This is a genomic window from Nocardioides sp. CCNWLW216, assembly GCF_037120545.1.
GTDB lineage: Bacteria > Actinomycetota > Actinomycetes > Propionibacteriales > Nocardioidaceae > Nocardioides > Nocardioides lianchengensis.
This window is the reverse complement of the sequence record NZ_JBBBBJ010000010.1, coordinates 152,016-208,905: the sequence shown is the minus strand read 5'-3', so window position 1 is coordinate 208,905 and position 56,890 is coordinate 152,016. Positions and strand designations below refer to the sequence as shown.

Here is a 56,890-nt window from a genome sequence, read left to right as displayed (position 1 = left end):
CGCCCGCCGTACGACGGACCTAGCCTCCCGCGAGGTGAGGCTCCTCGCGCCGTCGTTCACTGCCTACCCGCGCTCCTGGCTGCGTCCCGACCTGGTCGCCGGGCTGACCGTGTGGGCGGTGCTGGTGCCCGAGTCGCTCGCCTACGCCACCATCGCCGGGGTCTCCCCCGTCGTCGGCCTGTACGCCGCCGTGCCGGCCCTCGTCCTGTACGCCGTCGTGGGGTCATCGCGGCACCTGGTGGTCGCCCCCATGTCGGCCACCGCCGCGCTGTCCGCGGGGGTGGTCGCGACCGTGTCGGGGGGCTCGGCCGACGCCGCCGCGCTGACCGCCGGCCTCGCGCTGGCCACCGGCCTGGTCGCGGTGGCCGCGGGGGCGCTGCGGCTGGGGTTCCTGGCGTCGTTCATCTCCGAGCCGGTCCCAAGGGCTTCATCATCGGGCTCGCGCTGACCATCATGATCGGCCAGCTGCCCGCGCTGGTCGGCGTCGACAAGGGCTCGGGCAGCTTCTTCGAGAAGCTCTGGGACCTCCTCACCCACCTCGGCGACGCCGAAGCCCTGGCTGTCGCGGTCGGGCTCGGCAGCCTGGCGTCGCTGCTGGCGCTCCGACGGTTCGTCCCGCTGCTGCCCGGCTCGCTGGTGGTCGCGCTGGCCTCCATCGGGCTGGTCGCCGTCCTCGGCCTCGACGACGACGGCCTCGACATCGTCGGCCACATCGACTCGGGCCTGCCGGTGCTCGGGCTCCCGGACCTGGGCCGCGGCGAGGTCGCCGACCTGCTCGCGGGTGCCGTCGGCGTGATGCTGGTCGGGTTCGCCGAGGGCCTCGGCGCCGCCAAGACGTACGCCGCTCGCAGCGGCTACGACATCGACCCTGACCGGGAGCTCCTGGGCCTCGGCGCCGCGAACCTCGGTGCCGGTCTCACCTCGGGGATGGTGGTCAACGGGAGCCTGTCGAAGACCGCCGTCAACGGCTCGGCCGGGGCCCGCAGCCAGGTCTCCGGCCTGACCGCGGCCGCGCTCACGGTGCTCACGCTGCTGTTCCTGACCGGCCTCTTCGAGCAGCTGCCGGAGGCCACGCTGGCCGCCGTCGTGGTCGCCGCGGTGGTCGAGCTGGTCGACGTGGCCTCGCTCCGGCGGCTGTGGCGGGTCCAGACCGGCCGGCTCTCGCGGGTCTACCGGGTGACCAGCCGGGCCGACTTCTTCGCCGCGGTCGCGGGCCTCCTCGGCGTGCTCGTGTTCGACACCCTGCCCGGGCTGGTCATCGGGATCGCGGTGTCGCTGATCCTGCTGCTCGCCCGCACCTCGCGGCCGCACGTCGTCCCGCTCGCTCCGGTCGGTGCCGGGCCGGACCGGCCGTGGGTCGACGCGGCACGCCACCGGGGCTACCCCACCGTGCCGGGGGTGCTCGTCGTCCGGGTCGAGGCGCCGCTGCTGTTCGCCAACGCCGACTACGTCCGCACCCGGGTCCGTGCTCTGGCCGCCGACGTCCCCGGCCTGCGCCTGGTCGTCCTCGACGGCCGCTCGACGCCGTCGGTCGACGTCACCGCCGCCCAGATGCTGGTCCAGCTCCGGTCCGACCTGCGCCGCGACGGCGCCGAGCTCGCGCTCGCCGAGGACATCGGCCAGGTCCGCGACGTGCTCGCGACCGCCGAGCCCGAGGGCGAGCCGCCGCTGCACCCCACCATCGAGGCGGCGATCGCGGCCGCGCCGTTCACCGGGAACGGGTGAGCCGGGCCCGTCGTACGGCGACGTGGACTCGGGGGCAAGAGACGCCACCACGAGCGAGGAGCACGGTCATGGCCCAAGCAACACTCACGGTCTGGAAGTTCAACGACCCCGACGGGGCCGAGCGAGCCTCGCAGACCCTGCAGACCCTCGCGACTGAGGGCGTCATCACGCTCCACGACGCAGCCACCGTGTCGTGGGAGGTCGGCAAGAAGAAGCCGAAGACCCGCCAGCTCGCGTCCACCACCGGCGCCGGCGCCCTCGGGGGCGGCTTCTGGGGGCTGCTGTTCGGCCTGATCTTCTTCGTCCCGCTGCTGGGCGCCGCCCTGGGCGCCGCCACCGGCGCGCTCGCCGGGTCGCTGTCGGACGCCGGCATCGACGACCGGTTCATCAACAGGGTGCGCGACCAGGTCACCCCCGGCACCTCGGCCCTGTTCGTGATGACCTCCGACGTCGTCGTCGACAAGGTGAAGGACGCGTTCGCGGGCCACGCCCCCGACGACCTGATCTTCACCAACCTCAGCGACGACCAGGAGGCCGCGCTCCGGGACGTGTTCGCGGCCGCCTGAGTGGATCCGGGGCGAGAGCCGTGAAGGACGACGAGAGGCAGCGCGCCTACCGCAGCCCGGCGCTCACGGTGTGGCGCTACGACACCCCACTCGGGGCGGACGCCGGCGCCGTACGGCTCAAGAGCCTGCAGGAGCGGGACGCCCTCACCGTCCACGACGCCATCACGGTCGCCTGGATGCCGGGGGCGCACCAGCCGCGGAGCGGCCACCTGCGCCACACCACCGCCGGCGCGGCCGGCAAGGGGTCGGTCCTCGGAGCCCTCATCGGCACACTCGTCCTCGCCCCGGCCGTCGGAGCGGCGGCCGGGGCCGGGGTCGCCGCACTCGCCCAGCGGCTGCGCGGCACCGGCATCGACCAGCAGTTCCTCGAAGAGGTCATCGATCACCTGGAGCCCGGCTCGTCCGCCCTGCTGGTGCTGACCAGCGATGCCGACCTCGACCACGTCCGCCCCGTCGTCGAGCGCGGCATCGCGCGCGGGGACGTGGTCCTCCTGCACGCCCGGCTCGCCGAGAACGCCCCCGCGGCCCTGCGCGCCGTCGTCGCCGACCTCGCGCCCCGCGACGCGGCGGACCACCGAGAAGGAGACCCCCGATGACCAGCGCCGACGCCCCCGGAAGCGACGACCCCGCCTGGGCCGACCCCGAGGACCGCGGACTCGCGTACGGCGTCGGCGCCTTCGCCGGCGTCCTGCTCGCCGCCTTCGCGTCGATGCAGCTGCTGGAGGGCCTTCAGCGCGCTGGTCGTGTGGGCGCTGGCCAGCCAGCTGCGCACCCGCTGAGCTCCGTGTCCTCGCGCTCTCGGGCCGGGGTCACCCGAAGCGGGTGAGCATCCGGGCCGGGTGCCGCTCCTAGCGTCCCTCGCCATGAGCACCCACACGTCCGGTCGGGCCTACGACCACTCGACAAGCGGCCTGGTCGCCCTCGGCACCACCGCCTTCGCCGGCGTCATGCTGGCCACCGTCGCCCTCTTCCAGATCCTGGAGGGCATCGCAGCCATCGGCGAGGACAGCGTCTTCGTCACTGGCCTCGACTACGTCTACAAGCTCGACGTCACGACCTGGGGCTGGATCCACCTCGTCGTCGGGGTGATCGGCCTGGCCACCGCCGTCGGCATCCTCGCGGCGCAGCCCTGGGGGTACGTCGCCGGCATCGCGATCGCGACGATCGGCGCAGTCACCAACTTCGCGTTCCTGCCGTTCTACCCGTTCTGGTCGATCGTGGTCCTGTCGTTCAACATCCTGGTCATCTGGGCGCTGTGCCGGCAGCTCGGCGCCGCGAAGTAGCCGGGCGGTACAAGATTGCACGACCCACGAGGGGGTGACGGCGCCGCAAGCGCGGCTTACCCTCGTGACTGCCGAGGATGGGGCCCCGGCACACGTGCACGGCTCGGGGGCGAGGGCCTGGCACCGACCAGCGTGACCACTGTGTTGACCCGGCTCGTGGCGGGCTCGACGCACTGGGGGGATGCATCGGCACGTACGACCGGGCGGCTCCGGCGAAGGGCTGCCCCATGACCTCCTCCCCATCTCCCACCACCACCCCGTTCCCACCCGTCCGCGGCGGCCCGCGGCTGCCGCGCACCTACGTCCCCCGCACCTCGTTCTGGGCCCAGCTCGACGAGGCGACCCAGGCCCCGGTGACCCTGGTCGTGGCGCCTGCCGGAGCCGGGAAGACTCTCGGCGTCGGGGGTTGGCTGGACCGACGTGGGGCACCGGCCCGCTGGGTCACCGCGGACGTGAGCTGGGACTCCAGCCGGCTCCGGGGCCTGCTGGGCCCCGACGCACCGGGGCTCCTGGTCATCGACGACGCCCACCTGCTGCCCCCGTCCGCGGTGGGGCTGCTCGACGATCGGCTCAGCCAGGCCCCCGAGTCCCTGCGCGTCCTGCTTCTCAGCCGGTGGGACCTGCGTCTTCGGCGCCTGGTCCCGGAGCTCCTCGGCCACCTCACGGTCCTGCGCGGCGACGTTCTCCGCCTCGACGAGGCCGAGTCTGGGGCGATGGTGGCCGCGCACGCCCGGACCCAGGACCCCGAGGTGGTGGCGACCATCGGTGCCCACGCCCAGGGCTGGTGCGCCGCCGTCGTCCTGATGTCGCGCGCCGTCGCGACCGCGCCCGACCCGGCCGCGGCCGCCCGCCGCTACGCCGGCATCGACGCCCGGGTCGCCGACCGGGTCGCCGACCGGGTCGCCAGCGAGGTGTTCTCCGCCCTCCGCCCGCCCGAGCGGCACCTGCTGCTGTGCGTGGCTCCCGAGGGCGAGGTGTCGGTCTCGACCGCCCGTCACCTCTCGCACGACCCGCGTGCCGGCGAGATCCTCGACGACCTGGAGACCACCGGCCTCCTGGTGACCCGCGTCGGCACCGACGACGGCCCCGACCGCCGCCGCCTCGGCTGGTCCGACGAGCACGACCCGCGCTACCGGATCCACCCGCTCCTCGCCGAGGTGATCCGGCGGCGGATGGCCGCGGGAGGCGTCGACGTCGCCCAGGCCCGCTCGACCGTGGTCCGGGCCGTCGGCCTCGACATCGAGCGCGGCGAGACCGCGCGCGCGTTCGACCGGCTGGTGGCCGTCCACGAGCACGGCCGGGCCGCCGACCTGCTGGCGGCCGAGGGCGTCACGATGGTGATGCGCGGGCAGGGCGACACCGTCGCCCGCTTCGTCCGGGCCCACCCCGACGTCGTCGCCGACCATCCCGGCACCTGGTTCCCGATCGCCGTCGAGCGCTGGGTGGGCAACGACGTGGAGAGCGCCCGGCACTGGATGGACCGGGTGCTGCGGGCGGAGACGCCGGGGCCCGGGGCGGCCCGCAACGTGTGCGGGCGCGTGGCCTGCCTCCGGCTGATGCGGGCCCGGCTGGGCCTGGAGCCGCTCGGGCCCGCCGTCGAGCACGCCCGCGAGGTGGTCCGGGCGTCGCAGCGCGACGGCCTCAACGACGACGTGATGCCGCAGCTGCTGACCGAGCTCGGCATCACCCAGAACTGGACCGGCGACCTGGTCCGGGCCCAGGCCGACCTGAGCACGGCCATCGGCCTGTGCCGCAGCCGGGAGCTGCCGGTCCTGGCCATCTCGGCGGCCACCCACCTCGCGATGACCGAGTACATGGCGGGCCGGGAGCGGTCCGGGCGGCAGGTCGCCACCGAGGCGGTCGGGATGCTCGGCGACGCGCTGCCGTGGCGGCCCCGCTTCGCCTGCGACCGGGCCGGGCTGGTGCTGCTCCTCACCGAGCTGGTCGACGTGCCCTGGACCCAGGAGTCCATCGACGTGCCGGACACACCGCCGCCGGCGCACACGGCCGACCTGTGCACCCGGTTCTGGATGCGCGTGCGCGACGCCCGCCTGGCGCTCCGGGCCGGGTCGGTCTCCCGCGCCGAGCAGATCCTGGAGACCCCGCTCGACCTCCCGGTCGGGATCGACCAGCTCCCCGAGCACCTGCGGGTCGTGACCCTCGTCGAGCGGGCCTTCCTCGCTGCCCTGGCCGCCGACGGCGACACCATCAGGGCGTGCGAGCAGGACCTCGTCGCCCTGGCGGCGACCGGGGAGGCGGCGCTGGCCGCGGGCCTGCGCGCGGACCTCGACGGGGACCTGCGGCGGGCCGCGGCCCTGTTCGCGACCGCCGCGTCCGGGGTCGGTCGCTCGCAGCCACCCGTCCGCGAGCTCGCTCTGGTCTGCGAGTCGCAGACGCTCGATGCGCTGGGCGACCGGGCCACCGCGCTCCGGCGGCTGCAGGACGCAGCGTCCGCGACCGGCGTACGCCGCAACGCCGTCCCCTTCCTCGGCTGGACGCGCCACGGCACGCCCGTCGCGCCCCTGCTGCGCCAGCTGGCGGAGCAGCCGGTCTCGCCCTGGGTCCGGGAGCTCGCCGACGCCGCCGGGAACCGGACCGACGCCGTCGCGGTCTACGCGACCACGACGGCCACGCCCCAGGAGCGGGAGCGGATCATCGGCGACCGGGTCCTGCCGGTGCTGAGCCCCCGCGAGCGCGACGTGCTCCACGAGCTGGCCCGCGGGTCCACCTACGCCGACATCGCGGTCAACCTGTTCGTCTCCGAGAACACGGTCAAGACCCACGTGTCCAGCCTCTACTCGAAGCTCGCCGCCAACCGGCGCAGCGAGGCCCTCGCGGTCGCCCGGAGCCTGCACCTGCTCTAGGTGAGGAGCAGGACCACGACCTGGTACGTCGCCCACACCAGCGCGGAGGCCACCCCGCCGACGAGGCCGGCCAGCAGCGCGACGGCCGCCACCCCCTCGAGCAGGGTGCGGACCTGGCCGGGGTCGCGGTCGACGGGGCGCGGGAGCGGGTGGGTGGACACGGCGCCAGCGTCCGGCGACCGCGGCGGTCCCGGTCCACCCGTTTCGGGCGAACCCGCCAGCGCGGCCCGGCCGCAGGCTGACCGGACCCGTTCCCCGAGCCGGGAGGCCCGCCGTGTCCCACTCCGCCGAGATCCACCCTGCAGAGATCGACACCGACCCCTCCCTGCCGTACGGCGCGGTGCCGCCCGGAGCCCGCATGCTGGCCGACCACTGGGGTCTGGTGCTCGCCTACGGCCTCGTCACCCTCGGCGGCGGGGTCGTCCTGGCGGCCTGGCCGGACGAGACCCTGAAGGTGCTCGCGGTGCTGGTCGGCATCCAGTTCCTGGTCTCCGGCGTGGTCCGGATCGTCGCGGCCATCGGGGGCGCCGGCGCGATGGACGGCGGGGTCCGGGCCCTGGTCGGGCTGTCGGGCGCCCTGGCCCTGATCGTCGGGTTGCTGTGCCTGCGCGACCCGCTGCAGACGGTCGTGGCGATCGGCATCCTGCTCGGCGCCTGGTGGCTGGTCTCCGGTGTCGTCGACGTGATCGCCGCGATCGTGTCGCCGGTGCCGGGCCGCCGCGGGTGGGACATCGCGACCGGCATCCTCTCGGTGCTGGCCGGTGGCTTCCTGCTGGCCTACCCCGACCTGTCCCTCGGCGTGTTCGTCCTGGTCGCCTGCGTCTGGCTCTTCGCGACCGGACTCGCGGCCGTGGCCACCGCGTTCGTGCTGCGTTCGGCGCGGCCCCGTGGAGCCTGACGACCGCCGGGAGCGGCTCGCGGAGCTGCGGGCCGAGGTCGCGCGCCTCGAGGCGGACCAGCCGCGCGGCGGCTGGTGGCGCAGCGTCGTCGTGGTCGCGTGCCTGGTGCTCCTCGCACTCGTCGCCCCGGCGGCGGTCGTGGCGACCTGGGCGCACGACCAGGTCGCCGACACCGAGCGGTACGTCGCGACGATGGCCCCGCTCGCCGACGACCCGGCCGTCCAACGGGCCGTCTCGGCCAGGATCACCCGCGAGCTGGTCAGCCGGCTCGACGTCCGGGCCGTCACCGGCGAGGCCGTCGACGCGCTCGCGGACGCCGGCGTGCCGCCGCGCGTGGCCGCGAGCCTGCACGCGCTCTCGACCCCTCTGGCGAACGGGATCGAGGGCTTCGTCCGGGAGCAGGTGGACCGGCTGGTGGCGTCCGACGAGTTCGCCGCCGCCTGGGAGCAGGCCAACCGGGAGGCGCACAGCCAGATGGTCGGCGTCCTCACCGGCGAGACCGGGCAGGGCGTCGAGGTCGAGGGCAACGCCGTCCGGCTGAACCTCGCGGTGCTGATCGACGCGGTCAAGGCCCGCCTGGTCGACGCCGGCTTCACGCTGGCCGCTCGACTCCCGACCGTGACCGCGCAGTTCACCATCTTCGAGTCCGCCGACGTGGAACGGGCGCAGCGTGGTTTCCGGCTGCTCTCGGCCGCCGCCCGGGTGCTGCCCGTGCTCGCCGTCGTCCTCCTCGGGGTCGCGCTGCTCACCGCACAGCGCAAGCGCCGGACCCTGGCGGCGGCCGCCCTCGTCGTGGCCGGGTCGATGCTCGCCCTCGGCCTCGCGCTCAACGCCTTCCGCGTCGTCTACCTCGACGCGGTCCCGACCGACCGGCTGCCCGCCGACGCGGCCGGGGCGATCTACGACCAGCTGGTCTCCTTCATCCGGCTGAACCTCCGGGCGGTGCTGGTGCTCTTCCTCGCCGTCGCCGCGGCGGCCTGGGTGAGCGGACCGGGTCCCGCCCCGGTCGCCGTACGACGAGGCACCACCCGCGGCCTCGACGTCGTCCGCCACGGTTCCGACCGCGCCGGGCTCGACACCGGACCGGTCGGCGCCTTCCTGGGCCGCTACCGCACCGCGATCCGCGGCACGGTCGCCGGCGTGGTCGTGCTCGCCTACGTGATGGCCGACCACCCGACCGGGGCGTGGACCTTGACCCTGCTCGTCGCGGCGGCGGTCGTCCTGCTCGTCACCGAGCTGCTGGCCCGGGACCCGATCCCACCCGTTCCGGGCGAGGAGGCAGCGCCCCCGCTCGCGGGACGGTGACGTCATGGCCACCTCCAACCCCGTCACCTCCCGCCCCGACGCGGCGGTACGCCTCGTCGGCCTGCTCGTCATCATCGTCGGCGCGCTGATGGTCGTCGCCGGCGTCACGACGTACGTCGTGGTGCAGCAGACCCTCGCCGCCGAGAACATCTCCGTCTCCGACGACGCCGACTGGTTCGCCGGCAACGACGTGGCCGGACCGCTCTCGGCGTACAGCGAGGCGGCCACGATCGCCAAGCACGCCGAGGGCATCGCCGACGGCAAGACCTACGCGGAGATCGCCCAGGACGACCCGCGTCGCGAGTCCGTCATGACCGCGTCGTTCCTCCGCGCCAGCCTGTTCACCTCGGTCGTCGCGTTCGGCGTCGCCGCCCTCGTCGTGGCGCTGGGCGCCGTGCTCGTCGCTCTGGGCTGGGCGCTGCGGCGGCTGGGCAGCGCCCCGGCCTAGCCGACCCAGCGGAAGGTGCGTCGTACCCACGCGTCCTCGACCAGCACCCGGCCGACCACCGCGGAGACGACCAGCACGCCGGCGAAGCCGACCAGCCAGGTCGCCACGGCGAGGACCAGCCCGAAGGTCCCGAACTGCTGGGCGCTCGACGTCGCGTAGCGGGGCATCACCACCGTCGACCCGGCGGCGTAGGCCACGACGGCCGCGCCGGTGACCAGCGCCGGGACGAGCAGCGGGCGCCAGGGCACCCGGCCGAAGAGCAGGAGATGCAGGGTCCACCACCACAGGACGGTCGCGAGCGCGGCCCGCAGGACCAGCCAGAGCGGGTCCAGGGCGACGCCGCCGACCCGGTCGTCGAGCCAGCCGACCACCGAGAGCCCCTGCATCGCGAGCAGCCAGCCCAGCAGCCACCCGAGGCAGAGTCGCCGGCCCCGGAACCCGCCGACGTGGGAGCGGCCCCAGACCCGCTCGTACATCCGCTGCACCGCCCGCGCGAAGCTGGACGCCGACAGCAGGGTCAGCGCGAGGCCGAGCAGCCCGGTCTGGGTGCGGACCGCCGAGGCGTCCAGCCCGGCGGCGGTGCCGGCCACCTGATCGGTGACCAGGTCCGCGCTCGCCTCCCCCACCCCGGTCACCGACTCGAACCGGTCGATCCCCAGTGCCGTCACCTCCTGCGGCAGGAACGCCGCCAGCACCACGACCAGCGGCACCAGGGCCAGCAGCCCCTGGGCGGCGACGACCATCGACCGGTCGATGAACTCCACGCGCACCAGTTCGGCGACCACCTTCCGGACGGGCGGGACGGTGTCCAGCACCCGGGCGCCGAGCACGCGGCCCCTCGCGACCAGCCGCTCACCCGTCCCGGGTGACCCGGCGCCCCGCGCCTGCCCACCACGGTGGACCTCGTGCGGTGGCTGCGACTGCTCGGGGTCCTCGGGTCGATCCTGGCCCTCTACCTGGTGGCGCCGGTGTCCACCGACCCGCCGGACCGGGCGGTGGTCCGCGCCGCCATCGGGGTCGCGGCCCTGGTCGGCCTGACGGCCGCCCTGGTCGAGCAGCTGCGCCGGGCGGTCCGCGACGACGAGCGGCGCGTCGACGGCCTGGTCGCCGCCATCGTCACCGTCCTGGTGGTCTTCGCCTACGCCTTCTACGCCCTCGAGGTCCACCGGCCCGAGCAGCTCGACGGCCTCGCCACCCGGCTCGACGCGCTCTACTTCTCCGCCTCCACCATGCTCACCGTCGGGTACGGCGACGTGCACGCCACCGGCCAGGCCGCCCGGGCCCTCGTGCTCCTGCAGATGGTCTTCGACGTCGTCTTCGTCGCCAGCGCCGCCGGGCTGCTCACGGCGCGGGTCCGCCGGGGTGCCGCCCGCCGTACCGTCAGCCGGGACGGGTGACACACCGGAACCCGAGGTGGGAGGTCGTGTCCCGGACGCCGTGGCCCTGCCGGGCGGCGGGCCGGTAGCGGCGGCAGTAGTACGGCGAGCACAGGTGCGATCCGCCCTTGGTGACCATCCGGTCGGTCTCCCGCAGCGCCTCCGGCGCCGGCCGTACGGCGCCGCCGCAGCAGGGCGAGGACGCGGGCTCGGGTGACCCGAGCCGGTCGCGGTGGTCGGGCGTCCACGGCGTCCGGGTCCACTCCCAGACGTTGCCGACCATGTCGTAGAGCCCGTAGCCGTTGGCCGGGTACGACGCGACCGGGCTGGTCCGGTCGTGCCCGACCGGGTCCTCGCTGCGCCAGGGGAACGGCCCCTGCCAGGTGTTGGCCATCACCCGGCCGGCCGGGGCCAGCTCGTCCCCCCACGCGTAGTCGGCCCCGACCAGGCCGCCGCGAGCGGCGTGCTCCCACTCGGCCTCGGTGGCCAGGTCCTTCCCGGCCCAGTGGGCATAGGCCAGGGCGTCCTCCCAGCCGACGTGCACGACGGGGTGGTCGGGCAGCTCGCGCCAGGTCGGCCCGTCGCCCGGCTGCCGCCACTGCGCGCCGGGCTGCCAGCGCCACCACCGGGTCCAGTCGTCGAGCGGCACCGGGCCGTGCGGCTGGGTGAACACCTGCGAGCCCGGCACCAGCAGCTCGGGGTCGGCGCCCGGGAAGTCGGCCGGGTCGAGCTCGCGCTCGGCGACGGTCACGTGCCCGGTCTCGGCGACGAAGGCGGCGTACTCGGCGTTGGTCACCGGGTGCGGGTCCCACCGGACGTCGCCGACCTCCACCTCGACGACCGGCCGCTCCTCGGCGTAGAAGCGGTCGCTGCCGAGCAGGTCGAGACCGCCGGGGACGAGCACCATGGGGCCGTCGTACCACGCCGCGGCGGGCCGCCCGCCTCACCCGGCTCGGGTGAGCCCGGTGCCGGCGCGCCCGCGGTTGGCTGCCGCGTGTGATCCCCCACCTGGCGCCGACGCTGCGCGGCTACCAGCGGGGCTGGCTGCGGCCCGACATCCTCGCCGGGCTCGCGGCGGGGACCGTGGTGGTCCCGCAGGCGATGGCCTACGCGACCATCGCCGGGCTCCCGGTCGAGGTCGGGCTCTACACCTGCCTGGCCCCGATGGTCGCCTACGCCCTGGTGGGCGGCGCACGAGCCGTCAGCGTGTCGACCACGTCGACCATCGCCGTGCTGGTCGCGACCACCCTGGCCGGCCTCGAGATCGGCGACCAGGACGAGCTGCTCGGCGCCGCGTTCACGCTGACCTTCCTGGTCGGGCTGTGCCTGCTCGCGATGCGACTCTTCCGGCTGGGGTCGCTGGTCGAGTCGATCTCGCCGGCCACCCTGACCGGGGTCCGGATCGGGGTCGGCCTCACCGTCGCGGCCAGCCAGCTGCCGGCCCTGCTGGGCGTGGCCGCCGACCCGGACGGCGGCGGCTTCTTCGCCACCGTCACCGACGCGATAGGCCGGGTCCCCGACGCCGACCCGGCCACGGTGCTGGTGTCCGCCGCCGCCGTCGGCGTGCTGCTCGTGCTGCGCCGGTGGGCGCCCCAGGTCCCCGGGCCGCTGGTGGTCGTCGCCGGTGCGGTCGTGCTGGTGGCGACGACCGACGTCGAGCGGACCGTCGGGCTCATCGACCCCGTGCCGTCCGGGCTGCCCGGGCTGTCGCTGCCGGTGCCGGGCGACGTAATCGACCTGCTGCCCGGTGCGCTGGCGATCGCGGTGATGGCGTTCCTCGAGACGGTCCTCGTCGCCCGGACCAACCGCCGTCGAGACGAGCCGCCGATCGACACCGACCAGGAGCTGCTCGCCACCGGGATCGCGTCGCTGGCCGGCGGCCTCACCCAGACCCTGCCGCCCGCGGGCGGCTTCTCGCAGTCGGCGGTCAACCTGCGCTCGGGCGCCCGCACCCAGCTCTCGACCGTGATCACGGCCGCCCTGGCGCTGCTGGTCGCGCTGCTCCTCGCCCCGGTGCTCGACGACCTCCCGCGCGCCGTGCTCGCCGCGATGGTGCTGGTGGCCATCCTCGGCCTCCTCGACCCCCGCGAGCTCGCCGTCTACGCCCGCATCGACCGCGCGGAGCTCTGGGTCGCCCTGGTCGTCGCGGCCCTTGGCCTGACCGGCGGGATGCTCCTCGGCGTGGCCGTCGGGGTGGCGCTGACGCTGGTGCTCGTGGTCCGCTCGGTCAACCAGCCCCGCGTCGCCCCGTCGTACGACGGACCGCCGGACGCGCTGTCCCTGCGCCTGACCGGCGGGCTCTACACCGGCAACGCCCGGTCGACCCACGACGAGGCGCTGCGCCTGGTCCGCGAGGCCGACCCCGCCCGCGTCGTGCTCGACGCGGCCGCGGTCACCCGGGTGACCATCCCGTTGATCGACACCGTACGGGCGCTCCGCGACGACCTGGCCGGCGACGGGATCGCGTTGACCGTGACCGGGCTGCGGCCGGAGGTGCTGGAGGTGCTGCGCCGGTCGGACTGGTTCGTCGGCGCCGAGCAGGCCGGGCTGCTCGGCGCCCGATGAACCTCAGTCCCGGGCCATCGCGGCGTGGAACTCCCGCTCCAGGTCGACGTACACGTCGTCGCCGATGTTGATCTCGACCACCCGGATCCGCCCGCCCGTGAAGGCGTACGGCGCGTCGTACTCCGCCGAGACCGGGTCGGAGCTGTCCCGGCCCACGGTCAGCCCCTCGCCGCAGAGGGCGAACTGGCCCGGCTGGGTCCGCCAGTCGCTCTTGGCGACGGCCAGGTCGTCGACGTAGAGCGTGGCCGTGCCGAGCGCCTCACCGTGCTCGCCGTGGCCCTCTTTGGCGAAGTCCATCCCGAGCACGTGCGGGCCCGGGGTCAGCTCGTCGGCCGACACCAGGTGCTGCTCGGGGGCGATCCCGAGGAAGTTGTAGACGTAGTGGAGCCGGCGGTCCTTCACGAACAGCGAGTGCCCGCCGAACCGGGCGCCGTTGGCGATCACCACCCCGTGCGCGTCGCGGTCGTCGAGGTCGACCTGGGCCAGGATCTTGAACGAGCGCCCCTTGATCTGCGCGGCGGCGAACTCCGGCACCGGCGAGGTGTTCGGGTAGTAGCGGTAGACCCCGCCCTCGGGGAGGTCCGCGACCGGGAGGCTCTTGATCAGGTCCGCCACCGAGCGGTTGTCGAGCGGGAGCACGTCGTACTTGCCGGCCTCGACGTACCAGAGGTTGACCAGCTCCTTGACCTTGTCGGGGTACTCCGCGGCGAGGTCGTGCAGCTCGGCCCGGTCCTCCTCCGATCGGTAGAGCTCCCAGGTCTCGTTGACGAAGTCGGTCGCGGTCCCGCCCTCGTTGGGGGCGCGCCGGGCGACGACGTGCCAGCCGTCGTGCCACAGCGCCCGGGTGCCGAACATCTCGTAGTACTGGATGACCTTGCGGGTCGGCCCGTCGCCCTCGAACGAGTACCGCATCGACACCCCCGGCAGCGCGGACTGGTCGTAGCCCTGCACGGTGTCCGGCATCTCCAGGCCGATGCACTCCAGCAGCGTCGGGACGACGTCGACCGCGTGGTGGTACTGCGTGCGCACCTCGCCGCGGGCCGTGATGCCGCGCGGCCAGGAGATGACCAGCGGGTCGGCCACGCCGCCCTGGTAGGTGTAGCGCTTGAACATCTTGAACGGCGCCGAGAAGGCCGTCGCCCAGCCGGTCGGGTAGTGGTTGTACGTCGCCGGCGAGCCGAGGACGTCGACCTGGGCCAGGTTCTCCTCCAGGTCGTCGGGCCAGGCGTTGAAGAACTTGTTCTCGTTGACCGACCCGTTCGAGGTGCCCTCGCCCGACGCCCCGTTGTCGGCGCAGTAGAGGATGATCGTGTTGTCGAGCTGCCCGGTCTCCTCCAGGAAGTCCACGATCCGGCCGACCTGCGCGTCGGTGTACTCCGAGAACCCGGCGTACACCTCGGCCATCCGGGAGAAGAGCCGCCGCTCCTCGGCGTTCAGCTCGGCCCACGGCCGCACGTGGTCCAGCGGTACGGCGGCCTGGGCGTCCAGCGGGTTGATCTCGCTGAGCTCGGTGCCCTCGGGCAGGATGCCGCGCTCGACCATCCGCGGCAGCACCCACTCGCGGTAGGCCTCGTAGCCGTCGTCGAACTGCCCGGCGTACTTGGCGATGTAGTCCTCCGGGGCGTGGTGCGGCGCGTGGTTGGCGCCGGGGCAGAACCAGAGGTACCAGGGCTTGTCCGGAGCCGAGGTGCGGCTGTCGGCGATGAACGAGATGGCCTTGTCGGCGAGGTCCTTCGACAGGTGGTAGCCGTCCTCGGGCCCGTACGGCTGGTCGACGTAGTGGTTGTCCTCGGCCAGCGTCGGGAACCAGTTGTTGGTCTCGCCGCCCACGAACCCGTAGAACCGGTCGAAGCCGCGGGCCAGGGGCCAGTTGCGCCGGGTGGCGCCGACCGCCCACTCGTCCACCGGGATGTTGTGGTTCTTGCCGACCCAGTAGGTGTTGTAGCCGTGCTCGCGGAGCACCTCGCCGATGGTCGCGTTCTCCATCGGGATGTGGCCGGTGTGCCCCGGGAACCCCTGCGCCCCCTCCGAGATCTGGGCGAAGCCGTTCTGGTGGTGGTTGCGTCCGGTGAGCAGGCAGGAGCGGGTCGGCGAGCACAGCGCCGTGGTGTGCCACTGCGTGTAGGTCAGCCCCTGGTCGGCCAGCCGCTGCATCGTCGGCATGTTGATCCGGCCGCCGTACGGCGACCACGCCGCGAGCCCGGTGTCGTCGTACAGGACGAGCAGGACGTTGGGCGCGCCCTCCGGGGCGGCCGGCTCCCGGAACGGCGTCCAGTCGGCGACCGAGTCGCGGACGTCGAGGTTGATCACTCCCTGGAATGGCTTCGTCATGCCGCCACGGTGAGCCCGCCCGCTTCCGGGCGGGCTCACCCGATCCAGGTGACTACCGCTTCGCCCGCGTCACCTTGATCTTCGCGGTCGTCGACGCCTTCTCGGTGAGCGTGTCACCGAGGTAGGTCACCGTCGCGCGGACCGTCCCCGGCTTGGTCAGCCTGACCAGCCGCACCGTCGCCCGGCCGCCCTTCAGCGTGGCCGCGTAGGTCTTCGTGCCGACCTTGACCGTGACCCTGCCGGACGGCGTGAGACCGGGCGCGGTGACGGTGACCGTGACCTTGGCCCTGGTCTTCCTGGCCACGACCTTGCCCGGCGCGACCTTGGCGGTGACCGTGGCGACAGCCTTGCGGACCGTGAGCCTCGCGGCCGCGCTGGTGCTCGGCAGGGTCGCCGCGCTGCCGAGGTAGCGGGCGGTGACGGTCTGCGAGCCGACCGCGGTGAACGGACCGACGGTGCCCGTCGCCCGGCCGCCGACCAGGGTCAGGTTCGCCCGCTTCACCCCGCCGACCAGCAGCTCGACCGTGCCGGTCGGCGTCGGGCCGGCGGAGGCCACGGTCACCGTGACACCGGCCGTGCCCCGTCGTACGGCGACGGCGGAGGGAGCGATCCTGACGGACGTCGTCGACGACGCCGCGGAGACGGTGATCGGGAGCTCGACCGTGGTCCCGGTCTTGTTGCCGACGATTCGCAGGGTCGTCGCTCCCAGCGGCGCGTCGGCCGGGACGGTCGTGCGGACCGCCGCGGTGCCGTACTCGTCGGAGACGGCGTTGCCGACCGTGTTGTCCACCGGGAACGACGCCAGGCGCTTGCCCCCGAGCGACACGGCCACCGAGCTGTCCTTCAGGTCCGTGGTCGACGGGAAGGCCAGCGACGAGAGGTCGACGGCCAGCGCCCCACCGAGGGGGTACGACGCGGGCGCGCCGCCCGGGATCGTCACGCCCACCGCGTGCTGGGCGCGGCCGGGCACCAGCGGGCTGCCGCCGGCGGCCGGGTCGGCGTGCTCGTCGAGGTAGCCGAGCAGGGCCTCCAGGACCGGCGTGCCGGTGTCCTGCTTGTCGGTGGCGCCGAGGAACGCGCGGAAGTTGTCGCCGCCGGCGGCCAGGGTCGAGTCGACCGCGACCGAGTACGACGCGGTCGGGACGACCGGCTCGCCGTCGAGCCACATGCCGGTGATCCGGGAGCCCTCGGGAGCGCTCGGGTCGTGGGTCGAGGTGAAGCCGGCCGACGTCCCGAGGCGCAGGAACGGCACGGACGGGATGCCGCCACCGGCGCTGCGCTGCCACTGCTGCTCCAGCACGGCCTTCAGCTGGGCGCCGGTCAGGCTCAGGGTCACCAGGGTGTCGGAGGAGGGCTGGACCGCGGCCGCCTGCTGGTAGGTCACGGCGGCCGGGAAGCTGGTCGCGCCACCCGCCAGGTCACCGCCCAGGGAGCCGGGCCGGACCAGGGCGAGCTGGGTGTCGCCGGTCGCCCACTTCTGCACGTCGGCCACCAGGTGGCCCAGGGTGGACTCGCCCCCCGGGTTCACGGTCGCGCCGTTGGCGCGGGTGGCCCGGGTGAACGGGGCCGCCACCTGGGCGACGTCGACGTCGGGCTTCAGCCGGATCGCCCGGAAGGAGACGTGGTCCGAGCCGGCGGGGTTCTCGAGCCCGATGAAGCCGGTGGTCGAGACGGGCTCCGGCAGGTCGAGGGTGTTGACCAGGGTGCCGTTGAGGTGGACCCGGACCCGCGAGCCGGTCAGCCGGATCGAGTAGGTGTTCCACTGGCCGACGACCGGCTTCAGCGCGGCGGCGACCTTCTCGGCGTCGGCGGGCTTGGCGGTGCCGCCGGTGGGCACGATCGCGCCGGTGCTCGGCCCGATCGGGATGCGGAAGCCGCCCGCGGGGTCCGCGCCGCCCCGGCTGCCGGAGGCGACGTACACGCTGGAGACGGCGTCCGCGTCACCGCGGCGCCAGTCGAGCTCCAGGGTGTAGGGGCCCTGCTGCTGCGTCGTGAGCCAGGTGGCGCCCCGACCGCGGAAGCCGCGGATGGTGCAGTCGGTCTGGCGGCCGAAGCCGCCCGCCCCGGCCTTGCGCCAGCCGTCGAAGGTCGCGAAGGTGCCGTCGAAGAGGCTGGTCCAGCCGGTCTCCTGCGCGGTCGCCGGGCACGGGTCGGGCGCGGTCCCGCCGACCTGGATGGCGTCGAGGTTGAGCCGGCAGATCTCCTGGCCCCGGTCGCACTGCACGGCGATGGTGTTCGGCCCCTGGTTGAGGGTCACGGTGGCCGTGGAGAAGCGCCAGGCCTCCCAGTTCTCGAGGCTGGTGATCGGGTAGCTCACCTGCTGGCGGCTGCCCCCGTTGGTGAGCAGCCCCATCGCGCGGGTGACGTTCTCCTCCGGCGTGAGCGGCCCGGCCGCGTAGCGGATGTAGACCGGGTAGGTCCCGGCCGCGGGCGCGTTGACGGTCATCGTCGACTGCATGCCGGTCTCGCGGAAGGTGTAGGACCCGGTGCCCGAGAAGTTGCCGTGGTCGCCGGAGTTGAGGGCCGGTCCCCCGCTGATCACGCCGTCCTCGACCTCCAGCCAGGCGATCACCTCGTCGCCGACGGCCGCGGTGGCCGGGGCGGCGGTGACGGCGAGCGCCGTGAGAGGGACGGACAGGGCCGCGACCAGCACGGCGGCTCGCTGGAGGGATCTGCGCAGCACGTTCATGGAACTCCTCGCTCGGGGTGGCGGCCCGAACGTATGGCGCCGATCACACAGAGTCAAGAACTGAGTCCAGACTTGTGAACACTTCTTCAATATCGTTCACGTACGCGAACTCTTGGTTGTCCTGCCAGGATGAGCGGGTGCGTCGTGCCGTGGCTCCCCTGCTCGCGGTCACCGTCGCGCTCGTGCTGGCCGACTCGGCGGTGGTGACCCTCGCGCTGCCCGACATCCTCGTGCACCTCGACGCGACGGTCGGCCAGGTCGCGTGGGTGCTGATCTCGTTCAACCTGGTGCTCGGCCTCGGCGCCGTCCCGACCGCGATGGCCGCCGCGCGCGCCCGGCCGCAGGTCCTCGGGGCCGTCGGCATCGCGGTCTTCGCCGCGGCCTCGGCGTGGTGCGCCGTGGCGGGCTCGATCGACGTGCTGATCGCGGCCCGCTGCATCCAGGCGGTCGGCGGGGCCCTGGCCCTCGTGGGGTGCCTGGAGCTCCTGGTCGCGGAGTGGGGCGAGCGGCGCGGCGTCGCCGCGTGGGTCACGGCGGGCGTCATCGGTACGGCGGCCGGCCCGGTCGCGGGCGGGCTGCTCACCCAGGCGATCTCGTGGCAGGCCATCTTCGTGGTGCAGGTGCCGTTCGCCGTCCTCGCGGTCCCGGCCGCGCTCGCGGTCGCCGCCGTACCCGAGCAGGAGCCGGACCGGCACCGCCCCGCCCTGCGCCCCAACCTCACCCTGGCCCTGCTGTCCGCGGCGCTCACCGCGGCGCTGTTCCTGCTGGTGCTGCTGCTGGTCCAGGGCTGGCGACACTCCCCCGCGACCGCGGCCCTGACCGTGTCCGTGGTGCCGATCGCCGCGCTCGCCGCCGGGCCGCTCGCGCGGCTGCTGCGCACGCCCCCGCAGGTCGAGGTCGGGGTCGGCTGCTTCCTGGTCGCCGGCGGCCTGGTCGCGCTGGCCATCCCGCCGTCGTCCCACCTCGCCTGGACCGTCGCGCCGCAGGCGCTGGTCGGCCTGGGCCTCGGCCTCACCGTCGACCGGCTCACCGCCCAGGCGATGGAGCTCCGCCTGCCGCGGGCCCGGCACGCCGGCTGGACGATCGGTGCGCGCCACGTCGGCGTCGTCGTCGGGTTGGCGATCCTCACGCCGGTCTTCACCGCGGACCTCCAGGACGCCCAGGAGCCCGCCGAGCAGGCGATCACGGCGCTGGTCATCGACGCCCCACTGCGCGCGGAGGACAAGATCGCGGTCGCCCGCGCCCTCGGCGACGAGCTCGCCGACCAGCAGGGCCAGGTCCCCGACCTGCACCCGGCCTTCGCGAGCCTGGACCTCGCCCCCTCGGAGCAGCCCGCCGCGTCGCAGCTCGAACGCGACCTCGACGAGCAGCTCGAGCGCGCCGCCACCCGGGCGTTCCGCGACTCGTTCCTGATCGGCGCCGGACTGGCACTGCTCGCCCTGCTGACCGTGGTGCTCGGCGCGGTCCGGCCCCGGTCCCGGGAGACCGCGTGAGCGCCGCGGCCCGGGCGCTCGGCCTGCCGGTCGCCGCGGCGGTCCTCGTGGCCGGCGTGATCGGCGTCCAGCTCGCGGGCGGGGGCGGCTCCTTCGAGCCACTCCGGACCGCCGACCCCTGTGTCGAGCGCACCGTCACCTCACGCTCCGACGGCATCGAGGGACTCACCGAGCGGCTGGTGCTGCTCGGCGTCGACGGCGCCGCCTGCCGGCTCTCCGTCAGCCGCGAGGCGCTGACGCTCGAGCTCGGCCAGGGCGGGGAGCGCAGCGACGCCGAGATCGAGGCGCTGCGCGACGGGCTGCGGGACGCCGTACGACGGCTGGACGAGGAGGGCACGCTGCCCCCGGCCTCCGAGCTGGTCGACGAGGCCCTGGACTCGGCCGACCTCAACCGGTTCCTGAAGGCTGCGATCCGCGCCCTCCCGGACTCCGTGGTGAACGCCGCGCTGAAGACCGACGACGTCCTGCTGCGCACCGTCGACGACCTCGACCTGCGCGAGCTGCTCGGCAACCTCGAGGACCAGGGCGACCTGAACGCCCAGCTCGAGACCGCGGTGACCCGGGCGGTCAAGGACTCGCTCGCCGACCGGGTCCGCGACCTGGTCTGAGGGTCGCCCGGGCGCGATCAGCCCGACGCGCGCGCCAGCCTGGCCCGCAGCCGTCGCACCTCCTCCTCGAGCGCGAGGACCCGGCCCACGCCAGCGAGGTTGAGACCTTCCGCCAGCAGCTCGCGGACCCGGTGCAGCCGCTCGATGTCCGCCGGGCTGTAGAGCCTCGTGCCGCCCGACGTGCGGGCCGGATCGACCAGGCCGCGGCGTTCGTAGACCCGGAGGTTCTGGATCTCCATCGACACCATCTCGGCCGCGACGGAGATCGCGAAGACCCCTCGATTTCTCTCGCTCACGGGCTTGAGTCTGACGCATCATCTGGGTATATAAAACCTGTAACCGTTGATACAGGTTCGGCGGACTTACGCAGGACGTCGACCACCCTTCACAGAGAGGAAGAGCCATGCTGCTGCGCACCACCGACCCGTTCCGCGACCTCGACCGCCTGACCCAGCAGCTACTCGGCACGACCAACCGGCCCGCGGCGATGGCGATGGATGCCTGGCGCGAGGGTGACCGGTTCGTCATCGAGTTCGACCTGCCCGGCGTCACCCGGGAGAGCATCGACCTCGACGTCGAGCGCAACGTGCTGACGGTCCGGGCCGAGCGCGTGACCCGCAACGGCGACTGGCAGATGCTGGCCAACGAGCGCACCCGTGGGACCTTCAGCCGCCAGCTGGTCCTCGGCGACAACCTCGACCTCGACCGCATCGAGGCCAGCTACGACGCCGGCGTGCTTCGGCTCGTCGTCCCGGTCGCCGAGCGCGCCAAGCCGCGCAAGATCGAGATCGGCTCCAGCCAGGACGGCGAGCACCGCGAGCCCGCCGCGATCGAGGGCTGATCCCGTCCCGCCGTCGGGGGTCGCCGGTCACGCATCGGCGGCCCCCGCGCGCGAGGATGCGAGGCCGGTCGGAGCACCCTGCTACCGTCTGAGGTGTTGAAGGGGGTTCTCCCCACCCGGTGGCCACAGTGGTCGCCGAGCTCATCGCCTGTTCGTTGGTCTTCGGTCAGCTGGACATACACGCCATGTCTTCAGCTCGCAGCGAGCGCCCCGCGCGCGCTGCATCCACCGCAACGAAAGAGGAATCAGATGACCCAGGGCACCGTGAAGTGGTTCAACGACGACAAGGGCTTCGGCTTCATCGCCCAGGACGGTGGCGGCGCGGACGTGTTCGTCCACCACACCAACATCCAGGGCACCGGCTTCAAGAGCCTCGCGGAGAACCAGAAGGTCGAGTTCGACGTCGTCGCCGGCCAGAAGGGCCCGCAGGCCGAGAACGTCCGCGCGGTCTGAGAAGACCCCGCACCGCCGAACGGCGGCTCCCGGCTCAGGCCGGGAGTCGCCGTTCGTGCGTTTCCGGAGGGGGGTGTCCTACTTCCCCGGATCACCGGGAAAGTAGGACGTTCCTGGGCGAAGCATCCCCCGGGAACGTCAGGGAAACCCCGAGAGGTCGGCGATCGGGGCCGGCGATCAGTCCGCGGTCGCCGACGCCCCCGTGATCGGCGTGATCCAGGACTGATGCGTCGCGCTGTTCTTGGTGATCGCCAGCAGCTCGTCCATGTGGGGCTCCAGCCCGGTCACCTTGTCGAGCGGCACGCCGACGATCAGCTGGAAGCCCAGGCCGCGCCAGGCCTGCACGGCGCGGCCGGCGAACTCCGAGTCGGCCTTCACGAAGCCCTCGTCGAGGAAGACCGGGGCGAAGCGGGGCCGCGAGCGGGTCTCGTCGCCGAGGCGGAAGCGCAGCGCGGAGCCGACGATGAAGGCCACCAGCTCCTGGCTCTCACCGCCGCTCTTCTCCCCCAGCGTCCGGTACGTCGCCCGCAGCTCGCCGGTCGCCGGGTCGTAGCGCTCGGCGCTGATCTCGACGTGCCGTCGTACGTCGAGCAACCGGTCGCGGTCGGTCGCGGCGGCGCCGGCCTCGCCGACCTGGGTCGGCTTGCGCAGCTGCTGCATGAAGCGGCTGAGGTCCGCGAAGCGGCGCTCGAGGTCGTCCTCGGCCAGCTCGGTGGTGGCCGCGGCGGAGAGGGCCCGCAGGTCCTTCATGAAGACCTGGACGTGGGCCGGGGCCAGCCGGCGCAGGCGGATCCGGAGCCGGTCGCCGGAGGCGCCGAACTCCAGGCGCCGCAGGATCGCGTTGATCGGGTCCAGCCGGTCCTCGATCTCCTCGATCGAGGCCGCCATCGCCCCGACCAGCGGGACCAGGTCCTGACCGCTCCACTCGGTGAGCCGGCGCCGCCACTCCGAACGCCGCCCGGCGAGGCCCTTGCCGCGGATCTCGTCGAGGATCCGCGCGTAGTCGGGGTACGACTCCGCGGTGGCGCCCAGGTTGGGCGAGTCCCACTGGAACTTATAGAGCCGGAAGATCCCGGTCAGCTCGTCGTCGACCCGTCGGATCTCGGCGTCGGCCTCGGCGACCGCGCCGTGCAGCCGGTCGGCGAGGCGCTGCGAGGTCTCGGAGAACCGGTCGGGGTCGTCGGGGTCCGCCGGCGCCGCCGCGGCCGCGAACTCGGTGGCCAGCGCGGCGTCCTGCTCGGCGGTGAGCACGACCGCCCCGCTGCGCTCCATCGCCTCGAGCCGGTCGTTGACCAGGTCCTCGGAGTCGATCAGCTCGGCGTGGGTGGAGTTCAGCTCCTGCTGGCGCCGCTCCAGGCCGAAGCGCGCCCGCCGGGTCTGCTCCAGCTGGGCCTCCAGCGCCTCGACCTGCTCCTGCAGGACCTGGAGCTGGTCGTCGGCGGCCAGGATGTCGTCGCGGCGACGTTCGAGGTCGGCGATGCGGCGGTCGCTGCCGGCCACGTCGAGGTCGTCGAAGCGGGCGTCGGCGACCGCGTCGTACGCCGTCCGCGCGCGGGTCAGCACGCGCAGCCGGCGGTCCTGCTCGGTGACCTCCGCGTCGAGGGCGACCAGGTCCTGCTCGAGCGTCGCGAGCTCGGCGTCGATCTCGGCGATCGCGCCCTCGTTGGAGAAGCCGATGATGCTGCGGGCGTCGTTGCGCCCGTGGGCGCCCCGGCGGCCGCTGCGGGTCTGGCCGGCGAGCGTCACCCGCAGCCCGTCGCCCTCGAGCCCGGCCGCGGTCTCCACGCACAGGGCGTTGCGGGCCGGGTCGTCGACGTGGGCCTGCACCCAGCCCGAGAACGGCGAGTCCTGGAACAAGAGCTTGCCGGCGATCCGCTCCGGGTCGCCCGGCCCGCGGTCGGGGAGGTCGAGCTCGGCGCCCTCGAAGGTCAGGCGGCCGCGCAGCTGCAGCCCGTCGATGGCGGCCGAGAAGGCCGCGAGCCGGTCGAGCGGCACCAGCAGCACCCGCGCGGTGCCGCCCAGGACGGTCTCGATCGCGGTGCGCCAGCGCGCCTCCTCGGGCGCGACGTCGAGCAGCTCGGCGACGAACGGCAGCTCGTCGATCCCGAGCCCGCTGGCCTTCGCCACCTCGGCGCGCAGCTCGTGCATCCGGGCCGGCATCCGGCCGGCCCGGCCCTCCAGCGACGCCCGCTCGCCGCGCAGCTCGCCCTGCCGCTGCTGCAGCGGGAAGCGTCGGTCGCGCAGCCCGTCGCGGGCCCGGCCGAGCCGGTCCTGCTGACCCTGCCAGCCGTCGAGCCAGGCGCGGGCCCGCTGCTGCAGCGCCGCGAACGCGGCCTCGGACCCCAACGCGTCCGCGACGCCGTCGGCGTCCGGACCGGCGTCGTCGCCGGACAGCTCGATCAGCGGCAGCAGCCGCTCCTGCAGCACGGCCCGCCGGCCGGCGCGGTCCTCGCGCACCACCGCCTCCTGCTCCAGCGAGAGGGCGAGGGACTGCAGCGTGGAGCCGCCGGCCGCCCGGTGCGCCTCCTTGGCCGCCTCCAGGTCGCTCTGCAGCGCCTTCTCCGCACCGGCGGTGCGGGTGCGCTCCTCGTCGGTGGCCCGGCGGTCGTCGCGGTTGGCGTCGACCGCGCCGCCGAGCAGCCGGCGGTGGGTGCGCAGCAGCCACAGCCGCAGCGGTGTGTCGCCGGGCAGCGTCACGCCGTACGCGTCGAGCTCGCCGAGACGTACGCCGGCCGCCACCCGCCGCTCGTGCAGGTCGGTGATCGGGTCGAGCAGCTCCAACTTCTGCTCCTCGACCCGCATGGCGGAGTACGCCGTGTCGAGGTCGTCGAAGTGCTCGACCGCCCGGTCGGCCGCGGCGTACGTCGAGGGCCGCTCCAGGACCATGTCCTTGTAGAGCTCGTCGACGCTGCGGACCTGGTTGCCGGCCTGGATCCGGGCCAGCAGCCGCAGCGCCTTGGCGCCGTCGCCGTTCGCGCCGATCCCGAGCCGGGCGTGCAGGACCGCGGAGAACTCGGCGTACGTGCGGTGGACGCGGACGCCGGGGTAGAGCTTCTTCAGCGTGTTGGCGTGGAAGCGCTCGGGCACCGCGACCTCGAGCGCGTCGAGCGACAGCGCGCCCTCGTGGGTCACCAGCTGCATCTGCACCTCGCCGGAGCGGGCGGCCCGACGCGGGACGTAGTAGGTCCGCAGTGCGGTGAACCGGCCGCCGTGGTCGTTGACGAAGGTCATCGCGACCGCGCCCCAGGTGTCGGAGCCGCGACCGCGCAGCAGCTGCTCGACCGGTCGCCCGGTGCGGGGGTCGTCGACCACGTCGACCGCGCCGCGCAGGTAGGACAGCAGGTTGCGCTGGCCGACGCCGCGGGCCCGGCCCGCGACCGCGTCGTTGGAGGCGCCGTTGAACTTGGTGTCCGACGGCATCATCAGCGCGGTGTAGGCGTCGAGGATGGTGCTCTTGCCGACCCCGGAGGCGCCCGAGATCATCGTCGCGTCGCCGCGCAGCGGCACCGTGGTCAGGCCGCCGAAGCCGCCCCAGTTGACCAGCTGCAGCAGCGCCGCGCGCCACTGCACCGTGTCGTCGGCGGGCGCGTCCACCAGCTGCTGCTCGAAGAGCCCGTCGGTCGTCGTCACTCCGTGTCCTCCCCGTGAACCGGCCCGTCGGGCTGCTCGTCGAACAGCTCCGCCTCGGGCTCGGGCGGCGGCTGCTCGGCGCGGTTGGCCCGCTGCAGCGCCTCCAGCAGCTCCTGCATCAGCTCCAGCGGCAGCAGCGGCTCGACGGCCTCGCTGATCTCGTAGCGGTCGTCGGACGCCGCCCCGATCAGCAGCCCGGACTTCACCACGCTGACCACCGCGTTGCGGGCGCGCTTCTCGTCGCCGGCCTCGTCGGTGGCGTGGGCCGGCCGGAAGCTGGCGACGTACTCGACGATGTCCTCGCGGTCGACGAAGACCCGCGCGTCCCCGCCCGCCAGACCGGCGCGCAGCCGGTCACGCAGGTGGACCAGCACCAGCGTCTCCTCGCGCGACCACGCGGCGTCGTAGAGCAGGGTCGGGAAGCGGCTGCCGGTCTCGGAGGTGGCCTGGCGCTTCCAGGCGACCTCGCGCGACCGGTCGACCACGAGGTCGAGGAACAGGTCGTTGAGGCGCGAGCGGAGCACCCGCTCGTGGTCGACCAGCACCGGCCAGTCGCGCCGGTGGGTGCGGGCGCTGATGAAGCGCTGCTTCAGCAGCGCGACCAGGGCCCGGCGCTGGGCGTACTCCAGCCCGCCCTCGTCGCCCTCGAAGAGCGAGACCGACGAGTCGTCGATCGGCTCGACGTCGAGGTCGACGTCCAGGTCGACGTCCGGATCGGGGTCGGTCACGGGGCTGCTGTCGAGGTCGGCGTCGACGCTCATCGCGCGGCGTCCTCTCGGGTCTCGGGTCGGCGGTCGGGGTCGGGCAGGGGGGTGCGGGGCACCGAGAAGGTACGGCGGCTGCCGTCGGGCCGGACCGTCACGAAGGCTTCCAGCTCCTCCTCGCTGAGCCACTCGCGGTCGGCGGCGAGGTGGAGCAGGCCGAAGATCTCGACCGGCCGCCGCAGCGACGGCTCGAGCCGGTCGAAGAGCTCGCCCAGCGAGCCGGCCGGGAGCAGCGAGCCGAGCGCGTCCTCGAGCCGGCTGCGCAGGGCCGAGAGGCGGGGTCCGCCCTGCGCGAGCAGGCCCTCCAGCGACACGGCGGGCGCCTCGGCCGGGTCGCCGCTGCGGATCCGCTCGGGCAGCACGTCGTCGGCCGGGTCGTAGAACCGCTCGCGCAGGTGCTCGGCCCCGGCCCGGGCCGGGAGGAGGGGTACGTCGTGGACCGCGCGCGGGCCGGTCGTGGCCATCCAGGTCATCAGCTCGGACTCGATCTGGCGCAGCGTCTGCTCGAGCTCGCGGTCGCGGGCCGCGTCGTGGGAGACGATGTACTCCTTCAGCGTGGCGGTGACCCGCGAGCGCTGCGCCAGCACCCGGTCGAGCCCGTCGCGCACGAGCCGCACCGTGCCCTGCAGCTCGGCCCGGTCGGCGTCGCTGATCAGCCCCCCGGAGAGCGGGTGGTCGAGCAGCGCCGTGAGGTCCTCGCGGAGCTGGGTCACGAGCGCGTCGTCGCGCAGCAGGGCGAAGGCGCCCTCGAAGGCCCGACCCTCGTGGGTGGCGGTCATCAGCGCGTCGGCGCGCGCGAGGTAGTCGTCGATCACCTCGCCGGCCGGGCGGTCCTCGGCCCGGAAGGCGGCCAGGATCTGTCCGCGGATGGTGGCGAAGCGCTCCTCGACGCGCGCGAAGTCGCTGGGCAGCGCCGAGATCAGCGAGAGCAGCTCGGTGAACCCCTCGACCATGTAGTCCTCGGTCGCGCTGACCAGCTCGGCGCCGTCGACCAGCCGGTCGCGCTCGGCCTGGAGCCGGGCGATCTCGGCGTTGAGGATGGTCACCCGCGACGTCCGGTCGGGGTTGGCCTCGGCGTTGAAGCGCCGCACGGTGCCGAGGATGGTGGCGATCCGGTGCTCGCTGAGCGTGGCCCGGTCGCGGGCGAGGTTCTTGACCAGCTCCAGGGCCTGCTGGGCGTGGGAGGTCAGCGTGTAGACCTCGTGCCCGGTCTCGTCGAGGGCCCGCACCAGCCACTGCCCGCGCATCCACCGGTGGCACAGGTCGCGGCCGTTGCCCGTCGGGACCTCGGTCTCGCCGGCGAGCCGGATCTCGGCCAGGTGCTCCTCGACCTGGGCGTGCAGGCGCGCGGTCGGGATCGGCTTGTTGTTGCGCCCGAAGGCGGCCCGGAACACGGTGATGACGACGGCGGCCTGCCGTTGGTGCAGCAGGGTGAGGGTCGGCTGCGAGAAGGCGCCCTTGACCCGGGCCAGCTCCCCGGCGATCTCGCTCATCCCTGCTCCTCTCGCGCTCGCGCCCGTGGGCGGTTCGTCAGCGGGCAAGTGTCGCAGAGAGGGCCGACCGTACGATCATCCCGTGCGGGCGATCAGGTACGACGCGTACGGCGCGACCCCGGCGCTGGTGGATGTCCCCGACCCCACCTGCCCCGCCGACGGGGTGCTCGTCGCGGTCGGCGCGACCGGTGTCTGCCGCTCCGACTGGCACGCCTGGCAGGGCCACGACCCGGTGCCGCTGCCGCAGGTGCCCGGCCACGAGTTCGCCGGTGTCGTCGCCGCCGTCGGACCCCAGGTGCGCACGGTCCGGGTCGGCCAGCGGGTGACCGCGCCGTTCGTCTGCGGCTGCGGCCGGTGCGCCTGGTGCGCGGCCGGCGACGCGCAGGTCTGCCCCGACCAGCAGCAGCCCGGATTCACGATGCCCGGCTCGTTCGCCGAGCTGGTCGCCGTACCGGCCGCCGACCTGAACGTGGTGGCCCTGCCCGACGACCTCGACCTCGTCACCGCCGCGGCGCTGGGCTGCCGGTTCGCCACGTCGTACCGCGCGCTGACGGCGCACGGTCGGGTCGGGCCGGGCGACTGGGTGGCCGTGCACGGCTGCGGCGGCGTGGGGCTCTCGGCGGTGATGATCGCGGCCGCGCTCGGCGCCCGGGTCGTCGCGGTCGACCTGTCGGACCAAGCGCTCGCCCTCGCGACGGAGCTGGGCGCCGAGGTCGTGCTGACCGGCGGCGCCGACGCCGCCCGGCGGGTGGTCGAGGCCACCGGCGGCGGGGCGCACGTGTCGCTGGACGCCGTCGGCTCCCCCGCCACCGCCGTCGCGTCGGTGTCGTCCCTGCGCCCGCGCGGTCGCCACGTCCAGGTCGGGCTGCTGCTGGGCGAGCAGGCGACGCCGCCGCTGCCGATGGACCTCGTGGTGGCCAGGGAGCTGCAGGTCCTCGGCTCGCACGGCATGGCCGCCCGCGACTACCCGCCGATGCTCGACCTGGTCGCGTCGGGCGCCGTACGCCCGGACCGGCTGGTGGGCGCCGTCATCGGGCTGGCCGACGCCGGCGCCGCCCTGGCCGCGATGGGCGAGCCGGCCACCTCGCCCGGGATCACCGTGGTGAGCCTCGAGCGGTGAGGGCCTCCTCGACCACGAAGGCGGTGACCGCGGCCAGGATGACGACCGGCATCAGGTCGCCCGCGGCCTCGCCCAGCAGCAGCACCACGAGCAGGATGCTGGTGACCGGGAGCCCCAGGACGGCGACGCCTGCGGCCATCCCGGCCGCCAGCGCCGGCACGGCACCGAGCCCGGGTGCGGCGGTGCTGGCCACGACCCCGACGGCCGCCCCGAGGAAGATCGCCGGGAAGACCGCACCGCCCCGGAAGGCCCCCAGGCAGACCGCGTAGGCGAGGCCCTTGGCCAGGACCAGCAGGACGAGGGCGCCGGTCGACCACGCCGAGGGGGCGGCGGCGAGCACGCCGAGGGTCGCCTGCCCCGACAGCACCACCTCGGTGGGCGAGCGATCGGTCGCGGCGCCGTACCCCATGGCCGCGGTCGCCGCGACCACGCCCGCGCCGACCGTGGTCGCGAGCAGTCGGGTCCTCGCGCTCTCGGCGACCCGACGCCCGAGCCCGAAGACCGCCCAGGTGAGGGCCGCGACCACGGCCGCGATCGGCACCGTCCACAGCACGTCGCCGACGCGCAGGCCCGTCGGCCCGAGGTCCGGGATCGCCAGCGATCCGATGTCGAGCCCCGTCCACCGGCCGAGGCCGGTGAACACCAACGCCCCGACCCCGCTCGCGACCAGGCACGGCAGCAGCACCAGCGTCGCCGCGCGACGCCCGAGCCCGAGGAGCTCGAGGAACAGGACGGCGGCCACCAGCGGGTTCCCGAAGATCGCCGAGACGGCGGCGGCTGCGCCGCACGCCGCGAGCACGGGGGGCGGTCGCGGGGTCCGTGGCGGCGCGGGTACGGCGGGCCAGCAGCAGTGCGAGCGCACCACCGAGCGCCACCAGGGGCGCCTCCGGCCCGAGCACCGCGCCGAGCACCAGGCTCGCGGACGCCGCCAGGACCACGCCCGGGAGCTCGGCCGTCGTGGGCGTCGTCCCGGTGTCCAGGCCCCGCGCCGGCACGTGCCCGCCGTGACCGGGCAGGAGGCGGACCGTCGCCGCGACCAGCACCCCGGCGGGCACGAGAACGACCACCGGCCACCACACCGGCACCGCGCCGTCGCCCAGCCGCAGGGGCACCGTGTGCCACACCAGGTGCTCGAGCTCGTGGACCGCGACGAGGAAGCCGAACCCGGCCGCCGACATCGGGATCCCCACAGCGGCTGCCGTCAGCAGGAGACGGACGAAGTCGCGGCTGTGCAGTTCGGTGGGTGGGAGCACGACCCCGACCTCCTCGGGTGGGAGCGCGGACCGACCACGCTGCCGCGCCCAGGCGCCGCCCGCCTCACCTGCTCCGGGTGAGCCCGACCGGCCGGGTCAGCGGTCGATCATCGCCTGCATCGCCTCGTTGTAGCGCTCGCCCTGGACGACGATCGTCGCGCTGGCCTGCTGGATCTCGTCGAGGTCGGCCGGGGTCAGCGCGAGGGACGCGCCGCCGACGTTCTCCCGCAGCCGCGTCGTACGACGGGTGCCGGGGATCGGGACGATCCAGGGCTGCTGGGCGAGCAGCCAGGCCAGCGCCACCTGGCCGGGAGTCGCGTCGTGGCGCTCGGCGATCCGTCCGAGCAGGTCGACGACCGCCTGGTTGGCGGCCAGCGCGTCGGCCTGGAATCGCGGCAGGGTGCGGCGGATGTCGTTGTCGGCGAAGGTGGTGGACGCGTCGATCCGGCCGGTGAGGAACCCGCGGCCGAGCGGGCTGAACGGGACGAACCCGATGCCGAGCTCCTCGAGCGTGGGCAGCACCGACTCCTCGGGCTCGCGCCAGAACAGCGAGTACTCGCTCTGCAGCGCGGTCACCGGCGTCACCGCGTGCGCGCGCCGGATCGTCCCGGCGCCGGCCTCCGACATCCCGAAGTGGCGCACCTTGCCCGCGGCGATCAGCTCCCCGACCGCGCCTGCGACCTCCTCGATCGGCACGCCCGGGTCGACCCGGTGCTGGTAGAAGAGGTCGATCGTCTCCACGCCGAGGCGCCTCAGCGAGGCGTCGGCCACCTCCCGGACGTGCTCGGGCCGGCTGTCCAGCCCGCCGGTCTGCTTCCCGTCGGCGTCGAAGGAGAAGCCGAACTTGGTCGCGATCACGACCTGGTCGCGAACCGGGGCCAGCGCCGCGCCGACCAGCTCCTCGTTGACGAACGGGCCGTAGACCTCGGCGGTGTCGAAGAGGGTCACGCCGAGGTCGACGGCGTCGCGGATGACCCCGACCATCTCGTCGTGGTCGCCGGCCGGACCGAGGCCGTGGCTCATGCCCATGCAGCCGAGGCCGAGGGCGGAGACCTCGAGGCCCTGCCCGAGGGTGCGCGTGTCCATGCTGGTGCTCCTTGCTGAGGCCGAGGTGGATGTGCCCCAAGAGAACACCCCCGCACCTGAGCGCGAGGACCTGTCAGCCGCTACAGTGACGGCTACCACAGTTCAGAAATGCGAACGTGGTTCGATCTGTCGCTCGCCCGGAAGGTCCCGTCGCCGATGTCGCACTCCCGCCGCCCGCTCGTGGTCGGTCTGCTCGTGGCGGTCCTCGCGGCCGCCGGCCTGCTCCCCCTCGCCACCGCGCCCGCAGCGACCGGCGCCGAGGGACGGACCTGGGTGGTCGACGCCGTCGACGACGCCTACGGCAACCGCTGGGAGTCGGTGGACACCCTCACCTCCGAGGTGCGGATCGCGGTCGGGGACACCGTGGAGTGGCAGTTCGACCGGGCCGCCATGGCCCACGATCTGACCTCCGAGGACACCCGCGCGGTGTGGCCGGAGCCGATCCTGGAGCACCGCGACATCGACGGGCCGCCGATCCGCCGTACCTTCTCGGCGCCGGGGACCTACTTCTACCTGTGCTCGATCCACGGCACCCTGATGCGCGGCAGCGTCGTGGTCGAGGAGCCCGGCGCGAACCGGGCGCCGGTGATCGCGCCGGTCGTCGACCCGACCAGCGGCCCGGCGCCGCTGCTCGTCCACGCCACGGCCAACGCCACCGACCCCGACGGCGACCCGCTGACCTACCACTGGGACTTCGGCACGGCCGACGACGCCTCGGACACCTCGACCGCGGCACACACCATGTACGCCTACGACGAGCCCGGCGCGTTCACCGCGACGCTGACGGTCTCCGACGGCCGAGGCGGCGTCACCTCCGAGCAGTTCCCGATCTCCGCCGAGGCGGCCAGCCCGGTCTCCGCCTCCGCCACGCCGACCAGCGGCACCGCCCCGCTCGACGTCGCCTTCACGGCCGCGGCGACCACGACCGGCCTGAGCTACGCCTGGTCCTTCGGCGACGGTACGACGGGCTCCGGCGCCTCGCCCGACCACACCTACGACGAGGCCGGCAGCTACATCGCGACGCTCACCGCCTCCGACGCCGGCGGCGTCGTCGGCACCGACACCGTCGCGATCACGGCCACCGAGGACGGCCACGCCCACCTCCCGACGATCGTTGCCACGGCCACGCCCGGCAGCGTGAGCGCCCCGGCCACGGTGGCGTTCTCCACCGAGGTGACCACCACCGGCGAGCTGCGGTCGTACTCCGACGGCCTGGTCTCCTTCCCCGAGCTGCTCGGCACCGCCACGCTCGTACGACGCCGCGGGTCCACCACCGCCTCCCTGGCGGTGAGCGGCCTGAGGCCAAGCACCGTGCACCCGAACGTGCACGTCCACGAGCAGCCGTGCGCCCAGGACCGCGGGGGTGCGCACTTCCGCTTCGACGAGACGCAGCCGTTCAGCGCGGCCAACGAGATCTGGCCGACCTTCACCTCCGACGCCGAGGGCCACGCCGCCGTGGCGGTCGAGCAACCGCTGCGAGCGGGTGCCCGGGCCGTCTCGGTCGTCGTCCACGACCCCGACAACAGCGCGAAGCGGATCGGCTGCGCCGACCTCGCGCCCGCGACCGGCGAGCTCGCCTACTCCTGGGCCTTCGGCGACGGCAGCACCGGCACCGGCCCCGACCCGGATCACACCTACGCCCGGGCCGGCCGCTACACCGCGACCGTCACGGTCCGCAGCGTGCACGACGGCCACGGGATGGGCCTCGACGGCAGCCGGACCGCCTCGGTGCCGGTCGTCGTCACCGACACCACCGCCCCCGACACCCGGATCACCGGCGGACCGACCGGCACCGTGGCCTCGGGCCGGGCGGCGTTCCGGCTCACGAGCGAGTCGGGTGCGACCTTCTCCTGCCGCCTCGACGCCCGCGCCTGGTCACCCTGCTCCCCCGCCCCCGTCCTCCGCGGGCTGCGCGACGGCGGGCACCGGCTGCAGGTGCGCGCCACCGACGCGGCCGGCAACACCGACCCGACGCCCGCCGTCCGCACCTGGACGGTCGACACGACCGGCCCGCGGGTCCGCGACCTCCGCCCGGCCGGGAGCACCCGCGACCGCACGCCGACGCTGCGCGCGAGGGTCACCGACCGGCGCTCCGTCGTACGACGGGTGGTGCTGCGGGTCGACGGACGTCCGGTGCCCGGTCTTCGGCTGCGCGGCGACCGGCTCACCGCGACCCCGCGTCGCGCGCTGGCGCCGGGGCGTCACGTCGTACGCCTGATCGCCGCCGACGCCGTCGGCAACCGCACCGTGCGGACCTGGCGGTTCACCGTGCGTCGGTGACCGTCCGCGTCCAGCGCAGCCCGTCGTACGACGCGAGCCCGCGACGCTCGAACTCCTCCAGCCAGCCGAGCATCGGCCACGCGCCCCAGCGGCGGTGGAAGAGGGCGGCGTTGCGGAGGATGTCGTCGAGGTGCTCGACGGGCGGACGCGACACCGGATGGTGCTGGTGGAAGGCCCGGGCCGCGCCGTCCCAGGCCAGGCCGAGACCGCTCGCGACCAGCCGACGGCCGAAGTCGGTGTCCTCGGCGCCGTAGCCGACGTACTCCGGGTCGAAGCCGCCCGCGGTCGCCCAGGCCGCCGGCGAGAGCGCGAAGGAGAGCGACCAGAACAGATCCGGGTCGGCGTCCCAGCTGACGTCGCCGGGCGCGGGCGCCGGCCGGCCCGGGTGCGGGTCGTCGAGGGCGGTCAGGTCGGCCAGGGGGTAACCGCCGTCCGGGGGCGGGGCCAGGTAGGTCACCGGGCCCTGCCAGACCGTCCGCGGGTGGGCCAGGACCCGCTCGGCGTACGACGCCACCAGGTCGGGGCCGGCCAGGCAGTCGACGTCGAGGCACACGACGACGTCGGCGCCGGCGTCGAGGGCGGCCCGGGCGCCGCGGTTGCGGGCCCGGGCGAGCGGCAGGCCCCCCGGGTCGGTCGCCACATGCAGCACCCGGCTGCGCAGGCCGACGACGTCGGTCGGGACGATGGCCGGGTCGTCCATCGCCACCACCACGTAGTCGTCGGGCGGACGGGTCGCGGCGGCCAGGGTCCGGTGCTGGCCCCGGAGGTGCTCGTGGCGGCCGTGGGCGAGCGTGACCACGGCGACCCGGCTCATGCCGGCACCGGGCTGACCGCGGCCACGACGTCCAGGAACCGCTCCGCGGCGTGCCCGTCGCACCAGCGCGACCAGCCGCGCCCGTCGAGCCCGGCCGCCCGCTCCAGTCGGCGCGCCCAGCCGTCCTGCGGCCAGGTCTGCTCGACCAGCACGGGCAGCCCGGCCGAGGCGAGGGCGCGGGCCGTGGTGCGCTGCTCGTCGTGCGGCCGTCGCTGGGGTACGACGACCGCGGGCCGGCGCAGCGCCGCGACCTCGGCCAGCGCGTTCTGGCCCGCGTGCGTGACCACCACGTCGGCGTCGGCCAGCACCGGCCGGGGATCGTCGACCCAGCTGCCGAAGCGACGGCTGAGCACGGTCCAGGACCAGTCCGGGGCGGAGGCCCGCGCCCGGACGACCGAGGCCTCGTCGAGGTCGTCGCCGCCGGTGCCGGCGAGGACGACGACCCGGGGCGGGCCGGGGCGTCGTACGGACGGTGCGCCGACCGGGAAGCGGCTGACGGCGCCGATCGGCCGCAGCCGTAGGAGCACGTCGTCGGGCAGGTCGCGCACCAGGCCGGGCACATCGGCCGGCCAGCAGCCGACGAGCGCGTCGGCGACGCCCAGCCCCAAGGCGTGCGCCGCGTCGCCACGGGCGCCGGGAAGCACCACGGCCACGACCGGCACGCCGTGCAGCCGTACCAGCAGCGCGACCTCGACCGAGACGTCGACCACGACGCACGCAGGCCGGGCGGTGGCGATCCAGGCGGCCAGCGCGGCGGTGCGGTCGCGGAGTCCGTCGTCGCCGAGCGGCACCCAGTGCAGCCGACCGTGGGCGGTGGGCCGCAGCGGGCGCTCCCCCTCGTCGTCGCGGCGCAGCTGGACCCAGGGCCCGGGCCAGTCCGCCGGCCGGGGCAGGGACGAGAGGCCGGTGACGACCCGGCCGCGGGCCGCGGCGGCGTGGGCCACCGCCGTGGCGCGATGGAGGTGTCCGCTGCCGTGGTGGTGGACGTAGTAGCCGATCACGCCGCGGCCACCACGTCGACCAGGGAGTCGTAGAGCCGCTCGTAGTCGTCGACCATCCGGTCCAGCGAGCAGTGCCGCTCGGCGTGGCGTCGTACGACGTCGCGGTCGCAGGCCCGGGCCTCGGTGATCGCCCGGGCGAGGTCCGCGACGTCCCCGGCCACGGCCAGCGCGCCCGTCCCCGGGGCCACGATCTCGGGCAGGGCACCGCGGGCGTAGGCCGCGACGGGGGTCCCGCAGGCCATCGCCTCGGCGGCGACCAGTCCGTAGGGCTCGTCCCACGCCGGGGTCACCAGGGCCACCGACGCCCGGCCCAGCAGCCGGGCGAGCGCCAGGTGGTCGAGGTGCCCGACGTGCACGGCGCTGGGCCCGAGACGCGGGGCGATCTCGGCCCGGAAGTAGTCGTCGTCGGGCGCCGGCCCCGCCAGCACCAGCGGTACGCCGGCCGCCGCGGCGGCGTCGATCGCCTCGTGCGGGGCCTTCTCCCGGACCAGCCGGCCCGACCACACGGCCGGACCGCCTCCCGGTCCCGCGCGCCACCGGTGGACGTCGACCCCGTTGAGGATCGTGGTGCTGGGCACCGCGTGCGCCCAGGCCTCGGAGGTGCAGCGGCTGACGGCCACGAAGACGGCCGAGTCCGGGGCCAGCGCCGCCGCCGACTCCAGCCACGGGACGGGCGGGGTGTGCAGCGTGGTCACCAGCGGCACGGTCAGCGCCGGGGCCATGGCGACGGGCAGGTGGTGGAGGCTGTTGTTGTGGACCACGTCGAAGCGCTCGGCACCGTCGCGGACCAGGTCCAGCATCAGGCCGAGGTAGGCGTGGTGCTCGGCCATCCACAGGTCCGAGGGCGCGTTGACGTCGAGCCGCGCGGCCGCGCTCCCGTCGTACGTCGGCACGGCGAGCTCGTGGACGTCGAGCGCCGGGTCGGACCCGGACGCGGCGAACAGGGTCACGTGGTGGCCGCGGCGGCCGAGCTCGATGGCCAGCGCGTGCGTGAGCGCCTCCAGGCCCCCCGCGAAAGGCTCGCGGATCGGGAACCTGCTCGACGCGACCAGGCAGATGCGGAGCGGGCGGACGCTCCTCACCCGGCGGCCCGGACGAGGGCTCGGTAGAGAAGGTCGTGCGCGCGGGCCACGTGGGCGCGCTGGTGGCGACGCAGGTCGATCGAGGCGCCCAGCCGGGGCCGGGTCTCGTGGGCCAGCACGATCGACTCGGCGAGCGTGCCGGCGTCGTACCGGTCCTCGTCGAGGAGGTAGCTCAGCACCGGCCCCTGGTCGGCGTAATAGCCGCAGGTGGGCGCCACCACCGTCGTCCCGAGATCGCGGCAGGCCTCCAGCCAGCCCGAGTGGGTCCCGAACCGGTAGGGCAGTACGGACACGTCGAGCGAGCCGAGGTAGTTCCAGAGCTCCGTGTCGCTGAAGTAGTCGTGGACCCGGAGCTCCAGCTCCCCGGCCGCCTCGCGCTCGCGGAGGTACGACGCCAGCTCGGCGTCCCGGCGGTCCCCGGCGTCGTCGAGGACGTCGCGGTGGGCGTCGACCTGCAGCACGGCACCGGGCAGGGAGCCCACGGTCTCGACCAGCGTCGGCAGGATCGCCATCGGGTCCATGGCCGCGCGCAGGCTCTTGACGTGCAGCCCGACCCGGAAGTCCCAGCTGCGCCGCCGGGCCCGGGCGTCCTGGGCGACGGCCATCGTGCGGAGGTCGACGACGTGCGGGTGCGGGAGCACCTGCGCCTCGCGGGCCCACCGCTCCCGGATCTCCCCCGCTGCGCCGTCGGTGAGGGTGACCAGCGCATCGGCGGCCGGGACCAGCACGTCGAGCTGCTCGTCGTGCAGCCTCCGCGTCCGGTGGTGCGGGTTGCGCAGGTCGTGGACGGTGAACACGAGCGGCTTCCCGCGCTCGCGCAGCACCCGCACCAGGTCGGCCAACCGCTCGGGCGAGACCGCGTCGAAGCCGAACTGCAGGTGGAAGACGTCGAAGTCCGCGCTCGCCGCCCACTCCGGATCGAGCATCACCGGCGGCCACCAGCGCTGGGTGGCCGAGCGCGTCGGGTCGGACGGGTCGGGGTCCGGGAGCCGCCGCGGGGCGGGCCCGTTCTCGGGGGCGAGGTGGCGGACGTAGACGTGACCCGACGGCACGGACGCGACGGTGATCGCGTCCCCTCCCGGACGGGCTGACGTGGGCTGCAGGACGGTCACACCACCAGGTACCCGGGCCCACGCGGGGCCAGGATCGCCCGAGGGGGTGATCGGGCGCGCCGGCCGGGTTCGTTACCCTCCCCCGACGCCCCCTCGCCCACTCCGGGTACGACGAGAGGAACGAGATGTCCCGCCACACGCTGACCCGCCTGGCCGCCCTCCTCGGGACCGCCGCGCTCTCCGTGACGCTGCTCGGTGTCCCGGCCCAGGCCGACACCGCCCGGGTCGACCCGGTCCGCTACGACCCGGTCCGGCCGGGGGCGCCCGCCCCCAAGGCGGCCGCGACCGTCCGGGTCCCGGGCTCGTTCACCGGCTACGGCTTCGACGCCTGCACCGCGCCGAGCCAGGCCGTGATGGACCGGTGGCGCGAGGCGTCGCCGTACTCCGCGGTGGGGATCTACACCGGCGGCGTCAACCGGACCTGCCCCCAGCCCGCCCTGACCGCCGACTGGGTGCGCACCCAGGCCCGCCGGGGCTGGCACCTGCTGCCGATCCACGTCGGGCCGCAGTCGAGCTGCGCCGTGAACCGGGAGTTCCCCGTCGAGATGTCGCTCGACCGGGCCACGGCCGAGCAGCAGGGTCGCGCCGAGGCCCGGACCGCCGTGACCGCGGCGAGGGCGCTGGCCATCGCCGGCGGCAGCACCCTCTACTACGACCTCGAGGACTACGACCTCGGGCCGGACGACTGCCGGCAGGCCGCGTTGTCGTTCCTCTCCGGCTGGACCAAGCAGCTGCACGCCCTGGGCTTCCGCTCCGGCGTCTACTCCAGCATCGGCGCCGCGATCACCTCGCTCGACCTCGCCGACCGGGTCTCCGCCGGCTCCTACGCGATGCCCGACGACATCTGGTTCGCCTGGGGCAACGGCCGGGCCGACACCCGCACCGACTCTCGGGTGCAGAGCAAGCGCTGGGACGGCCACCGGCGGATCCACCAGTACCGCCTCGACATCGTCCAGTCGTACGCCGGCTCCGCGATCAAGATCGACCAGAACTGGGTCGACGTCGGACGCGGCTCGGTGGCCTCGCGCAGCCCCCGCCTCTGCCGGGGCGTGAACGTCGACCTGCGCCGCTACCCCGCCCTGCGCCGCGGCAAGCGCGGCGCCGCCGTCGAGGCGGTCGAGTGCCTGCTGCGCAAGCAGCGCTTCACCCGGGTCAAGCCCGACGGCCGGTACGACGCCCGCACCGTCAGGGCCGTCCGCAAGGCCCAGCGCCGGCTCGACCTGAAGGTGACAGGCCGCGTCGACCGGCGGACCTGGGTCGCACTGTTGTCCCGTGGCACGCGTCCGCTGCTGAAGGTCGGCGAGACCGGTCCGAACGTCCGCCGGGCCCAGCGCGCCCTCGGAGCCAGCCTCCGCGTCCGCGTTCGCGTCGACGGTGTGGTGACCGTGCGCACCGCCGCCCTGGTCCGCAGGTTCCAGAAGCGCGAGGGGCTTCCCCAGACCGGCAACGTCACCGCCGTCACCTGGCGCCGACTGCAGGCCGGCGGCTAGCCACCCCGCTGACCCGTCACTCAATGCCCGCTTTCGGCGGCGTGTCGGATCTGGATCGACGGGTCGGTCCGCGTGCAGATCCGGTACGCCGTACGCCGACCCGTCGATCGTGGACCGACACGCCGAGGAAACCCGGCATCCAGTGACGGGTCGGCGTCGGGTGGGGCGGGCCCTAGGCTGGAGCCGCCCATGCAGACCCCACCGCCGCGCGCCCGCCGCCTCCTACTGACCGTCGACGCGCCCTCGCTGCTCCACCGCAACCACCACGCGCGCGCTCACACCGACCTGCGCGACCGGCAGGGGCGACCCGCCTGGGCGCTGCACGGGATGCTGCGGCAGATCCTCGAGGCGGTCGACCAGTTCGCCCCGGACGCGCTGCTGTTCGGCCTCGACGACCGTCGTACGTCGGTGCGCGAGGGGCTCTATCCCGACTACAAGGCGGGTCGGGCGGTGAAGGACGCGACCCTGGTCGAGCAGCTGGAGCGGGCCGGCGCGCTGCTGGAGGCGCTCGGCTTCCGCACCGTCACCCCCGACGGCTTCGAGGCCGACGACGTCAACGCCTCCGCCGCCGAATGGGCCGGGCGCGAGGGCTGGGACTGCGTCATCGTCACCTCCGACCGCGACTCGTTCGCCAACATCAGCGCGCACACGAAGGTGCTGCGGGTGATCGACGGCGGCATCACCGGCTCCCCCCTGCTGTCCCCCGCCTCGCTCCGGGCGATGTACGGCGTCGCGCCGGAGAACTACCTGGCCTTCGCCGCCCTGCGCGGCGACGCGAGCGACAACCTGCCCGGCGTCGCCGGCATCGGCGAGAAGACCGCCCCGGTGCTGCTGGAGCAGATGGGCTCGATGCAGGCCGTGTGGGCCGACATCGACCACGCCGGGGGCGCGAACCTGGTCGCCACGCTCGACTCCTGGTCGGTCGAGACCGGCGGTCGCCGGGTCGGCACCACGCTGCTGAAGCGGCTCACCGCCCCCGGCGCCCGCGAGCGCTACGACTTCAACGTGTCGATCATGGCCGGCCGCACCGACCTCGAGCTCGGCCTAACCCCCGACGTCCCCGGCTCCCCCGGCCTGCTCCCGCTCGAGCGGACCCGGGTGTCGCGCGTGGTCGACTTCCTCGGCGTCGGCGCCACGACGGACCTGGCGCTGCGGGTGCTCACCGAGCCGCCGGCGTCCCTCGGCTGAGCGGCCGCCTGCCCGCGGTCCCACGAACAGCGCAATTGCGCTGGTGACGGGTCAGTAGCCGACGTACCCGCCCGTAGCCGGCGCAATTGCGCTGGTTGCGGGACCGCCGGGCGGGCGATCTGCGAAATGGATCTGTGAACGCAGGTTTTGCCACATCAGCGCCAGGGTAAAGAAACGTCAGGCACCCAGCACCACCAGCTCCGCCCCCGTCTCGGTCTTACGCAGCCCGTGTCCCGGGGGCGGGCTGCATTTGCAAGCCGCCGCGTGCCTCGGCGGTCGGGGCATGGCTCGCCCCGCCCCCGCGGGGCGAGCCGGGCGGTCCGGGGCGGCGGGTATGGCCCCCGAACCAGCGTTCATCTGGCAACATCTGGGGAATGCCGAACGACTCGGGCTCGGAGAGGCGCGCGCTCGTCGTCGAAGATGACGACGACATCCGCTCGCTGATCGAGTACACGCTGACCACGCAGGGCTTCGAGGTGCGCGCCGTGACCTCGGGGACCGCCGCCGTGGAGGCCGTGCGCACCTTCGACCCCGACCTGATCACCCTCGACCTCGGGCTGCCCGGGATCGACGGCATCGAGACCTGCCGCCGCATCCGCGAGCTCACCGAGGCGTACGTCGTGATGATCACCGCGCGCAACGAGCAGATCGACCGGCTCCTCGGCCTGGAGACCGGCGCCGACGACTTCATCGCCAAGCCGTTCGACGCCCACGAGCTGAAGGCCCGGGTCAACGCGATGTTCCGCCGGCCGCGCCGCCCGTCGGCGGCGACGCCCGTGGCGACGCCGGCCGCGACGGCCGAGCCGGAGACCACCCACGAGGTGCTCCGGCACGGTCTGCTGCGCGTCGACGTCGACGGCCGCCGGGCGTTCAAGGACGGTCAGGAGCTGGCGCTGACCCGCACCGAGTTCGACCTGCTCACCGAGCTGATGCGCAGCCCCGCTCGGGTCTGGTCGCGCGAGACGCTGCTCCGCTCGGTGTGGGGCACCGACTGGTCGACCGACACCCACCTGGTCGAGGTCCACATCGGCAACCTGCGCCGCAAGCTCGGCGAGACCAAGGACACCAAGTACGTCCGCACCGTGCGCGGGGTCGGCTATCGGATGGAGGCGGCAGACTCCTAGTGCCGTGCGTCGGACGTTGTTGATCGGTTGGCGTGCTCCGGGTGCGCGAAGCGTCCAAGGACTTTCGACGCCCGGCACTAGGCCGCGAGGTACTCCTCCAGCGCCGCGTGCGCGCGCTGGGCCGCGTCGGGCAGCATCGAGGCGCGCATCCGGGCCGAGGGCGCGTCCTGACGCCGTACGTCGAGCTCGATCTGCTGAGCGAGCTCGGCCAGCTCGCAGGTGCCGACGGTGGTCGAGGAGACCTTCAGGCTGAGCGTGGCGTCCATCGCGTCGACGAAGTCGGGCGCGTGCAGGGCGCCGGTGATGCGAGCGATGCGGTGGTCGAGCAGGCCCCGGTACTTCTCCGCGAAGGCGCGCGCGAACGCGCGGTCCTTCATGTCGTGCGCCAGCTTCGCCAGCGCCTGGGGGTCGAACACGCTCACCACTCCTCGAGCTCCCTGGGTCCCGCGCCTCTCCCTCAGGCCCCGGACGGCCGCGGGGCGAAGCCGCGGCCGCCCGGGGGGTCTGTGACCAGCAGGGTGCTGGTGGATCGAGGCGACACCCTGAACTGTGCCGGGCCAAGATCAAGCCCGACCGGCCCAAACCCTCAAGGAACGCGCAAAGATCAGCGCGGGGCGACCAGCTCGGCGAACCAGCCCGCGACCACCGCCGGGTCGTGGCGCAGCGCCTCCTCGTGCACCGCGACCTCGGCGACCGCGTGCCCGGGGACGTCGGCGGAGGCCGACCAACCGAAGCACGGCAGCACCCCCTCGCGGGCCATCAGCCCGATCAGCCGCTCGGTCACCAGGTCCGGCTCGACCTCGGCACTGACCTGGAAGGTGTTGGTGTGCGGCGGGTCCGGCGCCACCCGAAGCCCGCGCTCCACCAGGGCCGCGGCGAGGTCGCGAGCCCGCTCGACGTACGACGGCACCTCGGGGAGCCGGTCGCGCAGGCCGACCAGCGCGGAGACGGCGTACGGCGTCATCCGGTAGAGCGTGCCGCCCATCCGGGTCCGCCACTGCCGCAGCTCGTCGGCGACGTCGGGCTCGGTGGCCACGGCCGCGCCCGCGAGGCCGCCCAGGCCCTTGTAGAACGAGACGTAGACGCTGTCGGCCAGGCCGGCGACCTCGGCCAGCGGCCGGTCCCAGAACGGCTGCGACTCCCACAGCCGGGCCCCGTCGACGTGCAGCGGTACGGCGAGCTCGCGGCAGGCCTCGGAGACCCCGACCAGCTCCTCCCAGGACGGCAGCAGACAGCCCGCCTCGCGCAGCGGCAGCTCCACCTGCACCGCCCCCAGCCCGGCCGGGAGCGCCCGCACCCGGGCCGCCGTCGGCACCTCCCGGCCCTGGGTCAGCCACTCGAAGCGGAACCCGTGCAGCAGCCGAGGCCCGTCCTGCTCGTGGTGCAGCTGATGGGCCAGGTCCGGGATCGCGACCCGGGTCGAGCCGCGCCGGTCGCACCAGGTGCGCAGGGTGGCCTGCTGGGCCATCACGCCGCTGACGAAGAAGACCGCCGCCGGCTTCCCGAGCAGCTCGGCGACCTCGGTCTCGAGCCGCTCGACCGGGCCGCCCGCGCCGTACCCGTCCCAGCGGTCGAGGCCCAGGTCGGCGCTGGCCCGGGCCAGCGCGGCGAACGCGCTCGCCGGTGCCTCGCGGCGACGCCAGCCCACCACCGGGCAGGCCAGCATCGCCGCGCGGAACCGGGCCTCGAGATCGTCGGTCACCCGAACAGTCAACCGTGCTCAGTCGACCGTGTCGAAGAACCCCGCGAGCGCCGGGACCCGCCGCAGCACCAGCTGGTCGAGGGCCAGCACGACCAGCAGCGACAGCCCGAACAGCGGCAGCAGCAGCCCCAGCCCGACCAGCGCCACCAGCAGCAGCGGCGAGCGGACCAGCGGCAGCTTGCCGCGCGGGGCACCCACCCGGCCCGCGCCACGCGGCCGGCGCCGCCACCACATCAGCGGCCCGGTGACGCACATGAAGATGATGGCCAGGCACATCAGCGCGGAGCCCCAGAACGACCACAGCCCCAGGCTGCGGCCCTCGTGCAGCCCGATGCCGTGGGTGACCACCTTCGCCAGCGCGGGGTAGTCGTCGAAGCCGTAGGTCGAGACCACCTGCCCGCCGTACTGGTCGATGTGGACGGTGCGCTCGTCCGACGGCGCGTCGAAGGCGTAGCCGATCACCGAGTAGACGCCGCCCTCGTCGTTCGGGATGGTCACCGTCATCGGGTGCCGCAGGCCCTCGCGGTTCGCCACCTCGATCGCGGTGTCGACGTTGGCGGTGTTGGTGCCGTCGTGGCTGTCCGGGTCGGAGGTCGGGACCTCCGACTTCTGGCTGCCCCAGCCGACGTCACGCGAGTGGCTGTGCGGCAGCGACTCGTCGAGCGTCGAGAGCGGGTCGGACGCGGCGCCGTGGTCCTCCGACCACATCGAGGTGCCGCGGTCGGTGGCGATCTCCTGCACCTTGGCGCCCCACAGGCCGGTCCACGGCAGGCCGGAGATCAGCAGCATGAGCAGTCCGACACCGACGAACGAGCCGACGACGCCGTGCCGCGAGCGCAGCTTCGCCCCCTTGCGGCCGGCCTTGCGCATCCGCCGGCGGGCCTTCCAGCCACGCACGAACAGGAAGTAGCCGGTCAGCGCCATCACGATGGCCCAGCAGGCGCCCAGCTCGAGCAGCCGGTCGCCGAAGGTCCCGGTCATCAGGTCGGCATGGAGGCGGACCGCCGTACCGCTGAGGGTGGAGTCGGGGTCCATCGAGCCGAGGACCTCGGGCGTGTAGGGGTCGACGAACACGTCGCGTCCGCTGCCGTCGGCCGTGGTGACCGAGAAGATCGTCGGCCGGCCCTCCTCGCGCGGCTCGGCCATCGACATCACGGTCACGTCGGGGTAGGTCTGCCGCACGGCCGCGAGCTGGGCGGAGTAGGGCTGCTGGACGGCGTCCGCGGACGGCACGTCGACCTTCATCAGGTCCGGGTGCATCAGCGGCTCGAGCTGGAAGCGGAACAGGTAGATCAGCCCGGTCACGGCCAGCACGAGCAGCACCGGCACGACCAGGAAGCTGGCGAAGAAGTGCCAGCGCCAGATGGCGCGGAACAGGCCGCCGCCCTTGCCGCGCTCGCGGCGCTCTCGCGGTGGTGGGGTCGGGGCAGGGGTCGGTGGGGTCAGGGTGTCGGTCATCGGTCCTCGGTCGGGTGCGGTCGAACGGTCGTCGGCAGGGTCAGTGCGCGACGAGCGGAGGACCGCGCCGGGACACGGCCCGAGCGAGGACGAGCGAGCGAAGGGCGGCGGAGGGTGCGGGCGCCGCCGGCCCGAGACGTCGTACGGCGGGCAGCGGGCGGAGCCGGGCCACCACGACCCGGACGGCCAGGGCGATCAGCGTGAAGAGGGCGCGCTCTCCGACCTCCAGCCAGAGGCCCACGGCCGCGGCGACCAGGAGGTGGGCGAGCATCATCGGCGCGTGGCCGGTCAGGTGGTCGAGCAGGTGGCCCACCGGGAGGGTCGGGCCGCCCGCGTGCGCGCCGCCGGCATCGAAGGCGTCCTGGAAGGACCCCACCCGACGGCCGTCGACGGTCGGGAGGCTCCCGCCGGCGGGCAGCGGCCCGGCCGCGGTCCGCGCCGGGTCTCCGGCGTGGCCGGCCGCCGTCGAGAGCACCAGGTGGACGGCGGTCTGCCCGCCGACCAGGAGTACGACGAGCCGCAGCGCCGTGGCCGGCCGGGCCAGGAACGCGGCCGCACCGACCACCGCGACGACGTACAGGAGCGCCATCGCCACCGGCCCGGGCAACAGCCCGTCGGCCGTCACGTGGCCCAGCGCCCCGAGGAAGACCGTCACCGAGGCGAGCAGGACCGCACGGCCCCACAGCACCCCCGGATCCGTCCGCCCCGTCATGGCACCAGATCCTCCCACGTGAACCCCCGCAAGGGCCGAGTCAGCACTACTGGTGCTGACTCGGCCCTCCATTGCTGCTGACTCGGCGGGCGTGGGGGTGGGTCAGTTGAGGATGCGCATGGTGCTGGGGACGCCACCGCCGCGGTGGACGTCCTCGACCAGCTCCTGGAGGGCGGTGAGGGCGACGTTCTGGGACATCGGACCGTAGGAGACGCGGGCGACGCCGAGCTCCTCGAGGCGCTCCAGGGACGGGATGCCGGGGATGCCGATGAGGGTCAGCTTCTGGGGGCCGAAGGCCTCGACCAGGGTGGTGACCTGGGCCTCGTCGAGACGGCCGGGGACGAAGACGACCGGGGCGCCGGCGTCGAGGAAGGCCTTGCCGCGCTCGACGGCGTCCTTCAGCACCTCGGCCGGGTCGCGGTCGCCGGCCTTGACGAAGGCGTCGGTGCGGGCGTTGAGGACGAAGTCCGGCACGCCCTCGGCCTCGGCGGCCCTGATGATCGCCTCGACGTTCGCGGCGGCCTCGGCCAGCGGGCGCATCTGGTCCTCGATGTTGGCCCCGACGACGCCGATGCCGATGGCCTGGCGGATCGTCTCGGCGGGGTCGCCGTACCCGCCCTCGAGGTCGGCGCTGACCGGGAGCTCGGTCGCCTTCACGATCCGCTCGACGGCCTCGAGCATCAGCTCGCGGGGGATGTTCTCGCCGTCGGGATAGCCGTACGACGCGGCGATCGAGTGGCTCGCGGACGCGAGCGCGGTGGTGCCGGGTACGTCGGCGACGACGGTCGCGCTGATGACGTCCCAGACGTTCACGACGGTGAGCAGGGTCGGGTCGCGGTGCAGCCCGAGCAGCTGGGTGGCCTTGGAGGCGGTGCCTGATGAGAGGTCGGTCATGGAGCCGACGCTACTCAGGTCTCCCAGAACACCCGGTCCACGACCGCGCGGGCCAGCCGGGTGTAGCGCAGGTGGTCGTTGAGCATCGCCTCCGACTCCCCCGGCCCGTAGCCCAGGATGCTCGCCACCGCCGCCCGCTCGCGTGGGTCGCGGGGCAGCTGGTCGCTGGGCTTGCCGCGCACCAGGGTGACCGCGTTGCGCACCCGGCTGACCCGCCGCCAGGCCTGCTGCAGCACGGCGGCGTCGTCCTCGTCGACCAGTCCGGCCTCGCGGGCCGCGGCCAGCGCCGGCATCGTGCGCGGCGTGCGCAGCCCCGGCACCTCGCCCGAGAACCGCATCTGGAGCAGCTGGACGGTCCACTCGATGTCGGCCAGTCCGCCGCGGCCGAGCTTGAGGTGGGTGTGCGGGTCGGCGCCCCGGGGCAGCCGCTCCTGGTCGACGCGGGCCTTGATGCGTCGTACCTCGAAGACGTCCTCCTCGGAGATCCCGCCGGCCGGGAAGCGCAGCGGGTCGACGAGCTCCTCGAAGCGTCGCCGCAGGTCGGGGTCGCCGACGACCGCATCGGCGCGCAGCAGCGCCTGCGCCTCCCAGACCTTCGACCACTTCGCGTAGTAGGCCGCGTACGACGACAGCGTGCGGGTCAGCGGCCCCTGCTTGCCCTCGGGCCGCAGGTCGGCGTCGACCAGCAGCGGCGGGTCGCCACCCGGCAGCGCGAGCAGCCGGCGCAGCTCGTTCGCCACCGCGTTCGCGTACGACGACGCCTGTTGCGCGTCGGCCCCCTCGACCGGGTCGTGCACGAACAGCACGTCGGCGTCGCTGCCGTAGGACAGCTCGAAGCCGCCGTACCGGCCCATCGCGACGACCGCGAGCCGGGTCGGGGCCTCGTCGAGCTTCCGCTGCGCCCGCACGGCCGAGCCCGCGATCGCCAGGGTCGCCTCGAGGGTCGCGTCGGTGAGCCGGGACAGGCCGGCCCCGACGTCGGCCACGTCGGTCAGCGCGAGCAGGTCGCCGGCCGCGATCCGCAGCAGCTCGCGCCGGCGCACCGCCCGGACCGCCCGGACCGCCTTCTCGGGGTCGCCCTGCCGGGCCGCGCTCGCGAGCATCTCCTCGGCCAGCGCCTCGGCCGCCAGCGGCGCGAGCGACTCGCCGAGCATCCGCACGCCCTGCGGCTCGCGCTCGAGCAGCGCGGTCGCGTAGCGGGACGTGGCGAGCACGTGGGCCAGCCGGGTGGCGACCTCGCCCTCGTCGCGCAGCGTGGCCAGGAACCACGGCGTCTCGCCGAGCGACTCGCTGATCCGCCGGAACCCGAACAGCCCGGCGTCGGGATCGGGCCCCTCGGCGAACCACTGCAGCATCGCCGGCAGCAGCGCCCGCTGGATGTTGGAGCGGCGGCTGACCCCGCTGGTCAGCGCCTCCAGGTGCCGCAGCGCGGCCTGCGGGTCGAGGTAGCCGAGCGCCCCGAGCCGCTTGACCGCCGCCTCCGGCGAGAGCCGTACGTCGTGCCCGGGCAGCGCCGCCACGGCGGACAGCAGCGGCCGGTAGAACAGCTTCACGTGCAGACGGCGCACCTCGCGCCGGTGGTGCGCCCAGGTCTTCTCGAGCGTCTCGACGGGCGCCTTCAGGAACCCCATGCTGCGGCCCAGCCGGCGCAGCGACGGCTCGTCGGCGGGCACCACGTGGGTACGACGGAGCTGGTCGAGCTGGATCCGGTGCTCCAGGGTGCGCAGGAACTCGTAGGCCTCGTGCAGGGCGATGCCGTCCTCGCGGCCGACGTACCCGCCGTCGGTGAGGTGGGCCAGCGCGCTCAGCGTCGTGGGCGAGCGGATCGACTCGTCGGCCCGGCCGTGCACCAGCTGCAGCAGCTGGACGGCGAACTCGACGTCGCGCAACCCGCCGGAGCCGAGCTTGAGCTGCCGCTCGGCGTCCTTGGCGGGGATGTGGTCGACGACCCGGCGGCGCATGGCCTGGGTGTCCTCGACGAACCCCTCGCGCTCGGCCGCACTCCACACCATCGGCGCGACCAGCTCGACGTACTCCTGGCCCAGGGCGAGGTCGCCGGCGACCGGCCGGGCCTTCAACAGCGCCTGGAACTCCCAGGTCTTCGCCCAGCGCTCGTAGTAGGCGCGGTTGCTGGCCAGGGTGCGGGTGAGCGGCCCCTGCTTGCCCTCCGGGCGCAGGTTGGCGTCGACCGGCCAGATGGTGCCCTCGCGGGTGTGGTCGCCGCAGATCCGGATCAGGTGGCTCGCCAGCTGGGTGGCCACCCTGAGCGCGGCGTTCTCGGGCGCCCCCTCCACCGGCTCGTGGACGAAGACCACGTCGACGTCGGAGACGTAGTTGAGCTCGTGGCCGCCGCACTTGCCCATCGCGATCACGGCCAGCCGGACCTGGCCGGCCGTCTCCCCCACCCGCTGCCGGGCGACGGCGAGCGCCGCCTCCAGGGTGCCGGCGGCCAGGTCGGAGAGCTCGGCCGCGGCGTCGTCGAGCCCGAGGTCGTGGGTCAGGTCGCGCGCGGCCAGCCGCAGCAGCACCCGGCGGTACTCCACCCGCAGCGCGTCCACGGCGTCCACGTCGGGCACCGTCGCCGTGGGGGTCGGGTCCTGCGGGTCGGCGCCGACCACCCGCAGCAGGCCCGCTCGTACGGCGAAGGCCGGGGGCCGGGTCGACCCCAGGGTCGGGTCGGTCAGCTCGAGCCAGTGCTCGGGGTGCCGGGCCAGGTGGTCGCCGAGGGCCTGGCTGGCGCCGAGCACGCCCAGCAGCCGCATCGCCGTGCCCTCGTCGTCGCAGAGCGTCCGGAGCATCGCGGCCGGGTCGTCGAGCGCCTCGGCCAGTCGCACCAGCGCGCCCAGCGCCCGGCTCGGGTCGGCGGTGCGGGCCAGCAGCGCGAGCAGGCAGTCGGCAGCGTCGTCCCCGAGCCGGGCCAGGTCGGCCTGCGCCGCCTCGGTGTCGTCGAAGCCCAGACGGAGCAGGTTGCCCTTGCTCGTCGCCGCCCGCATCACGACGGCGACACCCGGGCGGCCACCCGCGCGAACCCGTGGGCCAGCGGCGCCCAGGTGGCCGCCAGCTCCGCCGCGGCCGCCTCGACCGCGCCCAGCAGCTCCGCCTGGTCGATCCCGGCCGCCTCGTGGGAGCCCGCGTCGTCGGCGGCCCAGCGGCCGAGGATCTCGTGGTCGACCTCGGGGTGCAGTTGGAGGCCCCACGCCCGGGGCCCGAACCGGAGCGCCTGCACCTCCCCGGCCGGCGCGGTCGCCAGCAGGACGGCGCCGGCCGGCGGCTCGACCACCACGTCGTTGTTCCAGTGCACCCCACGGGCCGGCGCGGGCGCCTCGGCGAGCGGACCGAACAGCTCGTCGGTCGCGGCCTCGGCGGTCCAGCCGACCTCGAGCAGGCCGAGCTGCTGGCCGGCGGGGTTGCGTCGTACGACGCCGCCGAGGGCGCTGCTCACGAGCTGATGGCCGAGGCAGATCCCCCACAGCGGCACCCCGTCGGCGACCGCTGTCCGGGCGAGCGCCTTGGTCGGCGCCAGCCAGGCGTGCTCGACGTCGTCGTCGGCGCCCATCGAGCCGCCGAGCACCAGCAGCCCGTCGTGGTCGGCCAGGGTCGCCGGCAGGTCGTCGCCGGCGTACGGGCGTCGTACGTCGAGCTGGGCGCCGGCGTCGACCAGCCACCCGCCGACCAGGGCCGGCGGGCAGTCGTCCTCGTGCTGGACGACCAGGATCGGCATCAGATGACCGGGAGCATCCGGTCACGCTCGAAGGCGGAGACCTGGCCGCGGTACTCGTCCCACTCCGCGCGCTTGTTGCGCAGGAAGAAGTCGAAGACGTGCTCGCCCAGGGTCTCGGCGAGCAGCTCGGAGTCCTCGGCGATGGCGATCGCCTCGTTGAGGCTGCGCGGCAGCGGCTCGATGCCGAGCGCCTTGCGCTCGCGCTCGGTCAGCGACCAGACGTCGTCCTCGGCCTCGCGCGGGAGCTCGTAGCCCTCCTCGATGCCCTTCATGCCCGCGGCCAGCATCACGGCGAACGCGAGGTAGGGGTTGCAGGCGGCGTCGAGGGTGCGCAGCTCGACCCGGGTCGACGGGCCCTTGTTGGGCTTGTACATCGGGACCCGGATCATCGCCGAGCGGTTGTTGTGGCCCCAGCAGATGTACGACGGCGCCTCGCCGCCGAACATCAGCCGCTTGTAGCTGTTGACCCACTGGTTGGTGACCACGGTGATCTCCGGCGCGTGCCGGAGCAGGCCGGCGATGAACTGCCGGCCGGTCTGGGAGAGTTGGTACTCGGCGCCGGCCTCGTAGAAGGCGTTCTGGTCGCCGTCGAAGAGCGAGACGTGGGTGTGCATGCCCGAGCCGGGGTGGGTCGTGAACGGCTTCGGCATGAAGCTGGCCCAGATGTCCTGGCCGAGCGCCACCTCCCGGATGACGGTGCGGAAGGTCATGATGTTGTCGGCCGTGCTGAGCGCGTCGGCGTAGCGCAGGTCGATCTCCTGCTGGCCCGGGCCGCCCTCGTGGTGGCTGAACTCCACCGAGATGCCCATCGCCTCGAGCATGGTGATCGCCTCGCGACGGAAGTCGGCGCCGTGCGACTGCGCGGTGTGGTCGAAGTAGCCGCTGCGGTCGACCGGGATCGGGTCGGCGCCCGCGACCGGGCTGTCCTTGAAGAGGTAGAACTCGATCTCGGGGTGCGTGTAGAAGGTGAAGCCCTTCTCCGCGGCCTTGCCGAGGGTGCGCTTGAGGACGTGGCGCGGGTCGGCGTACGACGGGGAGCCGTCGGGCATCACGATGTCGCAGAACATCCGGGCCGTCGACGGGCCCTCACCCGTGCGCCACGGGAGGATCTGGAAGGTCGACGGGTCCGGCTTGGCCAGCATGTCGGCCTCGTAGACCCGGGCGAAGCCCTCGATCGCCGAGCCGTCGAAGCCGATCCCCTCCGCGAACGCGCCCTCGAGCTCGGCCGGGGCCACCGCGACGGACTTCAGGAAGCCCAGCACGTCGGTGAACCAGAGCCGGACGAACCGGACGTCGCGCTCTTCGAGTGCGCGGAGTACGAAGTCTTCCTGCTTGCCCATGGCTGCAGCGTAGTGGTCGCTCAGTCGCCTTCGAGCACGTGCTCCTCGCGGTCCGAGACCGTCGGCCGGCCCCGGTTGCAGAACACCTCGATCTCGATCGAGCGCGGGCCTTGCGCGAACACCGCGTCGATGTCGTCGTCGGGCTCGGTCTCGAAGCTGACCACCTGCCAGCCGGCGGCGGTGTCGGGGCGCGCCTCGATGCCGTGCGCGACGGTGCCGCGGCACTCCACGACGAGCGCGCCGAACTCGTCGTCCAGCTCGGTGCGCACCCGCTGGGCGTCCGGGTCGGCGCTGGGGGTGGCGGCGAGGTCGGCGGGCGGCAGCGCCGTGCCCACCTGGCCGCGGTCGCGCACCCCCGCGCCCGCGCTGGTCACCGCGAGCACGCCGACCGTCACCGCGAGCGCCGCGGCGACCACCCAGGCCAGGGCGTAGCGCAGCGCTCGTGAGGTCACGCGCCCACGCTAGACGGTGGGTGGGCTCCGCTACGGTCTCGGTGTGGCGCAGGTGCTGATCATCGAGGACGACGCCCGGATCCGGCCCCTGCTGATGAAGGCGCTCGGCGAGCGGGGGTACGCCGTCGCCTCGGCCTCCACCGGTATGCAGGGCCTGTCGATGGCCGTCGAGAACCGTCCCGACCTGGTGATCCTCGACCTCGGCCTGCCCGACATCGACGGCACCCAGGTGCTGACCATGCTCCGCGCCGTCAGCGACGTCCCGGTGATCGTGGCCAGCGCCCGCGACGACGACCCGTCGCTGGTCGGCTGCCTCGACGCGGGCGCCGACGACTACGTCGTCAAGCCCTACACGACCACGCAGCTGGAGGCGCGGATCCGCGCGGTGATGCGCCGTGCAGGCGGGACCGCCGAGGCCCGCGGACCGCTGACGGTCGGCGGGCTGGAGATCGACGTACCCGGGCGGCGGGCGTTGCTGGACGGGGTCGCGCTCGACCTGTCGCCGCGCGAGTTCGACCTGTTGCGCCACCTCGCCGAGCACGCGGGCGAGGTGGTCACCAAGCGGCAGCTGCTGACCGACGTGTGGCACCAGGCCTGGGGCGGGTCCGACAAGACCGTCGACGTCCACCTGTCCTGGCTGCGCCGCAAGCTCGGCGAGACCGCGGCCGACCCGCGCTACCTGCACACGGTGCGCGGCGTCGGCGTACGCCTCGCGGCGCCCGGGGCCTAGGCGTGCGCCGCAGCCTGATCACCACCGTCGCGGCGGCGGTCGCGATGGTGCTGCTCGCGATGCTGGTGCCGATGGCGGTGCTGCTGCGCGACTACGCGCTCGAGGACCGGCTCTCGCGGGCCGCGCTGGAGGTGCAGGCCACCGAGGCCGCCGTGTCGCGCTACGGGACCGACCGCGGCGACCTCCAGCAGTACGTCGAGAGCATCAACCGCGGCGACGGCGTCCGCACGACCGTGCTCTACCCCGACGAGATCAGCGTCGGTCCGGACCCGGGCGAGGACTACGACACGGTGCGGGCCCGCAACACCGGCCAGGCCCGGATCGCCGACGTCGACGACGGGGTCGAGTTCCTGGTGCCGGTCTCGCTCGGCGGCAGCTCCGCCGCTCCCGGGGACACCCCGGTGATCCGGGTCGTGGTCGAGCGGCCCGGGCTGGAGTCGGGGATCGTGCGCAGCCTCGTGGTGCTGCTGCTCCTGGGTCTGCTGCTGCTGGTGGGCGCGCTGGTGCTGGCCGACCGGCTGGGCCGCTCGTTCGTGCAGCCGGTCCGCGCGCTGGCGGCCTACGCCCAGCAGCTCGGCGACCGGCGGCGACCGGAGCCCGTCGTACCAGCGGGGCCGCCGGAGGTCCGGGAGCTCGCCACGGCGCTGAACCGGCTGGTCGGGCGGATCGAGGTGCTGCTCGAGCGGGAGCGGGCCGGGGTCGCCGACGTCTCGCACCGGCTGCGCACTCCGATCACCGCCCTGCGGCTGCGCATCGAGGGCGTCGCCGACCCCGCCGAGCGCGAGCGGCTCGCCGGCGACCTCGACGAGCTGGAGGCGATGGTCGAGCACGTCGTCCGCGAGGCCCGGCGCTCCGAGCGCGAGGGCCTGGTCGCCTCCTGCGACGCCCTCGCGGTGGTGGCCGAGCGGGCCCGGTTCTGGGAGCCGCTGGCCGAGGACCAGGGCCGCGACTTCACCCTCGCCGTCGACCCCGGGGTCGCGCTCGTGCAGGCCGCCGAGGAGGACCTGCGCGCCCTGGTCGACGTGCTGCTCGACAACGTCTTCACCCACACCCCGGAGGGGGCGGCGGTCCGGGTGTCCGGCCGGCTCCGCGACGACGGCGGGGCGGTGCTGTCCGTCGAGGACGACGGAGCCGGCTTCCCCGACGGACTCGACGTCGTCGGACGCGGTACGTCGGGCGCCGGCTCGACGGGGCTGGGGCTCTCCATCGTCGACAAGACCGCCACCGAGTCCGGTGGCGGTCTGTCGGTCGGGTCGTCCCCGTCGGGCGGCGGACGGGTCGTCGTGGAGCTCGGCCCGCCCGCCTAGGTCACTGGATCCCGGGGATCAGCGGACGACGATCTTGGCGCCGCACTTCTGGGTGCTGCCGACCCGCTTCGCGGAGAACCGGAAGGTGTCCTTGCCCTTGGTGTTGCGGGCGAACCGCTCGAGGTCGAGGTCGCCCTCGGCGTCGGCGGTGCGGGTGACCTTGGCGATCCGCTTGCCGTCGTGGCGGACGGCGACGACCCACGTCGAGCCGGGGGTGACGCGGTCGAGGTCGACGTTGACCTCGAAGCCGCGGCCCTCGCGGTCGACGGAGAGCTCGTAGCTGCCGGTGCCGCAGCGCCCGTGCCGCTCGACGTCGGCGCTGGCCGGCATGGTGGTCGCGACCAGGGCGGTGGCGGGGACGGCCGCGAGGGTGAGGGCGGCGATGGTCTTCTTCAGCATGGGGATCTCTTCTCGCTCGGTGTCTCGTGGGTGAGGATCAGCGGGTGAGGCGGGCGACGCAGGGCTCGCCGCCCTCGGGGGTGGCGGTCACGGTGAACTCGTCGCCGTCGTCGCCGTTCGCGGGGACGTCGACGTCGAGCTCGGCGTCCTCGTCGGTGGTCCGGGAGCCGTCGAGGAGGGTGCGGTCGCCCTGCTCGACCAGGACCTGCCAGGTCTCGCCGGCGTTGGCGGCCTGCAGCTCGAAGGTCACCTCGACCTGCCCGTCCTCGTCCTCGACGGCCAGCTCGTAGGCGTTGCCGCCGCAGGTGTCGCGGACGGAGGTCTCGTCATCGCCGCCGAGCGCCAGCCAGGCACCCAGCCCGACCGCCACCAGGACGGCGACGGCCGCGACGGCCAGTACGGCCTTCTTCATGTTCACTCCCGGGGTTCGTGTCGATCTGACTCCCGAAGGTTCGCGCGGCGCGCGCTAAGCGCGAACCAGGCGATCGCTAACGGCAGGTAAAGCCGACCACCCGTAATCCGCCCGCAGCGGCCCGGCCGGGGATACGGTGGCGGTCGCTGTCCCCCACCTGTGCGAGGCCGTCCCGTGAGCTCCACCCGTCCCGTCGTCGCCGGCACCGCGCTCGCCGCGCTCGCCGCGCTCGCCGTCACCGGCCTGGCCCTCCCGGCCCCCGCCGGCGCCCCCGACCCGGCCGGCCGGGCCGCGGAGGGCGTCGTACCGCTGGACGGCGCCGGTCGTACGACGGCGCCGGAGCGGAAGGGTCCGCGGCCGAACATCCTGATGTTCACCGTCGACGACATGACGGTCGGCGACCTGCCCTACCTGCCCAACCTGAACCGCTACCTGGTCAAGAAGGGCACCACCCTCACCCAGGGCACCGCGCCGACGCCGATCTGCGTGCCGGCGCGGGCCAGCCTGCTCACGGGGCAGTACGCCCACAACCACGGCGCGCTGACCATCGAGGGCACCGGCGGCGGCTTCGACGCGTTCCGCGACGCGAACACGCTGCCGGTCTGGCTGCGCCGCGCCGGCTACGACACGTTCTTCTCGGGCAAGTACCTCAACGGCTACGGCATGGACGACCCTCGCTACATCCCGCCGGGGTGGACCGGCTGGCGCGGGTCGGTCGACATGAGCACCTACGGCTTCTACAACACCCGCTACAACATCAACGGCGACGTCGTCACGAAATCCGCGCACAACTCCGACGTGCTCAACGGCTTCACCACGAAGGTGATCGGCGAGCGCGCGAAGAAGCGCAAGCCGTGGTTCATGTGGACCAACTTCGTCGCCCCGCACCACGGCGGTCGGCACGAGTCGGACGACCCCTCGACCGACCTGCTGAAGACGACGATGCCGGCCGCGCGCGACCGCAACACCTTCCGCGACCTCGACCTGCCTCGTGACCCGGAGATGTGGAAGGCGGGCGGCAGCCCGTGGGCGAAGCCGCCGGCGTCGCCGGCGTTCAAGCGGGCGGTGCGCGAGGCCAACCAGCAGCGGATCGAGTCGCTGCAGTCCGTCGACGACGCGGTCGGCGCGGCGGTGCGGAAGCTGCGTCGTACGGGACAGCTGAGGAACACCTACCTGATCTTCACCTCCGACAACGGCTTCCTGGTCGGCCACCACAACAAGGACGGCAAGCTGGTCCCGTTCGACCGGTCGCTGCGGGTGCCGATGGTCGTGCGCGGCCCGGGGATCCCGAAGAACCGCCGGGTCGCGACGCCGACCACCAACCCCGACATCCCGGTCACCATCGCGGCCATCGCCGGCGCCAGGCCGGGCCGCAAGGTCGACGGCGTGAACGTGTTGCCCTACTGGCGCTCGCGCACCGACTACGTCCGCCCGATCCCGATCGAGGCCTATCCGGTGAAGGGGGGTCGCGGCCGGATCTACTCCGGCATCCGCTACGGCCAGTGGACCTACGTGCTGCTGCCCAGCGGCAAGGAGGTGCTCTTCAACCGGGCCACCGACCCCGGCGAGCTGAAGAACGTGGTCCGCAAGAGGAAGTACCGCTCCACCGTGCGCGAGCTGCGCCGGCTGAACCGGGGCTACCGCGACTGCGCCGGCGCGACGTGCCCGGGCACGGAGACCTTCACCGCGCGCTGATCGCGCGTCCGGCTAGGCGTCGTTGGCGCAGCGGAAGCCCAGGTTGCCCGACGTCGAGTCGGGGTACGACGAGGACCGCGCGGCGACCCGGTAGCGGTGGCAGTAGGAGTCGTGGCACAGGTACGACCCGCCGCGCATCACCCGGGTCTCCCCCGCGTCGGGCCCGGTCGGGTTGTCGGGCCCGAACGCCGTCGCGGTGTCGGCGGCGAACCAGTCCGCGCACCACTCCCACGCGTTCCCGCTCATCTGGAACAGGCCGTAGCCGTTCGGCGCGAACGCCTTGACCGGCGCGGTCGTCGCATAGCCGTTCTCCGCGGTGTTCACGGTCGGGAAGGTGCCGGTGAAGATGTTGACCGGCCACCGCCCGCGCGGCCGCAGCTCGTCGCCCCAGGCGAACCGCGCCCGGTCCAGCCCGCCGCGCGCCGCCTTCTCCCACTCCGCCTCGGTCGGCAGCCGCTTGCCCGCCCACGCGCAGTAGGCCAGCGCGTCGTCGTACGAGACGTGCACGACCGGGTGGTTCTGCCGCTTGGTCACGTCGGAGGCCCGGCCCTCGGGGTGCCGCCAGCTCGCCCCCGTCACCGCCAGCCACCACGGAGTCGCCTCGGGCCGGCCGACGACGTCGGACCCGTCCCCGTCGTACGCGAGGTGGAAGACCGCCGAGTAGCCCTCGCGCTCCGCCGTCGTTACGTGGCCGGTGGCCTTCACGAACGCCGCGAACGCCTGGTTGGTCACCGCCGTCACGTCGATCCGGAACGCATCGACCTGCACCACCCGCGCCGGCCCCTCGCCGTCGCCGGGGTAGGCCTCGTCGTGCGTGTCCCCCATCCAGAACTCCCCCGCCGGCACCAGCACCTGCCCCTTGGTGCTGGGCGTGCCGGTCGTCCTCGGGCGCTCGGCCGGCCGTCGCGTCGCGCTGGCGTAGGTGAGGTCCGGGAGCCGTCCGGCTGCGCTCGTCCCCGCGCAGCACGAGGGTGACTGTTCGTCCACCCCTCCACGCTTTCACACCCCGCCACCGTGGTTGAGCAGGTCGCAGCGACCGTGTCGAAACCCGGTGAGCCGACGTACGACGCCGAGCGTGCCCTCCGCTCGCCCGACGGCCTGCAGGCCGCGCCCCACGCAGGTTGAGGTGCGAAGGCCGCCAGGCCTGAGCCTCGAAACCCGGCGAGAACACGTACGGCGCCGAGC

Annotated in this window: 50 protein-coding genes and 1 pseudogene; 24 read left to right on the top strand and 27 right to left on the bottom strand. The window is 74.2% G+C overall.

What is annotated here, in order from left to right:
* Positions 1-34: 34 nt before the first annotated feature.
* The 7 genes and pseudogenes from V7S47_RS20725 to V7S47_RS20695 all read left to right on the top strand — a co-directional run.
* Positions 35-1,092 (top strand): annotated as a pseudogene (locus V7S47_RS20725) (SulP family inorganic anion transporter); the annotation flags it as partial.
* Positions 1,087-1,725 (top strand): STAS domain-containing protein, encoded by a 639-nt coding sequence (locus V7S47_RS20720; RefSeq protein WP_336563357.1) that lies wholly within the window; start codon positions 1,087-1,089, stop codon positions 1,723-1,725. The pseudogene V7S47_RS20725 and the gene V7S47_RS20720, both read left to right, overlap by 6 nt.
* A gap of 68 nt (positions 1,726-1,793) precedes the next feature.
* A complete protein-coding gene (locus V7S47_RS20715) occupies positions 1,794-2,291 on the top strand; it encodes a DUF1269 domain-containing protein (protein WP_090858848.1) in 498 nt (165 codons plus the stop codon).
* Positions 2,292-2,311: 20 nt separating this feature from the next.
* A complete protein-coding gene (locus V7S47_RS20710) occupies positions 2,312-2,887 on the top strand; it encodes a DUF1269 domain-containing protein (protein ID WP_336563343.1) in 576 nt (191 codons plus the stop codon).
* Positions 2,884-3,117, top strand: coding sequence for a hypothetical protein (locus tag V7S47_RS20705; protein WP_336563342.1), 234 nt, complete (start codon positions 2,884-2,886; stop codon positions 3,115-3,117). Before V7S47_RS20710 ends, V7S47_RS20705 begins: the two co-directional genes overlap by 4 nt.
* Before the next feature lie 37 nt (positions 3,118-3,154).
* Positions 3,155-3,574 (top strand): DUF7144 family membrane protein, encoded by a 420-nt coding sequence (locus V7S47_RS20700; RefSeq protein WP_336563341.1) that lies wholly within the window; start codon positions 3,155-3,157, stop codon positions 3,572-3,574.
* 227 nt (positions 3,575-3,801) lie between these two features.
* Positions 3,802-6,438 (top strand): helix-turn-helix transcriptional regulator, encoded by a 2,637-nt coding sequence (locus V7S47_RS20695; RefSeq protein ID WP_336563340.1) that lies wholly within the window; start codon positions 3,802-3,804, stop codon positions 6,436-6,438.
* Here the strand turns inward: V7S47_RS20695 and V7S47_RS20690 are convergent.
* Entirely contained in the window at positions 6,435-6,599 is a 165-nt protein-coding gene (locus V7S47_RS20690; protein WP_336563339.1) for a hypothetical protein, read from the bottom strand. The genes V7S47_RS20695 and V7S47_RS20690 overlap by 4 nt on opposite strands.
* 113 nt (positions 6,600-6,712) lie before the next feature.
* On the opposite strand from V7S47_RS20690, the gene V7S47_RS20685 reads away from it, so the two are divergent.
* The 3 genes from V7S47_RS20685 to V7S47_RS20675 are packed head-to-tail and all read left to right on the top strand — an operon-like array spanning position 6,713 to position 9,090.
* A complete protein-coding gene (locus tag V7S47_RS20685) occupies positions 6,713-7,336 on the top strand; it encodes an HdeD family acid-resistance protein (protein WP_336563338.1) in 624 nt (207 codons plus the stop codon).
* A complete protein-coding gene (locus tag V7S47_RS20680; protein WP_336563337.1) occupies positions 7,326-8,642 on the top strand; it encodes a hypothetical protein in 1,317 nt (438 codons plus the stop codon). Before V7S47_RS20685 ends, V7S47_RS20680 begins: the two co-directional genes overlap by 11 nt.
* A 4-nt stretch (positions 8,643-8,646) precedes the next feature.
* Positions 8,647-9,090: an aromatic ring-opening dioxygenase LigA gene (locus tag V7S47_RS20675; RefSeq protein WP_336563336.1), complete on the top strand. Its 444-nt coding sequence runs from the start codon at positions 8,647-8,649 to the stop codon at positions 9,088-9,090.
* Here V7S47_RS20675 and V7S47_RS20670 read toward each other — a convergent pair.
* The gene (locus V7S47_RS20670) at positions 9,087-9,920 is read right to left on the bottom strand and encodes a hypothetical protein (RefSeq protein ID WP_336563335.1); all 834 of its coding nucleotides are present in this window, start codon (positions 9,918-9,920) and stop codon (positions 9,087-9,089) included. The genes V7S47_RS20675 and V7S47_RS20670 overlap by 4 nt on opposite strands.
* A gap of 75 nt (positions 9,921-9,995) precedes the next feature.
* Between V7S47_RS20670 and V7S47_RS20665 the strand changes: the two genes are divergently transcribed.
* Positions 9,996-10,487 (top strand): potassium channel family protein, encoded by a 492-nt coding sequence (locus V7S47_RS20665; RefSeq protein ID WP_336563334.1) that lies wholly within the window; start codon positions 9,996-9,998, stop codon positions 10,485-10,487.
* On the opposite strand, the gene V7S47_RS20660 is transcribed toward V7S47_RS20665, so the two are convergent.
* Entirely contained in the window at positions 10,471-11,373 is a 903-nt protein-coding gene (locus V7S47_RS20660) for an SUMF1/EgtB/PvdO family nonheme iron enzyme (protein WP_336563333.1), read from the bottom strand. The genes V7S47_RS20665 and V7S47_RS20660 overlap by 17 nt on opposite strands.
* An 89-nt stretch (positions 11,374-11,462) precedes the next feature.
* On the opposite strand from V7S47_RS20660, the gene V7S47_RS20655 reads away from it, so the two are divergent.
* Positions 11,463-13,031 (top strand): SulP family inorganic anion transporter, encoded by a 1,569-nt coding sequence (locus tag V7S47_RS20655; RefSeq protein WP_336563332.1) that lies wholly within the window; start codon positions 11,463-11,465, stop codon positions 13,029-13,031.
* A 3-nt stretch (positions 13,032-13,034) separates the two neighbouring features.
* Here the strand turns inward: V7S47_RS20655 and V7S47_RS20650 are convergent, their stop codons facing one another.
* Both V7S47_RS20650 and V7S47_RS20645 read right to left on the bottom strand, forming a co-directional pair.
* Entirely contained in the window at positions 13,035-15,362 is a 2,328-nt protein-coding gene (locus V7S47_RS20650) for an arylsulfatase (protein WP_336563331.1), read from the bottom strand.
* 52 nt (positions 15,363-15,414) lie between these two features.
* Entirely contained in the window at positions 15,415-18,051 is a 2,637-nt protein-coding gene (locus V7S47_RS20645) for a 5'-nucleotidase C-terminal domain-containing protein (protein WP_336563330.1), read from the bottom strand.
* A gap of 137 nt (positions 18,052-18,188) precedes the next feature.
* Here V7S47_RS20645 and V7S47_RS20640 point away from each other — a divergent pair, with 137 nt between their 5' ends.
* Positions 18,189-19,544, top strand: coding sequence for an MFS transporter (locus V7S47_RS20640; RefSeq protein ID WP_336563329.1), 1,356 nt, complete (start codon positions 18,189-18,191; stop codon positions 19,542-19,544).
* A complete protein-coding gene (locus tag V7S47_RS20635; protein ID WP_336563328.1) occupies positions 19,541-20,152 on the top strand; it encodes a hypothetical protein in 612 nt (203 codons plus the stop codon). Before V7S47_RS20640 ends, V7S47_RS20635 begins: the two co-directional genes overlap by 4 nt.
* Positions 20,153-20,169: 17 nt before the next feature.
* Here the strand turns inward: V7S47_RS20635 and V7S47_RS20630 are convergent, their stop codons facing one another.
* Positions 20,170-20,448 (bottom strand): MerR family transcriptional regulator, encoded by a 279-nt coding sequence (locus V7S47_RS20630; protein WP_090858899.1) that lies wholly within the window; start codon positions 20,446-20,448, stop codon positions 20,170-20,172.
* A gap of 107 nt (positions 20,449-20,555) precedes the next feature.
* Here V7S47_RS20630 and V7S47_RS20625 point away from each other — a divergent pair, with 107 nt between their 5' ends.
* On the top strand, positions 20,556-20,993 hold the full coding sequence (locus V7S47_RS20625) for an Hsp20/alpha crystallin family protein (protein ID WP_336563327.1): 438 nt from the start codon (positions 20,556-20,558) through the stop codon (positions 20,991-20,993).
* Positions 20,994-21,242: 249 nt separating this feature from the next.
* A complete protein-coding gene (locus tag V7S47_RS20620) occupies positions 21,243-21,446 on the top strand; it encodes a cold-shock protein (protein ID WP_090858906.1) in 204 nt (67 codons plus the stop codon).
* A 177-nt stretch (positions 21,447-21,623) separates the two neighbouring features.
* Here the strand turns inward: V7S47_RS20620 and V7S47_RS20615 are convergent, their stop codons facing one another.
* From V7S47_RS20615 to V7S47_RS20605, 3 genes are read right to left on the bottom strand one after another with little or no spacing between them, the layout of a single operon-like run.
* On the bottom strand, positions 21,624-25,076 hold the full coding sequence (locus V7S47_RS20615) for an ATP-binding protein (RefSeq protein WP_336563326.1): 3,453 nt from the start codon (positions 25,074-25,076) through the stop codon (positions 21,624-21,626).
* The gene (locus V7S47_RS20610; protein ID WP_336563325.1) at positions 25,073-25,837 is read right to left on the bottom strand and encodes a DUF4194 domain-containing protein; all 765 of its coding nucleotides are present in this window, start codon (positions 25,835-25,837) and stop codon (positions 25,073-25,075) included. The genes V7S47_RS20615 and V7S47_RS20610 overlap by 4 nt, the downstream gene beginning before the upstream one ends.
* Complete coding sequence (locus tag V7S47_RS20605; protein ID WP_336563324.1) at positions 25,834-27,333, bottom strand: DUF3375 domain-containing protein; 1,500 nt, start codon at positions 27,331-27,333, stop codon at positions 25,834-25,836. The genes V7S47_RS20610 and V7S47_RS20605 overlap by 4 nt, the downstream gene beginning before the upstream one ends.
* Before the next feature lie 82 nt (positions 27,334-27,415).
* On the opposite strand from V7S47_RS20605, the gene V7S47_RS20600 reads away from it, so the two are divergent.
* On the top strand, positions 27,416-28,453 hold the full coding sequence (locus tag V7S47_RS20600; protein WP_336563323.1) for a zinc-dependent alcohol dehydrogenase family protein: 1,038 nt from the start codon (positions 27,416-27,418) through the stop codon (positions 28,451-28,453).
* Here V7S47_RS20600 and V7S47_RS20595 read toward each other — a convergent pair.
* Together V7S47_RS20595 and V7S47_RS20590 are read right to left on the bottom strand one after the other, a co-directional pair.
* Positions 28,428-29,252, bottom strand: coding sequence for a chloride channel protein (locus V7S47_RS20595; RefSeq protein ID WP_336563321.1), 825 nt, complete (start codon positions 29,250-29,252; stop codon positions 28,428-28,430). The genes V7S47_RS20600 and V7S47_RS20595 overlap by 26 nt on opposite strands.
* 550 nt (positions 29,253-29,802) lie before the next feature.
* On the bottom strand, positions 29,803-30,792 hold the full coding sequence (locus V7S47_RS20590; protein ID WP_336563320.1) for an aldo/keto reductase: 990 nt from the start codon (positions 30,790-30,792) through the stop codon (positions 29,803-29,805).
* Positions 30,793-30,900: 108 nt separating this feature from the next.
* On the opposite strand from V7S47_RS20590, the gene V7S47_RS20585 reads away from it, so the two are divergent.
* On the top strand, positions 30,901-33,072 hold the full coding sequence (locus V7S47_RS20585) for a PKD domain-containing protein (protein ID WP_336563319.1): 2,172 nt from the start codon (positions 30,901-30,903) through the stop codon (positions 33,070-33,072).
* Here the strand turns inward: V7S47_RS20585 and V7S47_RS20580 are convergent.
* Genes V7S47_RS20580 through V7S47_RS20565 form a run of 4 tightly spaced genes read right to left on the bottom strand, consistent with a single transcriptional unit; the run spans position 33,056 to position 37,021 of the window.
* Complete coding sequence (locus V7S47_RS20580; RefSeq protein ID WP_336563318.1) at positions 33,056-33,886, bottom strand: glycosyltransferase family 2 protein; 831 nt, start codon at positions 33,884-33,886, stop codon at positions 33,056-33,058. The genes V7S47_RS20585 and V7S47_RS20580 overlap by 17 nt on opposite strands.
* Positions 33,883-34,887: a glycosyltransferase gene (locus tag V7S47_RS20575; protein WP_336563317.1), complete on the bottom strand. Its 1,005-nt coding sequence runs from the start codon at positions 34,885-34,887 to the stop codon at positions 33,883-33,885. Before V7S47_RS20575 ends, V7S47_RS20580 begins: the two co-directional genes overlap by 4 nt.
* The gene (locus V7S47_RS20570; protein ID WP_336563316.1) at positions 34,884-35,969 is read right to left on the bottom strand and encodes a glycosyltransferase; all 1,086 of its coding nucleotides are present in this window, start codon (positions 35,967-35,969) and stop codon (positions 34,884-34,886) included. Before V7S47_RS20570 ends, V7S47_RS20575 begins: the two co-directional genes overlap by 4 nt.
* Positions 35,966-37,021: a glycosyltransferase family 1 protein gene (locus tag V7S47_RS20565; protein ID WP_336563315.1), complete on the bottom strand. Its 1,056-nt coding sequence runs from the start codon at positions 37,019-37,021 to the stop codon at positions 35,966-35,968. The genes V7S47_RS20570 and V7S47_RS20565 overlap by 4 nt, the downstream gene beginning before the upstream one ends.
* A gap of 185 nt (positions 37,022-37,206) precedes the next feature.
* Between V7S47_RS20565 and V7S47_RS20560 the strand changes: the two genes are divergently transcribed.
* The 3 genes from V7S47_RS20560 to V7S47_RS20550 all read left to right on the top strand — a co-directional run bounded on the left by V7S47_RS20560 (position 37,207) and on the right by V7S47_RS20550 (position 40,883).
* Complete coding sequence (locus V7S47_RS20560) at positions 37,207-38,571, top strand: glycoside hydrolase domain-containing protein (RefSeq protein WP_336563314.1); 1,365 nt, start codon at positions 37,207-37,209, stop codon at positions 38,569-38,571.
* 189 nt (positions 38,572-38,760) lie between these two features.
* The gene (locus V7S47_RS20555; RefSeq protein WP_336563313.1) at positions 38,761-39,759 is read left to right on the top strand and encodes a 5'-3' exonuclease; all 999 of its coding nucleotides are present in this window, start codon (positions 38,761-38,763) and stop codon (positions 39,757-39,759) included.
* A gap of 374 nt (positions 39,760-40,133) precedes the next feature.
* Positions 40,134-40,883, top strand: a complete 750-nt coding sequence (locus V7S47_RS20550) for a response regulator transcription factor (protein ID WP_336563312.1) — start codon at positions 40,134-40,136, stop codon at positions 40,881-40,883.
* 77 nt (positions 40,884-40,960) lie between these two features.
* On the opposite strand, the gene V7S47_RS20545 is transcribed toward V7S47_RS20550, so the two are convergent.
* From V7S47_RS20545 to V7S47_RS20505, 9 genes are all read right to left on the bottom strand, one after another.
* On the bottom strand, positions 40,961-41,299 hold the full coding sequence (locus tag V7S47_RS20545; RefSeq protein ID WP_090858947.1) for a hypothetical protein: 339 nt from the start codon (positions 41,297-41,299) through the stop codon (positions 40,961-40,963).
* Positions 41,300-41,487: 188 nt separating this feature from the next.
* Entirely contained in the window at positions 41,488-42,585 is a 1,098-nt protein-coding gene (locus V7S47_RS20540) for a threonine aldolase family protein (RefSeq protein WP_336563311.1), read from the bottom strand.
* Positions 42,586-42,603: 18 nt separating this feature from the next.
* Positions 42,604-44,043, bottom strand: coding sequence for a PepSY-associated TM helix domain-containing protein (locus V7S47_RS20535; protein ID WP_336563310.1), 1,440 nt, complete (start codon positions 44,041-44,043; stop codon positions 42,604-42,606).
* Positions 44,044-44,083: 40 nt separating this feature from the next.
* Positions 44,084-44,755: a hypothetical protein gene (locus V7S47_RS20530; protein WP_336563309.1), complete on the bottom strand. Its 672-nt coding sequence runs from the start codon at positions 44,753-44,755 to the stop codon at positions 44,084-44,086.
* Positions 44,756-44,857: 102 nt separating this feature from the next.
* The gene (locus tag V7S47_RS20525) at positions 44,858-45,649 is read right to left on the bottom strand and encodes an isocitrate lyase/PEP mutase family protein (RefSeq protein WP_336563308.1); all 792 of its coding nucleotides are present in this window, start codon (positions 45,647-45,649) and stop codon (positions 44,858-44,860) included.
* A gap of 14 nt (positions 45,650-45,663) precedes the next feature.
* Complete coding sequence (locus tag V7S47_RS20520; RefSeq protein ID WP_442945368.1) at positions 45,664-48,645, bottom strand: bifunctional [glutamine synthetase] adenylyltransferase/[glutamine synthetase]-adenylyl-L-tyrosine phosphorylase; 2,982 nt, start codon at positions 48,643-48,645, stop codon at positions 45,664-45,666.
* The gene (locus V7S47_RS20515) at positions 48,642-49,370 is read right to left on the bottom strand and encodes a type 1 glutamine amidotransferase (RefSeq protein WP_336563307.1); all 729 of its coding nucleotides are present in this window, start codon (positions 49,368-49,370) and stop codon (positions 48,642-48,644) included. The genes V7S47_RS20520 and V7S47_RS20515 overlap by 4 nt, the downstream gene beginning before the upstream one ends.
* The gene (locus V7S47_RS20510; protein ID WP_090858968.1) at positions 49,370-50,710 is read right to left on the bottom strand and encodes a glutamine synthetase family protein; all 1,341 of its coding nucleotides are present in this window, start codon (positions 50,708-50,710) and stop codon (positions 49,370-49,372) included. The genes V7S47_RS20515 and V7S47_RS20510 overlap by 1 nt, the downstream gene beginning before the upstream one ends.
* Positions 50,711-50,730: 20 nt before the next feature.
* Positions 50,731-51,162: a hypothetical protein gene (locus V7S47_RS20505; RefSeq protein WP_336563306.1), complete on the bottom strand. Its 432-nt coding sequence runs from the start codon at positions 51,160-51,162 to the stop codon at positions 50,731-50,733.
* A gap of 43 nt (positions 51,163-51,205) precedes the next feature.
* On the opposite strand from V7S47_RS20505, the gene V7S47_RS20500 reads away from it, so the two are divergent.
* Together V7S47_RS20500 and V7S47_RS20495 are read left to right on the top strand one after the other, a co-directional pair.
* Positions 51,206-51,892, top strand: a complete 687-nt coding sequence (locus V7S47_RS20500; protein ID WP_336563305.1) for a response regulator transcription factor — start codon at positions 51,206-51,208, stop codon at positions 51,890-51,892.
* A gap of 2 nt (positions 51,893-51,894) precedes the next feature.
* Entirely contained in the window at positions 51,895-53,199 is a 1,305-nt protein-coding gene (locus V7S47_RS20495) for a sensor histidine kinase (protein ID WP_336563304.1), read from the top strand.
* Between the two features lie 18 nt (positions 53,200-53,217).
* Here V7S47_RS20495 and V7S47_RS20490 read toward each other — a convergent pair whose 3' ends face one another.
* Complete coding sequence (locus tag V7S47_RS20490; protein ID WP_336563303.1) at positions 53,218-53,598, bottom strand: hypothetical protein; 381 nt, start codon at positions 53,596-53,598, stop codon at positions 53,218-53,220.
* Positions 53,599-53,635: 37 nt separating this feature from the next.
* Positions 53,636-54,010, bottom strand: a complete 375-nt coding sequence (locus tag V7S47_RS20485; RefSeq protein WP_139175642.1) for a hypothetical protein — start codon at positions 54,008-54,010, stop codon at positions 53,636-53,638.
* Positions 54,011-54,184: 174 nt separating this feature from the next.
* Here V7S47_RS20485 and V7S47_RS20480 point away from each other — a divergent pair, with 174 nt between their 5' ends.
* Entirely contained in the window at positions 54,185-55,705 is a 1,521-nt protein-coding gene (locus V7S47_RS20480; protein ID WP_336563302.1) for a sulfatase family protein, read from the top strand.
* Between the two features lie 12 nt (positions 55,706-55,717).
* On the opposite strand, the gene V7S47_RS20475 is transcribed toward V7S47_RS20480, so the two are convergent.
* The gene (locus V7S47_RS20475) at positions 55,718-56,692 is read right to left on the bottom strand and encodes a formylglycine-generating enzyme family protein (protein WP_336563301.1); all 975 of its coding nucleotides are present in this window, start codon (positions 56,690-56,692) and stop codon (positions 55,718-55,720) included.
* Positions 56,693-56,890 lie beyond the last annotated feature (198 nt).

Excerpts from the sequence above, each read along its gene's own strand:
- V7S47_RS20695 (WP_336563340.1), top strand. The coding sequence starts at position 3,802 with ATGACCTCCTCCCCATCTCCCACCACCACCCCGTTCCCACCCGTCCGC.
- V7S47_RS20550 (WP_336563312.1), top strand. The coding sequence starts at position 40,134 with ATGCCGAACGACTCGGGCTCGGAGAGGCGCGCGCTCGTCGTCGAAGAT.
- V7S47_RS20590 (WP_336563320.1), bottom strand. The coding sequence starts at position 30,792 with ATGGACACGCGCACCCTCGGGCAGGGCCTCGAGGTCTCCGCCCTCGGC.
- V7S47_RS20660 (WP_336563333.1), bottom strand. The coding sequence starts at position 11,373 with ATGGTGCTCGTCCCCGGCGGTCTCGACCTGCTCGGCAGCGACCGCTTC.
- V7S47_RS20515 (WP_336563307.1), bottom strand. The coding sequence starts at position 49,370 with ATGCCGATCCTGGTCGTCCAGCACGAGGACGACTGCCCGCCGGCCCTG.
- V7S47_RS20560 (WP_336563314.1), top strand. The coding sequence starts at position 37,207 with ATGTCCCGCCACACGCTGACCCGCCTGGCCGCCCTCCTCGGGACCGCC.
- V7S47_RS20605 (WP_336563324.1), bottom strand. The coding sequence starts at position 27,333 with ATGAGCGAGATCGCCGGGGAGCTGGCCCGGGTCAAGGGCGCCTTCTCG.
- V7S47_RS20490 (WP_336563303.1), bottom strand. The coding sequence starts at position 53,598 with ATGCTGAAGAAGACCATCGCCGCCCTCACCCTCGCGGCCGTCCCCGCC.
- V7S47_RS20510 (WP_090858968.1), bottom strand. The coding sequence starts at position 50,710 with ATGGGCAAGCAGGAAGACTTCGTACTCCGCGCACTCGAAGAGCGCGAC.
- V7S47_RS20485 (WP_139175642.1), bottom strand. The coding sequence starts at position 54,010 with ATGAAGAAGGCCGTACTGGCCGTCGCGGCCGTCGCCGTCCTGGTGGCG.
- V7S47_RS20715 (WP_090858848.1), top strand. The coding sequence starts at position 1,794 with ATGGCCCAAGCAACACTCACGGTCTGGAAGTTCAACGACCCCGACGGG.
- V7S47_RS20580 (WP_336563318.1), bottom strand. The coding sequence starts at position 33,886 with ATGAGCCGGGTCGCCGTGGTCACGCTCGCCCACGGCCGCCACGAGCAC.
- V7S47_RS20625 (WP_336563327.1), top strand. The coding sequence starts at position 20,556 with ATGCTGCTGCGCACCACCGACCCGTTCCGCGACCTCGACCGCCTGACC.
- V7S47_RS20645 (WP_336563330.1), bottom strand. The coding sequence starts at position 18,051 with ATGAACGTGCTGCGCAGATCCCTCCAGCGAGCCGCCGTGCTGGTCGCG.
- V7S47_RS20555 (WP_336563313.1), top strand. The coding sequence starts at position 38,761 with ATGCAGACCCCACCGCCGCGCGCCCGCCGCCTCCTACTGACCGTCGAC.
- V7S47_RS20525 (WP_336563308.1), bottom strand. The coding sequence starts at position 45,649 with ATGACCGACCTCTCATCAGGCACCGCCTCCAAGGCCACCCAGCTGCTC.
- V7S47_RS20610 (WP_336563325.1), bottom strand. The coding sequence starts at position 25,837 with ATGAGCGTCGACGCCGACCTCGACAGCAGCCCCGTGACCGACCCCGAT.
- V7S47_RS20530 (WP_336563309.1), bottom strand. The coding sequence starts at position 44,755 with ATGACGGGGCGGACGGATCCGGGGGTGCTGTGGGGCCGTGCGGTCCTG.
- V7S47_RS20585 (WP_336563319.1), top strand. The coding sequence starts at position 30,901 with ATGCGAACGTGGTTCGATCTGTCGCTCGCCCGGAAGGTCCCGTCGCCG.
- V7S47_RS20535 (WP_336563310.1), bottom strand. The coding sequence starts at position 44,043 with ATGACCGACACCCTGACCCCACCGACCCCTGCCCCGACCCCACCACCG.
- V7S47_RS20705 (WP_336563342.1), top strand. The coding sequence starts at position 2,884 with ATGACCAGCGCCGACGCCCCCGGAAGCGACGACCCCGCCTGGGCCGAC.
- V7S47_RS20700 (WP_336563341.1), top strand. The coding sequence starts at position 3,155 with ATGAGCACCCACACGTCCGGTCGGGCCTACGACCACTCGACAAGCGGC.
- V7S47_RS20675 (WP_336563336.1), top strand. The coding sequence starts at position 8,647 with ATGGCCACCTCCAACCCCGTCACCTCCCGCCCCGACGCGGCGGTACGC.
- V7S47_RS20620 (WP_090858906.1), top strand. The coding sequence starts at position 21,243 with ATGACCCAGGGCACCGTGAAGTGGTTCAACGACGACAAGGGCTTCGGC.
- V7S47_RS20650 (WP_336563331.1), bottom strand. The coding sequence starts at position 15,362 with ATGACGAAGCCATTCCAGGGAGTGATCAACCTCGACGTCCGCGACTCG.